The sequence below is a fragment of the Starkeya nomas genome (assembly GCF_902703545.1).
In the GTDB taxonomy this organism is placed as follows: Bacteria; Pseudomonadota; Alphaproteobacteria; order Rhizobiales; family Xanthobacteraceae; genus Ancylobacter; species Ancylobacter moscoviensis.
On record NZ_CACSAS010000001.1, the window covers coordinates 3,712,402 to 3,770,072 of the forward strand.

A 57,671-nucleotide genomic window follows, 5' to 3' on the forward strand; every position below is an offset into this window, starting at 1 on the left:
CACCGGTCTCCTGCTCCTTCAGTAGTCCGATAATCTGCTCTTCCGTGAACCGCGATGGTCGCATCGTCCGTCTCCGTAATCGACGGACTCTACCCAAATCTGGAGGAAGTTCAGGGTCTCAGGTCAGAGCCCGTGAACAACCCCGCCCCTGGCGCGAGAAAGGCGCTTGAAGCCGTCTGCCGGCCGGTGGATCATGACGGACGGATGACGCGACCGAGTCGGCGAGCCGGGCACAGCCGGGCCGTCCAAGCCGGAGGAACCGCGTGGCGGAAATCGACCCCATAGTCTTGCCGGTCGGCGGGCGTGCCGATCTCGTCACCTTCGACCGGCGCGAGCTTGATCGCATCCTCGACCTCTATGGACGCATGGTGGCGCTGGGCGAATGGCGCGACTACGCCATTGATTTCACCAGGGACAAGGCGATCTTCTCCATCTTCCGGCGGTCGGCCGAGGTGCCGATCTACCGCATCGAGAAGGATCCGCGCCTTGCCCGCCGCCAGGGCGCCTACACGGTCGTGTCGCAGACCGGCCTCATCCTCAAGCGCGGCCACGAGCTTCACCGGGTCATCGCGGTGCTGGAAAAGCCGCTCCGCGCCGTCAACTGACCGATTTCTGTACCGGAGACGAGAATGCGCAGCCTGACCGTTGCCGCCACCCAGATGCGGTGCGACTGGGACATTGCGGGCAACATCGCCCGCGCCGAGGCGCTGGTGCGCGAGGCCGCCGGGCGCGGCGCAAAGCTGATCCTGCTGCAGGAATTGTTCGAGACCCCCTATTTCTGCCAGGATCAGCTCTACGAGTTCCTCGAACTCGCCGCCCCCTTCGAAGGCAACCGGCTGATCGGCCATTTCGCGGCCCTCGCGCGCGAACTCGGCGTGGTGCTGCCCGTCAGTTTCTTCGAGCGCGCCGGGCAGGCCGCCTTCAACTCCATCGCCGTGATCGACGCCGACGGCTCCATCCTCGGCCTCTACCGCAAAAGCCACATCCCGGACGGACCCGGCTACACCGAGAAATTCTACTTCTCGCCAGGCGACACCGGATTCCGCGTCTGGGACACGGCGGTCGGGCGCATCGGCGTCGGAATCTGCTGGGACCAGTGGTTTCCCGAATGCGCGCGCTCGATGGCCCTGCTCGGCGCCGAGGTGCTGCTCTACCCGACCGCCATCGGCTCCGAGCCGCATGATACGAGCCTCGATTCCTCCGGCCACTGGCAGCGGGTGATGCAGGGTCATGCGGGGGCGAACCTCATGCCGCTCATCGCCTCTAACCGCATCGGCACCGAAGAGGGCCGCAGCGGCACCTCCATCACCTTCTACGGTTCCTCCTTCATCGCCGGCCCCGCCGGCGAGAAGGTCGCGGAAGCCGGCCGCACCGAGGAGACGGTGCTCACCGCTACCTTCGATCTCGACGGCATCGCCCGCCAGCGCCAGAGCTGGGGTGTGTTCCGCGACCGCCGCCCGGAACTCTACGCGCCGCTTCTGTCGCTGGACGGACGCACGCCCACGCGCCCGATCGGCTGAGCAGGAGGCAGCTGCCATCATGAGCGAGACGCTGATCACCCTGCCCGCCGCCGACGGCTTCCGCATGCCCGCCGAATGGGAGCCGCATGCCGGCACCTGGATGATCTGGCCGGAACGGCCCGACAACTGGCGGGAAGGCGCCGAGCCGGCGCAGAAGGCCTTTGTCGCCGTCGCCAGCGCCATTGCCCGCTTCGAGCCCGTCACCATGCTGGTCTCCGCCCGCCAGTGGCGGAACGCGCGCGAGATGCTGCCCGCCGCGGTGCGCGTGATCGAGGCTTCCTCCGACGATTCCTGGTGCCGCGATTCGGGCGTGACCTTCGTCACCGATGCCGGCGGCCGGCTGCGCGGCGTCGACTGGCAGTTCAACGCCTGGGGCGGTCTCTACAGCCCCTATGACCAGGACCAGCTCATTGCCGGCAAGATGCTGGAGATCGAGCGCGCGCCTGGCTACGCGGCGCCGCTGGTGCTCGAGGGCGGTTCCATCCATGTCGATGGCGAAGGCACGGTGCTGACCACCGAGGAATGCCTGCTCAACCCAAACCGCAATCCCGACCTGTCGCGCGAGGAGATCGAGCAGCATCTCAGGGATTATCTCGGCGTCTCCAAGGTGCTGTGGCTCGGCGCCGGCCTCGTCGATGACGAGACCTCCGGCCATATCGACAACCTCGCCTGCTTCGTGCGCCCCGGCGTGGTGGCGCTGACCTGGTGCGAGGACCCGTCCGATCCGCAATACGCCATCTCGCGCGACGCCCATGAACGGCTGTCGCGGATGACCGACGCGCGCGGGCGCAGCATCGAGATCGTCAAGCTGCCGCTTCCCGGACCGCTGTTCCGCACGGTCGAGGAAGCCATCGACATCGGCTCACCTACCGGCACCATGTCGCGCGGCCTCGGCGAGCGGCTCGGCGCCTCCTATGCCAATTTCTACATCGGCAACGGCTTCGTGCTGATGCCGCTGCTCGACCCCGCACATGACGGGGAGGCGCGCGCCATCCTCGCCCGGCTGTTCCCGGATCGGGAGGTGGTCGGCGTGGCGACGCACGAGATCATCCTCGGCGGCGGCAATATCCACTGCATCACCCAGCAGCAGCCGGCCGGGACGCCCGGCTAGGCGGCGACAACCACACGTCGCTCATTATTCGCCGGCTACGGAATGACCGGCCGGCGGCGACGCCATCGCCCGGCGGATCTGCTTCACCAGTTCCGGGACGATCAGCCGGGCACCGACGCTCGAGAGATGGTCGTCGTCGAAATAGAACGACACGTCGCCCTCGGTATTGCGGCAACGGCCCTGCGTCGCGTCGCACAGAAGGTCGTACGGCCGGACGCGGAAGACATTGGGCCGCTCCACCGCATCGAAGACCGCCAGCACGTCGCCGTTACGCCTGATGAAGGCGTCATATGACGTGGAGAGCGCGCCGCCCGGCTCTCCCTGCATCGCCAGCCGGGCGGCGCGCTGCGGCACGTTCCAGCCGGCTTCGGGAATGGGATAGACCAGCACGACGCTCATCCGGTCGGCGACGGATTCCACCGCGCCCTTCAGCGCGCCCATGACACGGTCGCGACGGCCGGCCTCGGGCAGCCCGCCGTCACGAGCCTCCAGCACATCGAGGCGCGCCGCCATGTTGGTCTCCACCCCGCCCTCGCCATTGTCGAAGCCGGCCGCATCGACATAGGCGGCAAAGCGCGAGGTGAGCACGACAGCCTTCGCGCCGATCGCCTGCGCGAAATCCAGCATGGCGCGGTTGTACTCGTCGCAGGCATGCCACTTCGTCCGGTCGGCGCGGTAGAAACCGGGAAGGCCGATGCAGCCGGTGTAGGAGACGGCGTAGGAAGAGATGCCCGCGCGCCGCAGCGCCTCCTGCGCCTCGCGCGAGATCGCCCCGGAATGGCTGTCGCCGATGAACACGACATCGGCCTTGCCGCCGACCATGTAGTCCGCGCAGCCCGGCGCGGGCTGGACCTCCAGCCGGTGCAGCTCGTTAAAGGAGCAGGTGCCGGAAACGTCATAGCCGTTCCAGTCGGTCTCGTAGCGCAGCAGCGCCACCGCCCGTTCCGGCAGGCGGAAGGGCGCGCCGTCCGCGAAATAGCCGAACGCCCCGAAGGCGACGAGTAGGGCGGAAGCCCCGGCTGCCGCGCCGAAGAGGCTCCTGCGCGGGATGCTCCGCGCGACATTGCCGGAGCGGAACGGTCTCTCGACGAACCGCCAGCTCAGATAGGCGAGGCCAAGCGTTGCGATCGACAACATCAGCATGAGCCCCGGCCCCGGCGCGTCGAGGCTGCGGATGCGCGCGAAGGCGAAGAGCGGCTGATGCCAGAGATAGGCGCTGTAGCTGATCAGCCCGAGCCCCACGAGCGGCCGACAGGCCAGCAGGCGCCCGGCGGGGGTCGTGGGCGCGGCGAACAGGATGATGAGCGCGGCACCGCCGACCGGGACGAGAGCGTAGAGCGAGGGAAAGGGCGTCGCCGAGTCATAGGCGAGGACCGCGAAGACGATCATCCCCAACCCGAGAAGCGACAACGCCGCATTGGGCCGGGGCGCCCGCCCATGCATCGCCAGCGCGCAGAGCGCTCCCGCCCCCAGCTCCCAGGCGCGCGACTGGATGAGATAGAAATTCGCCTCCGGATGATTGCGCCAGCCATGCTCGGCAAGGCCGAGGCTCACCAGCGAAATCACCGCGACGCCCGCCACCGCCTGTCGGCGGCCGAGGCGCCAGAGCAGAAGCAGCAACAGCGGGAACAGGATGTAGAACTGTTCCTCGACCGCCAGGCTCCAGGTGTGCAGCAGCGGCTTGTCCTCCGCCACCGCCGAGAAATAGCCGGTCTCGCGCCAGAACAGGATGTTCGAGACGAACAGCGCCACCGCCCCTACCGACAAGGCGAAGCCCTCGAACTGCGAGGGCAGCATCCACATCCAGGCGAAGGGGATGCAGGCCGCGACCACGAAGAACAGCGCCGGAAGGATGCGCCGGGCGCGGCGCTCGTAGAAGCGCGCGAGGGAGAAGGAGCCCCGCTCCAGCTCGCCGGCAAGGATGCTGGTGATGAGATAGCCGCTGATGACGAAGAACACGTCGACGCCGACGAAACCGCCGGAGAAGCGCGAGAACCCCGCATGGAACAGGATAACGGGGAGAACCGCGACGGCCCTCAGGCCGTCGATCTCGGGTCGGTATCGCATGAACGAGGTCATCCGGCGGCGCGCTTCGGGCGGACCTTATTGCGCCGCGCGCGCCCCGCCAACCCGCCCTAGGCGACCGTGATCGACGGCTCGCCGGCGCGCGCGCGCCCGATGATGGCGGCCTTATCGTAGCCGGCGGCGCGGATCTGCTGGAGCACGCGCGTTGCGGCTTCGGGAGCGCAGGCGACGAGCAGGCCGCCGGAGGTCTGCGGGTCGGTGAGCAGATGACGGCGCCAGTCCGGCAGGTCGGTCGGCAGGCGCACCGCCTCGCCATAGCTCGCCCAGTTGCGGTGCGAGGCCCCGGTCACGTAGCCGGCCCGCGCCAGCGCGCCGGCCTCGTCGAGCAGCGGCAGCGCCTCCGCCTCGATCTCAAGCGCGAGGCCGGAGCCACGCGCCATCTCCAGCCCGTGGCCGAGAATGCCGAAGCCGGTCACGTCGGTCACGGCGTGCACCTGTGCGTCCTTGCCGAGCTCGGTGCCGATGCGGTTGAGCTTCGTCATGGAGCCGATCATCTCCGCATAGGCGGGCGGAGGCAGCGCCTCCTTCTTGAAGGCGGCGGAATAGATCCCGACACCCAGCGCCTTGGTGAGGATCAGCACGTCGCCGGCCTCGGCCGTGCTGTTCTTGCGGATGGTTTCCGGCTTCGCCGTGCCGATGACCGCGAGGCCATAGATCGGCTCGGGCGCGTCGATCGAATGGCCGCCCGCCACCGGAATGCCGGCCTCGGCGGCGATCGACGCGCCGCCCTTCAGGATCTCGCGCACCATCGCCGGCTCCAGCTTGCCGAGCGGCATGCCGAGAATCGCCAGCGCCAGCAGCGGCTTGCCGCCCATCGCATAGACGTCGGAGATCGCATTGGTGGCGGCGATGCGGCCGAACTCGAAGGGGTCGTCCACCATCGGCATGAAGAAGTCGGTCGTGGCGATCAGGCAGGTCTCGTCGTCGAGCTGCCAGACCGCCGCGTCGTCGCCGGTCTCCGTTCCGACCAGCAGGCGCTCGAACGGCGAGCCCGGGGGCTGCTCCGACAGCAGATCCCGCAGCACCGAGGGCGCCAGCTTGCAGCCGCAGCCGCCACCATGCGCAAGGCTGGTCAGGCGGAAGGGGGTGGGTTCAGCGGGCTTGTCGAGCATGGAAGTCTCCTGCTGGGCGGCCTCTCTTCGGAACGCCGTCATGCCCGGTCTGATGCCGGGCATCCACGACTTGGCCGTTGCCGAGAGAAGGCGTGGATGGCCGGGACAAGCCCGGCCATGACGACCGTAGAGATGGCTTACGCCGAAATCTCGCTGGCCTTGATCGTGTACTTGAACGTGTCCGGGTCGAGACAGTCATGGCGCAGGCTCGCCACCTCGGCCTGCGGATACATGAGAAAGCCGAGCTTCGGCCCGTTCGAGCCCGGCAGGGCGATGTCATGGCCGTCATTATAGGCCAGCCAGTTGCCCTCCCAGGAGCCGAACAGCGCCTTGCGCGCGGCCAGCACCTTGGCGTCGTCCATCGGGTTCTTCCCCGGCGGCTCCTCCAGCACGACCTTGCGCACATCCGCCGGATCGGTGGCGACCCAGCCGAAGCCGTCGAGCCACACCTCGGCGCGGCAGTGCTGCGCCTTGGAGATGGTCGGCGAATTCGCGCCGAGGCTCTTGTAGCCGAAGGCGGAGGGGGCGACGCGGATACCGTAGAGGTCGCGCGCGGGAATGCCGGCGGCGCGCACGAGGCCGACGAACAGCGCGTTCAGATCGGCGCACTTGCCGCCGAGGTTGCCGCTCGCCAGCAGCGAGGCCACATCGCCAGTACCGCAGCCGCGCGTGGCGGCGTTGCGATAGGTGTTCTCCACCACCCATTCGTAAATGGCGCGCGTCTTCTCGACATCGCTCGTCTTGCCGGCGGTGATCTTGTCGGAGGTCGCCTTCACGATGCCGTCAACCGGGATGAGGTCGGTCGCCTTGAGGAAGGCGGCGCGCTCCTCGGCGGAAAGCGGAGCCGGCGTGCTGGGCTTGGAGAAGTCGGTCGCGCGGTCGCGGGTGGAGAATTTGGAGACGATCTCCACCGTCGGGCTCGCCTCGCCCTCGGCCCAGACGAGATGCAGCATCTCGGCCCCGTAATGCGGGTCCTTCTCCACCTTGGCGGTGGCGGCGTTGGTCTTCCAGGTGCTCTCGCCCGGCTTGAACCAGTCGGCCGCCGTATAGGACGGCAGCGGCACCCAGGCCTGCGCCGGGCCAGCCTTGCCGTCGACCGGCGCCACATCGAGCGTGGTCACGACCTCGAAATTCCGCCACTTGCCGGGCGAGGGAGCGAAGACGGCAACCGGCGCCGCCGCCTGCGCAAACGCCTGATGCGGAACCGCGGCGGCGACGGCGGCGAGCGCCGCGCCGGCTTTGAGGAATTCTCGGCGAGAGGTCATGTTGTTGTTCCCGATCATTCGTTGAGAGGCGGCAGCGTGCCCGCAACGGGCGCATCCGCCGGGTTGGCGAGGCTTTCGATCAGCGACAGGGCGGCCGGATCGTTCCAGTCGACCGGACCGCCGGCATAGAGGCGCACCGCATGCGAGGCGTCGAGCACGAAGCTGGCCGGCAGGACCGGCACCTTCCATGCCTTCATGGCGCTCCGGTCCTCGTCCAGCAGGACGGGGAAGGGAACCGGGCTCGCGTCGAAGAAGCGCCGGACGCGCAGTTCCGGCTCGCCGACATCCACCGCGAGCAGGGTCGCCGGCGGGCTACCCGATGTCCCGTCCTTCCAGGATTCGACGAGGCGGGACAGGCCGGCCATCTCCTCGCGGCAGGGCTCGCACCATGTCGCGAAGAAGTGAACGACGACAACCCTACCTTGCAGCGCACCAAGCTCCACCGGACCGCCGCGGAGCGTCGGCAGGGCGAGCGCCGGCGCCGCGCTGCCGATCGGCAGCGGCGGGTCGGAGGCGGCCGAAGCCATGCCTCCCGGCGCCAGTGACGCAAGGGAAGAGAGCGCGAGCGCGGAAAGGTGGCGGAACATGCCCCGGCACGCGGGAGCCTGATGCACAAACATCGTGCGCGATGCTGCGACGAGCCCGCGAAATCGTCAATCGGCCGATCGGCGAAGCGAATGGCTATTGCGGCGCAGCATTTCCAAACCGCACGGCATCATGGCGAATGGCTTGGAAAGACACGGTTTTTTGTCCGCCCTCCACCTTTCGTCGGTTTGACATTGGACAAGCTAAAAAATAGCCTAGCGATTGGAGAAGCCTATCGGCCGATGGGCTTCGCGGAGGTAGTTTCGGAGGGCCTCGATGAATATGGAGCTCTCGCGCCGTACGTTCCTGAAAACGTCGGGTGCGGGGATCGCGGGTACGACGCTGGGAGCCTTCGGGTTCGGCGAGGCTGAGGCGGCGGTGGCCTCCTTCATCAAGCCGTTCCATCTGGTGAACACGACGGAAGCGCGAAACACCTGCACCTACTGCTCGGTGGCCTGCGGCATCATCATCTATTCCAAGGGCGACCTGAAGAAGGGCGAGAAGGCCGACATCATCCACATCGAGGGTGACGCGGACCATCCGACCAACCGCGGCACGCTGTGCCCGAAGGGCGCGGCCCTGCGCGACATCGTGAAGTCCGAGCAGCGCCTCACCCAGCCGATGGTGCGCAAGGCCGGCTCCGACAAATTCGAGCCGATCTCGTGGGAAGCGGCGCTCGACAAGATCGCCCGCGCGATGAAGGACGACCGCGACGCCAATTTCGTCGCCACCAACAAGGACGGCGTGACGGTCAACCGGTGGACCACCACCGGCATGCTGGCGGCCTCCGCCACGACGAACGAGACGGCCTTCGCCACCTACAAGGTGGTCCGAAGCACAGGAATGCTGGTTTTCGACAACCAAGCGCGTGTCTGACACGGCCCGACGGTGGCGAGTCTCGCCCCAACTTTTGGCCGTGGAGCAATGACCAACTCGTGGACCGACATTCGGAACACGGACCTCGTCGTCATCATGGGCGGCAATGCCGCCGAAGCACATCCGTGCGGATTCAAATGGGTCACGGAGGCGAAAGCCAACCGGGGCGCGAAGCTGATCGTCGTCGATCCGCGCTACACGCGCTCGGCGTCGGTGGCGGACTATTACGCGCCGATCCGCCAGGGCACCGACATCGCCTTCCTGCTGGGCGTGATCAACTACTGCATCCAGAACGACAAGGTGCAGTGGGAGTACACCAAGGCCTTCACCAACGCGGCCTATCTCGTGAAGGAGGGCTTCGCCTATCAGGACGGCCTGTTCACCGGCTATGACGAGGGCAAGCGCGACTACAACAAGGACAGCTGGGACTACGAGATCGGGCCGGACGGTTATGCCGTGGTCGACGAGACGCTGCAGAATCCGCGCTGCGTGTGGAACCTGCTGAAGCAGCACGTCGCCACCTACACGCCCGAGCTGGTCGAGCGCATCTGCGGCACGCCGAAGGACAAGTTCCTGAAGGTGGCGGAGATGATCGCCGAGTGCTCCTCGCCCACCAAGGCGATGACCTCGATGTACGCGCTCGGCTGGACCCAGCATTCCAAGGGCTCGCAGAACATCCGCACCATGGCGATGCTGCAGCTCATCCTGGGCAATATCGGCATTCGCGGCGGCGGCATGAACGCCCTGCGCGGCCACTCCAACATCCAGGGGCTGACCGATGTCGGGCTCATGTCCAACATGCTGCCCGGCTACCTCAACCTGCCCACGGAGAAGGAGGCGGACCTCGCCACCTACATGTCGACCCGCGGCTTCAAGCCGTTGCGGCCGAACCAGATGAGCTACTGGCAGAACTATCGGAAATTCTTCGTCAGCTTCCAGAAGTCCATGTTCGGACCGGCGGCCACGGCGGAGAACGACTGGGCCTACGACTACCTGCCGAAGCTCGATGTCGCCTTCTACGACATCCTGCGCGCCTTCGAATTGATGAACCAGGGCAAGATGAACCTCTACATCTGCCAGGGCTTCAATCCGTTCCAGGCATTCCCGAACCGGGGCAAGCTCGCCAAGGGCCTCGCCAAGCTCAAGCTGCTCGTGATCATGGACCCGCTCCAGACCGAGACGGCCCGCTTCTGGGAGGACCACGGCGTCTACAACAAGGTGGATCCGTCCGACATCCAGACGGAAGTGCTCCAGCTGCCCACGACCTGCTTCGCGGAGGACGAGGGCTCGCTGGTCAATTCCGGCCGCTGGCTTCAGTGGCACTGGCCGGGTGGCTCGCCTCCGGGCGAGGCCCGCACCGACGTGTGGATCATGTCGCAGATCTTCCTACGGCTGAGGGAGATGTACCGCAAGGAAGGCGGCCCGTTCCCCGACCCGATCCTCAACCTGCACTGGCCCTACAAGGACGAGAACGAGCCGACCGCCGAGGAGCTCGCCAAGGAGCTCAACGGCTACGTCGTCTCCGACGTCGCCGACCCGAACGATCCGACCAAGAAGCTGCTCGAGGCCGGCAAGCAGGTGTCCGGTTTCGGCGTGCTGCGCGACGACGGCTCGACCGCGTGTGGCTGCTGGATCTATTCCGGCTGCTTCACCGAGGCCGGCAACATGATGGCGCGCCGGGACAATTCCGACCCGGACGACACCGGCGCCTACCTCAAATGGTCGTTCGCCTGGCCGGCGAACCGGCGCATCATCTACAATCGCGCCTCCTGCGACCTCGACGGCAAGCCGTGGGATCCCTCACGCAAGCTGATCGAGTGGGACGGGTCGAAATGGACCGGCTACGACGTGCCGGACATCGCCCCGACCGCCAAGCCGCGCGACGTCGGCCCGTTCATCATGAACCCGGAGGGTGTGTCGCGCCTCTTCGCGCGCAAGATGATGCGCGACGGGCCGTTCCCGGTGCACTACGAGCCGTTCGAAAGCCCGGTCGCCAACCTGATCGCCCCGAAGATCGTGGGCAATCCGGTGGCGCGCGTGTTCCCGGACGACTGGAAGCAGTTCGCCGAGACCGCCTCGCCGGACTTCCCCTACGCGGCGACCTCCTACCGTCTCACCGAGCATTTCCACTACTGGACCAAGAACAACCATGTGAACGCGGTCCTGCAGCCGGAACAGTTCGTCGAGATCTCCGAGGAACTCGCGAAGGAGAAGGGCATCGCGCTGGGCGGCTGGGTGCGGGTGTGGTCGAAGCGCGGCGAGATCCTCGCCAAGGCGGTCGTCACCAAGCGCATCAAGCCAATGACGGTCGACGGCAAGACGGTCCACGTGGTCGGCATCCCCATCCACTGGGGCTTCGTCGGCGCCGCCCGCAAGGGCTTCCCGGCGAACGTGCTCACCCCCTTCGTGGGCGACGCGAACATCGAGACGCCCGAGTTCAAGGCGTTCCTCGTCAACATCGAAGCGTCCACCGGTCCGGTGGCTTAAGAGGGAGGCGGCACGATGTTTCCACCGATTCCGAACCCGTCCGTCTCCCCCGACGCCGCCGTCCAACGTTTCGGCGAGAAGGACATCATGCGGCGTTCCGCCTCCGAGGTGACGCCGCCAGCCGAGCGGCTCACCGAGGTCGCGAAGCTGATCGACGTCACCAAGTGCATCGGCTGCAAGGCCTGCCAGGCGGCGTGCCTCGAATGGAACAACCTCCACGAGGAGATCGGCTTCAACCACGGGGTCTACACCAACCCCATGGACCTGACGCCGGACACCTTCACGCTGATGCGCTTCACCGAGTGGGTGAACCCCGAGACCGACAATCTCGAATGGCTCATCCGCAAGGACGGCTGCATGCACTGCGAGGATCCGGGCTGCCTCAAGGCCTGCCCGGCGCCCGGCGCCATCGTGCAGTACTCGAACGGCATCGTCGATTTCCAGCACGAGAACTGCATCGGCTGCGGCTACTGCATCAAGGGCTGCCCCTTCAACATCCCGCGCATCTCGAAGGTCGATCACACGGCCTACAAGTGCACGCTGTGCTCGGACCGCGTGGCGGTGGGCCAGGGCCCGGCCTGCCAGAAGGCGTGCCCGACCCAGGCCATCGTCTTCGGCACCAAGGACGAGATGAAGGAGTGGGCCGACTTCCGCATCAAGGACCTGAAGTCGCGCGGCTTCGAGAACGCCGGCCTCTATGATCCGCAGGGAGTGGGCGGCACCCACGTCATGTACGTGCTGCACCACGCCGACACGCCGTCCATCTATGCCGGCCTGCCCGACAATCCGCGCATCTCGCCGATCGTCGATGCATGGAAGGGCGTGACGAAATATGTCGGCCTGGCGGTGATGGGCTTCGCCGCGGCGGCGGGCTTCCTGCATTATGTCGTCGCCGGACCGAACAAGGTCTCGGAGGAGGACGAGGAGAACGCCGAGAGGCTCACCGAGGGCAAGGCGCCCCCGCCGCCTGAGCCGACGCAGGGCCATACGCAACACGGGAGTACGCCATGACGGCCTACGACCAGAAGCCCGAGACGCCGGATGATGTCGAGGCCGGCGATGCGGTGCATCCCGGCCATCCGGTGACGGTGGACCGCTATACGCTCGGCGCGCGTATCAACCACTGGATCACCGCCACCAGCCTCGTGCTGCTGGCGCTGTCCGGCATGGCGCTGTTCACGCCACGGCTGTTCTTCCTCACCGGCCTGTTCGGCGGCGGACAGTGGACGCGCGCCATCCATCCGTGGATCGGCGTCGTCCTGTTCTTCTCCTTCCTGATCCTGTTCGTGCGCTTCTTCAGGGCCAACCTGCCGGCGCGGGAGGATGTCGACTGGGTAGCGCACTCGGCCGACCTGCTGGCGGGGCGCGAGGAGAAGATGCCGGAGGTGGGCAAGTACAATGCCGGCCAGAAATTCGTCTTCTGGTCGATGTCGGGCCTCATCATCGTGCTGATCGCCAGCGGCGTGGTGATGTGGGACCAGTACTTCTACAACCTCACCACCATCGAGCAGAAGCGTATCGCCATCCTCGTCCATGCGGTGGCGGCGGTGTGCATCATCTGCGTGTGGATCATCCACGTCTACGCGGCGATCTGGGTGAAGGGCACCATCGGCGCGATGACGCGCGGCCAGGTGACGGGCGGCTGGGCCTGGCGGCACCACCGCAAATGGCTGCGCGAGCTGGTCGGCAAGGGCAACCCGCGCGGGCCGCACGCTCCGGCCGAATGACACCTCGCTCCCGGCTCGCGGAGCGAGACTCTGTTCTTCCATCGCAGCCATCCCGGACGGCCCGGCCGTTCCGGGGTGGCGCTTTCGTTTATGCACCCGCCTTGTCGGCAACCCGCCGGTCGCGTCAGCGTGAGTTGACTTGACGTCCGTCCTGCTTCGACGTCCACCTTATCAAGACGTCCAATCTGCTCGACGTTCACGTGGCCCGTGCGGTTCGTGAGGAAACTGATGTCCGCTGATCTGCAGCCCGATCCGACGGCGATCGGAAACGTCTCGACCCCGCCTTTCGCGGTCACCCCCGATCCCTCGACGCTGTTCGGCGTGCGGGCGCGGCGCCTGCGGACCTACGCGGCAGTGAGCCCGCTCAAGCCCTATCTCGATTTCGTCGCCGGCATCGTCGACGCCCAACAGGCCATCGTGCCCACGCTGCCGCCGGTGGAGATGCCGGACGAGGAGGCGCTGGAGCGTGCCCGCGCCTTCCAGATGCCACCGCTCGACCGCGCCAGGACGACGCTCGACGACACGCTGGAGACGACGCTCGACTCGCTGTTCGACGCCGCCCGGCACGTCGGCATGACCCGTGAAGCGGGCGAAGCCCTCGCCCGCGTGCGGCAGGTCGATGGCGCCGAGCGCGCCCGGATGGTGCAGGATGTGCTCTCCCACGACATGCCGGTCGAGACGCTGGCCGAACATGTCTTTGTCGCGGCCGCGCTACAGGTGCATTTCGCCCGCCTCGCCTCCCGGCTCGACGCCAAGAAGCTGGTTCCCGTCGGCGACGGCGCCTGCCCCGCCTGCGGCGGTCCGCCGGTCGCCTCGCTGATCGTCGAATGGCCGAACGCCCATGGCAACCGCTTCTGCGCCTGCTCGCTCTGCTCCACCCTGTGGAACTATGTCCGCATCCGCTGCTGCTCCTGCGGCACCACCAAGGGCATCGGCTATCAGGAGATCGACGGCAGCCCCGGCACCATCAAGGCCGAGACCTGCGACGAGTGCCGCACCTATGTGAAGGTGATGTACCAGAACAAGGACGTCACCATCGAGCCGGTGGCGGACGACATCGGCACGCTGGCGCTCGACATGATGATGCGCGAGGGCCCCTATCGCCGCGCCGCCTTCAATCCCTTCCTGCTCGGCTATTGAGGCGGCCATGGACGCGGAATCCCGCCTTTCCGAAAACCGCCCTTCCCTCCGCGACCTGCCCTCGGTCGATCTGGTGCTGAAGACGCCGGCGGGGCTGCTCGCGGCGGAGCGCTTCGGCCGTTCGCGCGCCACGCTGGCCGTTCGCGCGGCGCTGGAGGAAGTGCGCGCCTGCGTGCTGGCGGGCCAACTCGCCGCCCTGCCCTCGCCCGATCACGTGGCGCTGGCGGCCGGGGATACGCTCGCCCGCGAGGCCCTCCCCAGCCTCCGGCCCGTCTTCAACCTCACCGGCACCGTGCTGCACACCAATCTCGGCCGCGCCCTGCTCGCCGAGGAGGCGGTGGAGGCGGCGGTCGCGGCAATGCGCTCCGCCGTGGCTCTGGAATTCGACCTCGCCACCGGCACACGCGGCGAGCGCGACGACCATGTGCGCGACTTGCTGGTCGAGCTGACCGGAGCGGAGGACGCGACCGTCGTCAACAACAACGCCGCCGCCGTGCTGCTCACCCTCAACACGCTGGGAGCCGGACGGGAGGCGGTGGTCTCGCGCGGCGAGCTGATCGAGATCGGCGGCGCCTTCCGCATGCCGGACATCATGGCCCGCGCCGGCGTGACGTTGGTCGAGGTCGGCACCACCAACCGCACCCACCCGAAGGACTATGCCGGCGTCCTCAGTGAGGACACCGGGCTGGTGCTGAAGGTGCACACCTCGAATTACCGCATCGAGGGCTTCACCCGCGAGGTGCCCGCGCGCGAGCTGGCAACCATCGCCCATGCGCGCGGCGTGCCGCTGGTGAACGACCTCGGCTCGGGGACGCTGTTCGACCTCGCCCGCATCGGCGGCGCCCAATCAGCTTTGGCCCACGAGCCGACCGTGCGCGAGACGGTGGCGGAGGGGGCCGACATCGTCACCTTCTCCGGCGACAAGCTGCTCGGCGGGCCGCAGACCGGCTTCATCGTCGGCCGCGCCGCGCTGATCGAGAAGATCAACAGGAACCCGATGAAGCGCGCCCTGCGGGTCGACAAGATCCGCCTCGCGGCTTTGGAAGCGACGCTGAAGCTCTATCGGGACCCGGAGCGGCTCGCCGCCCGCCTGCCGACGCTGCGGCTGCTCGCACGCACCCGCGCCGATCTCGCCTCGCGCGCGCGGGCACTGGCCGATCCGGTGGCGACGCGGCTCGGCGACGGCTTCGACATCGAGGTGGTGGACTGCGCCAGCCAGATCGGCTCCGGCGCCCTGCCGCTGGAGACCCTGCCGAGTGCGGCGCTCGCCATTCGCCCGGCCGGGGATGCTTCCGGCGGACGGCTCAGCGCCCTCGCCGGCGCGCTGCGCGAGCTGCCCGTCGCGATCGTCGGCCGCATCGCCGAGGGCGCGCTGCTGCTCGACCTGCGCTGTCTGGAAGACGAGGCGGGCTTCCTTGACAGCCTCGGCCACATCCGGGTGCCGGCATGATCATCGGCACGGCCGGCCATATCGACCACGGCAAGACCGCCCTCGTCGGCGCGCTGACCGGGGTCGATACCGACCGGCTGAAGGAGGAGAAGGCCCGCGGCATCTCCATCGATCTCGGCTTCGCCTACCTTCCCACCGAGGCCGGCACGCTCGGCTTCATCGACGTGCCCGGCCACGAGAAGTTCATCCACACCATGCTGGCCGGCGCCAGCGGCATCGACTTCGCGCTGCTGATCGTCGCCGCCGATGACGGGGTGATGCCCCAGACCCGCGAGCACCTCGCCTTGCTCGACCTGCTCGGCATCTCCCGCGGCGTCGTCGCCCTCACCAAGGCGGATCTCGCGGACGCGGCGCGGCGGGCCGAGGTCGAGGCCGAGATCGCCGCGCTGCTGGACGGCACCGGGCTCGACGGCGCCCCGGTCGTCCCCGTTTCCGCGCTGACCGGCGAGGGCATCGACGACCTGCGCGTGCAACTGATCAAGGCCGCCCGCGCCTTCGCTGCCCGCGCAACCGATGGGCGCTTCCGCCTCGCCGTCGACCGCTCCTTCAGCCTCGCCGGCGCCGGCACGGTGGTCACCGGCACGGTGCTCTCCGGCCGCGTGGCGGTCGGCGACGCGGTGACGGTCAGCCCTGCCGGCCTTTCCGCGCGCGTCCGCTCCATCCACGCGCAGAACCGCAAGGCCGAGGAAGGCCGTGCCGGCGACCGCTGCGCGCTCAATCTCGCCGGCGACGACGTGACGGCGGACGCCATCGCCCGCGGCGACATGGTGCTCGCCCCCTCGCTGCACGCGCCAACCGAGCGCATCGACGCCACGCTGACGGTTCTGGCGGGCGAACCGAAGCCGCTCGGCCAGTGGTTCCCGGTGCGCTTCCATCACGGTTCGGCGGAAGTCGGCGCGCGCCTCGTGCCGCTGTCGGCCGACACGCTCCCGCCCGGCGGCGGCGGGCTGGTGCAGATCGTGCTGGACCGGCCGATCGCGGCGGCGGCCGGAGATCGCTACGTGATCCGCGACACCTCCGCCCAGCGCACCGTCGGCGGCGGACGGCTCGTCGATCTGCGCGCGCCCGCCCGCAAGCGCCGAACGCCCGAACGCCTCGCCCAGCTCGCCGCCCTCGGCGAAACGGAGCCCGAGGCGGCGCTGGCGAGGCTGCTCGCCGTCGAGCCCTGGCATGTCGACCTCGCCGCCTTCGCCCGCGACCGGGCGCTCGGCAGCGAGGCCGGTGCCGGCCTCGCGGAAAGACTCGGGCTCGTCACCTTCGCAGCGGCCGGCACGCTCATCGCCCTGTCCGCCGAACGCTGGGCGCTCTATTGCGATGCGCTGATTGCCGAACTCGCCCGTTTCCACGACGCCAATCCCGACCTGCCGGGCATGGGGACGGAAAAGCTGCGCCTCGCCCTCGTCCCCCGCCTACCCAAGCCCGTCTTCACGGAGGCCCTGCGGCGCATCGCCGGCGGCGGCACGCTGATGCTCGACGGCGCCTGGGTCCGGCTTGCCGGTCACGAGGTGCGCCTCACCCGCCGCGACGAGCTGCTCTGGGAGCTGATCGAGCCGAAGCTAGACGGCACTGAGCGCTTCCGCCCGCCGCGCGTTCGCGATCTCGCCGGCATGACCGGGGAAGCGGAGCCCGACATCCGCCGGCTGATGAAACTGCTCGCCCGCATGGGGAAGGTCGACGAGGTGGCGCACGATCACTTCTTCCTGCGCAGCACCGTGGGCAGCATGGTCGCCATGATCCGCGAACTCTCGCAGGCCGCGCCGGACCGGCAATTCGTCGCCAGCGCCTTTCGCGACCGCGTGGAGCGCGACGGATCGGGAAGCGGCGAGCACACGGTGGGCCGCAAGGTGGCGATCCAGATCCTCGAATTCTTCGACCGCCACGGCGTCACGCTGCGCCGGGGAGATCTGCGCCGGGTGAACTCGCACCGGCTGGACCTGTTCGGCGCGATCGACGACAATGTGTCGGTGCCCGGAGACCTTTCCGGCCGCACGGAACAGGCCCGCTGACAGGGCCGATCCGCGCGGCAGCGCATTTTGGAAGAGCGTCCCATCCGGTGATGGGGCCGGACTTCAAATCCGGTAGGGGCCGCGAGCCGGTCCTTGGTGGGTTCGACTCCCACTCTCTTCCGCCACGCCCTTCCGGAAGCGAAGGCGCCCGTTTCGCCGGCGCGCCATTATTCCAGGCAGACAGCCGGATCATACCAAGGTCTGGGGCCCGCCACCCATTATCGAGATGCTTTCCGAACCGCCCGCGAAACCGGCCTTCGCCGCCATGCGGGTACGGAAGACTTTGCCCTCCCCTCCTCCGAATTTAGGCGCACACGGCCGCCGCCGAGCGACGGCCTCGACGCCAATCGAGGAGAGCGAAAATGGAAGATCTGTCCCGACGGACCGTGCTTGCGCTGAGCGCCATCGGCGGTGCGGCCGTCGCCAGCGGCGCGGCCAGCGCCGCGACCTTCGGCAACCCGGACGAGCCGGCGGAAGGCGCGATCAATTCCACCCCCGGCGCCCTCTCCAATCCGGGCCCGCAGAACCCCGCGCTGGAGGCGCAGATCCCGGCCTTCCAGAACCCGCCTCCCACCGATGTCGGCAACATGCCGATGATGTGGTCATCCTTCAACATCATGCCCAAGCGCGTGCAGGCCGGCGGCTGGGCACGGCAGATCACCGCCACCGAATTCCCGGCCGCCAAGGAAGTCTCGGGCGTCAACATGCGCCTCGGCCCGGGTGGCGTCCGCGAGATGCACTGGCATCTCGCCGGCGAATGGGCGCTGATGACCAACGGCCGCTGCCGGATCACCGTCCTCGACAAGGACGGGCATCCCTATGTGCGCGACGTCGGGCCGGGCGACCTGTGGTTCTTCCCCGCCGGCTACCCCCATTCGCTACAGGGCCTCGGACCGGATGGCTGTGAATTCCTCATCGTCTTCGATGACGCCTTCCAGTCCGAGTACAACACGCTGCTGCTGACCGACTGGATCGCCCACACCCCGCCGAACGTGCTGGCGCAGAACTTCGGCGTGCCGGCCGAGACGTTCAGGAACATCCCGCTGCACGACCTCTGGATCTTCCAGGGTCAGGAGCCGCCCCCGCTTTCCGTCGATCAGGCGGCCGTCGCCTCGGGCGGCGCTCCGGCCGAGCCCTTCACCTTCTCGCTCACCGCGACCACGCCGGTGAAGCAGAACGAGGCGGGCGAGGTTCATCTCGCCGACAGCCGCACCTTCAAGGCCTCCAAGACCATTGCCGCCGCCATCGAGACCATCCGGCCGGGCGCGCTGCGCCGCATGCACTGGCACCCCAACGCCGACGAGTGGCAGTACTGGATCAAGGGCAAGGGCCGCATGACGGTGTTCAACACCGGGCCGCGCGCGCAGACCATCGACTTCCAGGCGGGCGACCTCGGCGTGGTGCCGAAGAGCCAGGGCCACTTCATCGAGAACACCGGCGACGAGGACGTCCAGGTCCTCGCGGTCTTCCGGGCGCCCGAATATCAGGAGGTCGACCTCTCCGACTGGCTGACCCACGCCCCGCCGGAGCTTGTCGCCCAGCATCTCAACATCGACCCCGCGGTCATCGCGCGGTTCCCGAAGGGCCAGGTCGGCATCCAGCCGCGCTGAGCCCGGCGCCGACCTTTCGCCGATCCACGACAGCCGAAAGCCAACGGGAGACCGCCATGGGCATCGTCAAGACCATACGTCCCTATCACGAGCCGGCCGGGGGCTGGGGGGCCCTCAAGGCGATGGGCGCCGCCCTCGCCAGACAGGACATCCCCGTCTCCGGCATGGCGCTCCTCGCCCACATGAACCAGCCGGGCGGCTTCGACTGCCCCGGCTGCGCATGGCCCGACCCCAAGCAGACCTCGCCCTTCGAATATTGCGAGAACGGCGGCAAGGCGGTCGCGTGGGAGGCGACGGCCAAGCGCTGCACGCCGGAATTCCTCGCCGCCCACACGGTGACGGAGCTGGAGGGCTGGTCGGACTATGACCTCGAAATGGTCGGCCGCCTCACCCACCCCATGCGCTACGAGGCGGCCTCCGACACCTATGTGCCGGTGAGCTGGGACGACGCCTTCGCGCTCGTGGCAAGGCACCTCAACGCGCTGGCCGACCCGAACATGGCCGATTTCTACACCTCGGGCCGGGCGTCGAACGAGGCGGCGTTCCTCTACCAGCTCTTCGCCCGCGAATACGGCACCAACAATTTCCCCGACTGCTCCAACATGTGCCACGAGGCGACCAGCGTCGGCCTGCCGCCGTCCCTCGGCGTCGGCAAGGGCACCGTGCTGCTGGAGGACTTCGAGAAGGCCGACGCCATCTTCATCTTCGGCCAGAACCCCGGCACCAACTCGCCGCGCATGATGACCGAGCTGCGCAACGCCTCGCGGCGGGGCGCCGTCATCATGTCGTTCAATCCGCTGCGCGAGCGGGCGCTGGAGCGTTTCCAGGCGCCGCAGAACCCGGTGGAGATGGCGACGCTCACCTCTACGCCGATCTCCTCGCGCCTGTTCCAGGTCAAGGTCGGCGGTGACGTCGCGCTCATCAAGGGCATGATGAAGTGGCTCGTCGAGGCCGACCGGCACGCACGCCGCGAGGAAGGCGCGCCCGTCCTCGACTGGGACTTCATCAAGGGCCACACCGCCGGCATCGACGCGCTGGTCGCCGACCTCGACGCCACGCGCTGGGAGGACGTCGAGCGCAAGTCCGGCCTGTCGCGCGCCGACATCGCGGTAGCCGCCGAAGCCTATGCGAAGGCCGAGCGCGCCATCCTCGTCTTCGGCATGGGCATCACCCAGCACCGCCACGGTGCCCACAACGTCCAGCAGCTCGCCAATCTCGCCCTGCTGCGTGGCAATGTCGGCCGGGAAGGCGCCGGCATGTGCCCGGTGCGCGGCCATTCCAACGTGCAGGGCGACCGCACGGTCGGAATCACCGAGATTCCGAGCGACGCCCTGCTCGACGCGATCAAGGCGCGCTTCGATTTTGAACCGCCGCGCAAGCACGGCCACAACGTCGTCACCTCGCTCGAGGCGATGGTGCGCGGCGAGGCACGGGTCTTCATCAGCCTCGGCGGCAACATCGCCGCCGCGATCCCGGACTGGGAGACGACGCAGGCGGCGATGCGCCGGCTCGACCTCACCGTCCACATCGCCACCAAGCTCAACCGCAGCCACCTCGTGCATGGCCGCGAGGCGCTGATCCTGCCCTGCCTCGGCCGCACCGAGGTCGACATGCAGGCGACCGGCGTCCAGTCGATCACGGTCGAGGATTCCATGTCGATGGTGCATGCCTCGACCGGCGTCCGCGCGCCGGCTTCCGAGCATCTGCGGAGCGAGCCGGCCATTATCGCCGGCATGGCCCGCGCGACGCTCGGCGCCCGCTCGAAGATCGGTTGGGAACGTCTGGTCGGCGACTACGCGCTGATCCGCGAGGACATCGAGGCGGTGTTCCCCATCTTCGAAGGCTACAACGCCCGCATCCGGCATCCCGGCGGTTTCCACCTCACCTCGCTGGCCCGCGAGCGGATCTGGGCGACGCCCTCCGGCAAGGCCAACTTCCTCGTCTGCGAGGGCCTGTGCGAGGATCCCGCCATCCGCGATCCCGACGCGCTGTGGCTCACCTCGATCCGCAGTCACGACCAGTACAACACCACGCTCTACTCGCTCTCCGACCGCTACCGCGGCGTCTACGGCCAGCGCGACGTGCTCTTCCTCAACGATGAGGAGATGACGAAGCGCGGGCTGAAGGCCGACGACCGCGTTGACATCGTCACCATCTCCACCGACGGGGTGGAGCGTGCCGTGCGGGGCTTCAAGGTGGTGCCCTACGCCTTCCCGGAGGGCGGCTGCGCCGCCTACTACCCGGAGATGAACCCGCTCGTGCCGCTCTATGCGCACGACCCGATGAGCTTCACCCCCTCCTACAAGGGCGTGCCGGTTCGTCTCGTGAAGACCGCCGGGCAGGGAGCGCGCTGACCATGGACGCCGTCGACCTCGCCCGCGCGCAGTTCGCCTTCACTGTCGGCTTTCACATATTGTGGCCGACCTTCTCCATCGGCATTGCCTGGTTCTGTACCCTGCTCAGCGTCCTGTGGTGGCGCACCGGCAAGCCGGTCTACCACGACCTGCTGCGCTTCTGGACGCGCATCTTCGCCCTCGGCTTCGGCATGGGCGTCATCACCGGCATCGTGCTGAGCTACGAGATCGGCACCAACTGGGCCGGCTATTCGCGCGCCGTCGCCAACGTGCTCGGCCCGATGTTCATGTACGAGGCGCTCACCGCCTTCTTCCTGGAGGCGGGCTTCATCGGCATCATGCTGTTCGGCGAGGGGCGGGTCAGCAAGGGCGCGCATGCCTTCGCCTGCCTGATGGTGTCCTGCGGCGCGCTGTTCAGCGCCACCTGGATCATCGCCGCCAACAGCTGGATGCAGACGCCGGCGGGCGCCGTGGCGGATGCGAACGGCATCTATCACGTGATCGACTGGTGGCAGGCGGTCTTCACCGCCTCCTTCCCCTATCGCCTTGCCCACATGGTGTGCGCCAGCTTCCTGACCGGCAGCTTCATCGTGGCGGGCGTGTCGGCCTTCCACCTGTGGCGCCGCCAGCACGTGGCGGCCTCCCGCACGGCCTTCTCGATGGGGCTGTGGCTGGCGCTCGTCCTGGCGCCGACGCAGATCTTCCTCGGCGACCTGCACGGCCGCAACACGCTGAAGGAGCAGCCGACCAAGCTCGCCGCCATGGAGGGCCTGTGGGACACCACGAAGGGCCCGGCGATGACGGTGATCGCCTGGCCCGACATGCAGGCGCAGAAGAATCTCTACGCCGTCGACATTCCCCACCTCGCCAGCCTCTACCTCACCCATAGCTGGGACGGCGAGGTCGAGGGCCTGAAGGCGGTCCCGCCCATGGACCAGCCGAACGTGCCCGTGGTGTTCTTCGCCTTCCGCGTCATGGTCGGCGTCGGCCTCGCGCTGCTCGCTCTTGCGCTCACCGGGCTGGTGCTGCGGCTGCGCGGCCGGCTCTACGAGACGCGCTGGTTCCAGTTCCTCGCCATGGCGGCGACGCCGCTCGGCTTCGTCGCGGTGCTGGCGGGCTGGACGGTGACGGAGGCGGGACGCCAGCCCTGGGTGATCTACGGCCACCTGCGCACGGCGGACGCGGTCTCGCCGGTCAGCGCCGGCGCGGTGACGACCAGCCTTCTCATCTTCTTCGCCATCTACAACGTGCTGCTGCTGACCTTCCTGTGGTTCGCCGCCCGCGTGGCGCTGAAGGGTCCCGCCGACACCTCCCTGCCCATCCGCGAGCGTCGCGGGATGGACCGTGCCAACGCCCAATCGCTCGGCGGCCCCTCGCCGGCCATCGGCAACCCCGAACAGGCAGGAGCCTGACCATGATCGAGCTCATGCAAGGCCCCCATGTCCCGCTCGTCTTCGCGGCGCTCGCGGCCTTCTGCGTCACCGTCTACGTGCTCGCCGACGGCCTCGACCTCGGCGTCGGCATCGTCTTCCTCGTCGCCCCGCGCGAGACGGACCGCGACCTGATGATGGCGTCCATCGAGCCGGTCTGGGACGCGAACGAGACCTGGCTGGTGATGGGCGGCACGCTGCTCATCGCCGCCTTCCCGGCGGGCTACTACGTGCTGCTGCCAGCCTTCTACCTGCCGATCATGTTCATGCTGTTCGCGCTGATCTTCCGGGGCATCGCCTTCGAGTTCCGGCTGCAGGCCACGCGCTTCCGCTTCCTGTGGGACATCGCCTTCTCGGCCGGCTCCATCGTGGCGACGCTGTGCCAGGGGCTGATCCTCGGTGGGCTGATCAACGGCGTGCCGATGGAGAACGGCATGTTCGCCGGCGGGCCGTTCAGCTTCTTCAGCCTGCTCGGCCTGTTGTGCGGCATAGGCCTCGTCGGCGGCTACGCGCTGATCGGAGCGGGATGGCTGATCTGGAAGACCGACGGACCGACGCAGATATTCGCCCGTGAGATCGCCCGCGCCGCGCTCATCCTCACGGCGGTCATGATGGCGCTGGTCAGCGCGTGGAGCGCGCTCTCCGTGCCGGAGGTCGCCGCGCGCTGGTTCGCCCTGCCGAACCTCTTCCTGCTGGCGCCGGTGCCGCTGGTCACGCTGGGCCTGTTCGTCGCCATCGCGCGCGGCATCTGGGTGGGCGCGGAGCCGCGCACCTTCATCCTCGCCCTGCTGGTCTTCGCGCTCGGCCTCGTCGGACTGGTGGTCAGTCTCTGGCCCTATGTCGTGCCGCGCCAGGTGACAGTGTGGGACGGCGCCGCCGATCCGCAGACGCTGGCCTTCATCGCCGTCGGGCTGGCGGTCATCCTGCCCATCGTCCTTGCCTATCAGGCCCATGCCTACTGGGTATTCCGCGGCAAGACCGTCTTTCTCGAAGGAGCCTATGGCGACGGAGAGCCGACGGCGCACGGGGCGCGGATCATACCTGCGTATGATCCTTCCATGCGCAAGGCATAAGACCCGAAACGCTTGGCTGAATTGAGAAAATCCGTTCCGCCGGTAATTTCCTGAGTACCGGCGGACAGGGAGCGGAACGGCTTCCTCCCCTACCGATCACCGGCGCAACCGGAGCATGGCGATGAGTCTTACCCTTGCGGTGGTCAATCTGATCGCCGGCCTCCTGCTCCTGTCGATCGGCGGGGCGCTGATCGCCAGCCTGCCCTCGCCCCGGCGCTGGGCGATCGTCGCCTTCCTGCTTCTCGATGCCGGAATGCTCGGCGGCGGCCTCGTCATGCTGCCCTTCGCGCTGCGGCTCGGCACCTGAGATCCCGCGTCCAACAAGTGACGCACAACTCGCCTATCACACCGCAGGCGCGGGATGTCCCACGCCTGCGGGCCGGCCCACCAGACTTCCCTGAAACACGACCTTCCCCACACCCGAAAGGACAGGACCATGGGTTACGTCACCACCAAGGACGGCGTCGACATCTTCTTCAAGGACTGGGGTCCGAAGGACGCACAGCCGATCGTGTTCCATCATGGCTGGCCGCTGTCCTCCGACGACTGGGACGCGCAGATGCTGTACTTCCTCGGCAAGGGTTTCCGCGTCGTTGCCAGCGACCGCCGCGGCCATGGCCGTTCGGCGCAGGTCAGCGATGGCCATGACATGGACCATTACGCCGCCGACGTCTCGGCTGTGGTCGAGCATCTCGACCTGAAGAACGCCGTGCATATCGGCCACTCCACCGGCGGTGGCCAGGTCGCGCGCTATGTCGCCAAATTCGGCCTGCCGCAGGGCCGCGTCGCCAAGGCGGTACTGGTCGCCGCCGTGCCGCCGATCATGCTGAAGACCGAAGCCTATCCCGGCGGCCTGCCGCTTGAGGTGTTCGACGGCTTCCGCGCCGCGCTCGCCGCCAACCGCGCCCAGTTCTACATTGATGTCGCCGCCGGTCCGTTCTACGGCTTCAACCGCGATGGTGCCAAGGTCTCGCAGGGCGTGATCGACAATTGGTGGCGCCAGGGCATGATCGGCAGCGCCAAGGCGCATTACGAGGGCATCAAGGCCTTCTCCGAGACCGACCAGACCGAGGACCTCAAGGCGATGACCGTCCCGACCCTCGTTCTTCAGGGCGATGACGACCAGATCGTCCCCCACAAGAACGCCAGCGCGCTGCAGGCCGAGCTGCTGCCGGACTCCACGCTCAAGGTCTATCCCGGCTTCCCGCACGGCATGCTCACCACCCATGCCGACGTCATCAACCCGGACATTCTCGCCTTCATCAAGGGCTGAGCCTGCATCCGAGCCACCACATGCCGGCCGCTCCCCAGAGCGGCCGGTTTCGTTTGGGGCCTCAGGCCTCGATCGCGCCGGGCAGTTCGAGCTCGCTGAAATGATGCTTGGCGTGCTCGTAGAACACCGCCGGCGCGAAATGCAGGCTCGCTCCGGCGCGAACCATCAGCCCGAAGCGGTTGGTCGGCAGGCCCGCATCCTCCAGCGGCCGGAACAGCAGCGTACCGCTGCGGATCTCGTTCTGCACGCCGATGGGCGTCATCACCGACGCGTAGCCGCCGAGCAGGGCGAGCTCCACCAGCATGCGGATGGAATCGACCTCGATCAGCGGCGGCAGCACCAGCGCCGATTTCTGCAGGAACGGCTCGATCACGTTGCGGATCGAGATTTCCGGCTTCGCCACTGCCATCGGATGGGCGATGGCTGCCGCCAGCGTCAGCCGGGGCACGCTCGCCAGCGGATGGTCGGGGCGCATCACCACGCCGATGCGCACATCCCGCCGCACCGCCACCTCGACCTGCTCATTCGGGCGGGCGACGAAGCCGAAGCCGATATCGGCGCGCTCATCGGCCAGCCGCGCAATCACCTCCGTCGAGGGACCGACGGAGACGTCGAGGTGCAGGCGCGGATAGCGCCGGCCGAAATCGGCCAGCAGCCGGGGCAGGAAGGCAAGGCCGACGCTCTCCACCGTCGCGACGCGGACCGAGCCGGTCTTCAGGCCGCGCAGCATGTCGAGCTCGGAGACCGCCGCCTCGATCGGCAGGATCAGCCGGCGGGAATGGCGGTAGAGAATCTCGCCCGCCGGCGCGAGCTTGAGGCGCCGCCCGTCGCGCTGGAACAGCTCGAGGCCGAGCGCGTCCTCCAACTGGGCGACCTGTCGCGTCACCGCCGACGACGCGATGTTCAGCCGGCGCCCTGCCTCGCGTACCGAAAGGCATTCGGCCACGGCGTTGAAGTAGATCAGCGAGGGCTGATGGAAAACGCGCGCCAGGAGGGCGGGAGACAGCGCGTGGTCGCGGGGGCGGCTCTGGCCAGTGGTCTTGGTGAGAGACGTGGCATCAGGCTTCGGACCTGTCTTGGTCATTCGGTGATCCCGGTCGGCAGGGCCTGCTGCCGAATTAGCAACGTATCGCTCTGCATTCGGAAATTTCAAGAACCTCGGCGATCCGTACAATCATACTCGCCGTCACGAAACCATTACCGGCCGCAGACCGGAACGAGGCGGGGTCCAAGGATCAGGCATTATCGGTCTTCACTTCGCCGGGAACGTCCCGGGGGATAGTGTGGATACGTGCCCGCGGCCGATCAAACCAGCAGGTCTTTCATGCCCCTCATCCGCAGTACTTATGGAAAAGGCCGTGTCCGCATCATGCGCGTGAAGCGTGACACGGAGCGTCACGAGGCTCGCGAGCTCAACGTCACCGTTCTGCTGACCGGCGCGTTCGACGCCTCCTACACCTCGGACGACAATTCCTCGGTCATCGCGACGGACTCGATCAAGAATATCGTCAACATCGTCGCCCGCGACAATGTCGGTGCCGAGACCGAACCCTTCGCCGCCGCGCTGGCGACCTATTTCCTCGACCGTTATGCCCATGTCACGCAGGTCGACGTGACCGCGACCGAGACGAAGTGGGTGCGCATCGCGGTCGACGGCGTTCCCCACGAACACAGCTTCGTGCTGGATAGCAACGGCAATCCCTTCGTCAAGCTCGCCGCCACGCGCGAGGGCGTGAGCGTGACGTCCGGCATCAAGGGCTTCACCTTCATGAAGACCACCAATTCCGGCTGGGAGAACTACTGGTTCGACGAGGCGACCACGCTGAAGCCGACCGCCGACCGCATGTGCGCCACCGCCATGGACGCCTCCTGGCGCTGGGCGAAGGCCCCGGCCTCCTACCCCGAGGCGAACGCGGCGGTGCTCGCCACCGTGCTCAAGGTCTTCGCCACGACCTACAGCCCGAGCGTGCAGAACACGATGTACCTGATGGGCGAGGCGGTGCTCGCCGCCGTGCCGGAGATCGCCGAGATTTCCATGGCCTGTCCGAACAAGCACTATCTGCCGATCGACCTCTCGCCATTCGGCCGCTCCTCCGACGGTCAGGTTTTCACCCCGACCGACGAGCCCCACGGCCAGATCGAGTGCACGGTCGGACGGGGCTGAGCGCGGGCAGCGAAGCGGAAAAGGGGGGCGGCCATGGATCTCAACACCATCGATGCCGTCGTCCGCCCGCGGCATCGCGCTGAGTTGGGCGCTCTCGGGCCGGGCGACGCCTGGCTCGCCGGCGGCACCTGGCTGTTCTCCGAGCCTCAGCCGCATCTGACCCGGCTGTTCGACCTCTCGCTGACCGGCTGGGAGCCGCTGCGCGCCGACGAGGCCGGCCTTTCCATCGCCGCCACCTGCACCGTCGCGACGCTCGACGCCTTTGAGGCGCCGCCCAGCTGGCGCGCCGCGCCGCTGATCGGCCAGTGCTGCCGGTCCTTCCTCGCCTCCTTCAAGATCTGGAACATGGCCACGGTAGGCGGCAATCTGTGCATGTCGCTGCCCGCCGGGCCGATGATCTCCCTCTGCGTCGCGCTCGAGGGGATCTGCACCATCTGGACGCCGGACGGCGGCGAACGCCGCCTGCCGGTGGTCGATTTCGTCCAGGGGCCGCTGCAGCCGGCGCTGCGGCCGGGCGAACTCCTGCGCAGCATCGAGCTGCCGCGCGAGGCGCTGGGCCGGCGCACCGCCTTCCGCCGCGCCTCGCTCACCCGGCTGGGGCGCTCCGGCGTCCTGCTGATCGGCACGCTGCCGGCGGATGGCGGCCTCGTGCTGACCGTCACCGCCTCGACCCGCCGGCCGGTGCGGCTTGCCTTCGCCGACATGCCCGGCGCCACCGAGCTGTCGGCCCGCCTCGCCGAGGCGATTCCCGACGCGCTCTATTATGACGACGTCCACGGCCGTCCCGACTGGCGCCGCCACCTGACCTTCGATTTCGCCGAGGAGATTCGGCAGGAACTGGCGGAGGCGCGCGCGTGAGCCTCACCGTCAACGGCCAGACCCACGATGCGACGCCCCGTCCGGGCCAGTGCCTGCGCACCTTCCTGCGCGAACTCGGCTGGTTCGGCGTCAAGAAGGGCTGTGACGCCGGCGACTGCGGCGCCTGCACCGTGCATCTCGACGGGCGCCCGGTGCATAGCTGCCTCGTCCCCGCCTTCCGCGCCGAGGGACACGCGGTGACCACCATCGAGGGGCTGGGCGGCCCGGCAGCGCTGCACCCCGTGCAGCAGGCCTTCCTCGACGCACAGGGCTTCCAGTGCGGCTTCTGCACCGCCGGCATGCTGATGACGGCCGCCTGCCTCGACCAGGCCCAGCGCAGCGACCTGCCAAATGCCCTCAAGGGCAATCTGTGCCGGTGCACCGGCTACCGGGCCATCGGCGACGCCATTGCCGGCCTGAACCATGTCGAGGCCGACCCCTTCGGCGGCCCCTGCGGCCACAACTTGCCGGCCCCGGCCGGCCCCGGCGTCGTCACCGGCAAGGCTCGCTACACCATGGACGTCGCGCCCGAGGGCGCGCTCTCCGGCCTGCTGCACATGAAGATCCTGCGCTCCCCCCACGCCTCAGCCCGCATCCGCGCCATCGATGCGCGGGCCGCGCGGGCGCTGCCGGGCGTGGTCGCCGTGCTCACCCATGAAGACGCGCCGGACCGCCACTTCTCGAGCGCGCGGCACGAGCACACCACCGACGACCCCGACGACACGCGGGTGCTCGATCCGGTGATCCGCCATATCGGCCAGCGCGTCGCCGTCGTCGTCGCGGAGAGCGAGGCCCTGGCGGAAGCCGCGTGCCGGCTGATCGAGGTGTCCTACGACATCCTGCCGGCCGTGTTCGATCCCGAGGAGGCGATGCAGCCTGGCGCACCCGTCCTCCACGACAAGCCGGCTTCCTCGCGCATCGCGAACACCGGCCGCAACATCGCCGCCGAGCTTCATGGCGAGGTCGGCAATGTCGAGCGGGGCTTTGCCGAAGCCGATCTGGTGCATGAAGCGGTCTACCGCACGCAGCGCGTCCAGCATGCGCATCTGGAGACGCACGGCTGCATCGGCTGGTACGACACCGACGGCCGGCTCACCATCCGTACCTCGTCGCAGACGCCGTTCCTCACCCGCGACGCGCTCGCCACGCTCTACGATCTGCCGCGCGACAAGGTGCGCGTCTTCACCGAGCGCGTCGGCGGCGGCTTCGGCGGCAAGCAGGAAATGCTGACGGAGGACATCGTCGCGCTGGCCGTGATGAAGACCGGCCGCCCGGTGAAGCTCGAATATTCGCGCCCGGAGCAGTTCGCCTCGTCCACCTGCCGGCATCCGATGCGGATCACGGTCAAGGTCGGCGCCAAGCGCGACGGCACGCTGACCGCCATCGCCGTGCGTATCCTCTCGAACACCGGCGCCTACGGCAATCACGGGCCCGGCGTGCTCTTCCACAGCGCGGGCGAATCCATCGCCCTCTACCGCTGTCCCAACAAGAAGGCGGACGGCTATGCCGTCTACACCAATACACCGCCCAGCGGCGCCTTCCGCGGCTACGGGCTGAGCCAGTCGACCTTCGCCATCGAATCCGCCATGGACGAGGTGGCGCGCAAGCTCGGCATCGATCCCTTCGCCTTTCGCCGGCTCAACGTCGTGCAGCCCACCGACCCGATCCAGTCCGCCGGCCATGCGGAAGACGACCTTTTCTTCGGCAGCTACGGGCTCGACCAGTGCCTCGATCTGGCGGAGAAGAGCCTCGAGCGTGCCCCCGCGCCCGATCTCGGGCCCGACTGGCTGATCGGGCGCGGCATGGCGGCGTCGATGATCGGCACCGTTCCGCCACGCGGGCATCGGGCCGAATGCCGCATCCGCCTCGCCCCCGACGGCACATATGAGCTTTCCGTCGGCACCGCCGAATTCGGCAACGGCACCACCACGGTCCATGGCCAGATCGCCGCCGCCATGCTCGGCGCAATGCCGGCTCAAATCCGTATCCGGCAGTCCGACACGGATGTCGTGACCCACGACACCGGCGCCTTCGGCAGTGCCGGCACGGTGGTCGCCGGCGCCGCCACACGGCTGGCCGCCGAAGCGCTCGCCGGAGCGATCCGCAACTACGCCAGCGCCTATGCCGGCGTGGAACGTGCCGCCTGCCGGCTGTTCGGCGGCGAGGTGGTGGCCGGCAAACGCCGCATCCCGCTGTCCGAGCTCGCCGACGCCGCGCGGCGGGACGGCCGGGGACTGTCCGGCATCGGCAGCACCAACGGCACGCCCCGCTCCATCGCCTTCAACGTGCAGGGCTTCGCCGTCGCGGTCCACCGCCGCCATGGCGAGATCCGCATCCTGCACAGCGTGCAGGCGGCCGACGCCGGCTTCGTCATCAACCCGATGCAATGCCGCGGGCAGATCGAGGGCGGCGTCGCCCAGGCGCTCGGCGCCGCGCTCTACGAGGAACTGCTGGTCGACGAGGAGGGGCGGATCGCCAATCCGACCTTCCGCGGCTACCACATCCCGACCTTCGCCGACACGCCCCTGACCGAGGTGCTGTTCGCCGAGACCACGGACCGGATCGGCCCGCTCGGCGCCAAGTCGATGAGCGAAAGTCCCTACAATCCGGTGGCGGCCGCCCTCGCCAATGCGATATGCGACGCCACCGGCGTACGCCTGCGCGAGACGCCCTTCACCGCCGACAAGCTGTACCGGCTGGTGCTCGACGCGAATCAAACCCGCGCCGACGCACCGGCCATGACCGACATCGCCGGCAACAACGCGGCGTTTCCACCAGAGGGGTGAGCTAACATGCTCGAGAAACTGTTCGCGCTGAAGGATCACGGCACGAACGTCAGAACGGAAATTCTGGCGGGCATCACGACCTTCGTGACGATGGCCTACATCATCTTCATCAACCCGATCATCCTGGGCGATGCCGGCATGCCGCAGGGCGCGGTCTTCGTCGCCACCTGCATCGTCGCCGCCGTCGGCACGCTGATCATGGGCCTCTACGCCAACTACCCGATCGCGCTGGCACCCGGCATGGGCCTCAACGCCTATTTCGCCTACGTCGTGGTGCTCGGCATGGGCTACACGTGGCAGGCGGCGCTCGGCGCGGTGTTCATTTCCGGCACGCTGTTCCTGCTGGTGACGCTGTTCCGCCTGCGCGACATCATCGTCAACGGCATCCCGCATTCGTTGCGCATCGCCATCACGGTCGGCATCGGCCTGTTCCTGGCGATCATCTCGCTGAAGAACGCCGGCATCATCACCGGCAGCCCGGCGACGCTGGTCACGCTCGGCGACCTGCACAAGCCGGAAGTGGTGCTGGCGGTGATCGGCTTCATCGTCGTCGCCGTGCTGTCGGTGCTGGAGGTGAAGGGCGCGCTTCTGATCGGCATCCTGACGGTGACGGTGCTGAGCTTCATCTTCGCCGGCAACACTTTCAAGGGCATCGTCTCGGTGCCCCCTTCCATCGAGCCGACCTTCTTCGCGCTCGACGTGAAGAGCGCCCTCTCCGGCGGCATTCTCAACGTGGTGCTGGTCTTCTTCCTGGTCGAGCTGTTCGACGCCACCGGCACGCTGATGGGCGTCGCCCGCCGCGCCGGCCTGCTAACGCCCGAACGCGAAGGCCGGCTGAGCAAGGCGCTGATGGCGGACAGCAGCGCGATCTTCCTCGGCTCGCTGCTCGGCACCTCCAGCACCACCGCCTATCTGGAAAGCGCCGCCGGCGTGCAGGAAGGCGGGCGCACCGGCCTCACCGCGGTGACGGTCGCTGTGCTGTTCCTGGCCTGCCTGTTCATCTCGCCGCTCGCCGGGTCGGTTCCCGCCTACGCCACCGCGCCGGCGCTGTTCTACGTCGCCTGCCTGATGCTGCGCGAACTGGTTGACCTCGACTGGGAAGACACGACGGAGGTCATACCCGCCTGCGTCACCGCGCTGCTGATGCCCTTCACCTACTCGATCGCCAACGGCGTCTCCTTCGGCTTCATCAGCTATGCCGCGCTGAAGCTGCTGACCGGTCGCGCGCGGCAGGTGCATCCGGTGGTATGGGTCATCGCCGCCGTGTTCCTGTTCAAGTTCATCCACGAGACGGCGGGGCACTGAACGCCACTTCCGGGTGTCGGGGACCCTCCCCGGCGCCCGGCTCACGGGAAGCTAACATGGTGTCCTCCCTTGCGGCTCTTCGCGGACCCGCCGTCACCCTCGTCGACGATCCGTTCGCACAGGCCTCGCGGGCCTGCCTCCAGTATCACGAGGATGCACTGGTCCTGATCGAGGACGGAACGATCCGCGCCTTCGGTCCCTATGCCGAGCTCAGGGACACGGTGCCCGACGGCATCACCCCGGAGCACTTTCCCGGACACCTGCTCGCTCCCGGCTTTATCGACACCCATGTGCATTATCCGCAGCTGCAGATGATCGGCGCCTTCGGCGCGCAGCTGCTGGAATGGCTCGACACCTACACCTTCCCGGCCGAGATGAGCTTCGCCGACGCCGCCCATGCCGAACGGGTGGCGAAGCTGTTCCTGCGCGAACTGCTGCGCGCGGGCACCACCACGGCAATGGTGTACTGCACCGTGCACCCTCATTCCGTGGAAGCCTTTTTCGCCGAATCCGAGCGTTTCAACACGCGGATGATCGCCGGCAAAGTGCTGATGGACCGCAACGCGCCGTCCCCCCTGCTCGACACCGCCCAGCGCGGGCACGACGAGAGCCTCGCCCTGATCGAGCGCTGGCACGGGCGCGGGCGGCAGCTCTACTGCGTCACCCCGCGCTTCGCCCCCACCTCGACCGACGCGCAGCTCGAGGCGGCGGCCGCGTTGCTGAAGAGCCGCGACGGCCTCTTCCTGCAGACGCATCTGTGCGAGAACCCCGGCGAGGTGGAATGGGTGCGCGAGCTCTTCCCCGCGCGCTCCTCCTATCTCGACGTCTACGCCCATGCCGGGCTGGTGCGTCCACGCTCCATGTTCGGCCATGCCGTGCACATGCACGAGCACGATTTCTGCACCTGCCACCAGACCGGCGCCGGCCTCGCCCATTGTCCGACCTCGAATCTCTTCCTCGGCAGCGGGCTGTTCAAGCTGTTCGAGGCGACCGATCCGCGCCGGCCGGTGAAGGTCGGGCTCGGCACCGATGTCGGCGCCGGCACCAGCCTGTCGCAGCTCCAGACGCTGAACGAGGCGTACAAGGTCGCCGCGCTGGCCGGGCACAAGCTCGACGCGGTGCAGGGTTTCTACCTCGCCACGCTGGGCAGCGCCCGGGCGCTGGGCTTCGACGACCGGCTCGGCAGGCTGGCGCCGGGCCACGAGGCGGATATTTGCGTGCTCGACCCGCACGCCACTCCGCTCATGGCCTTCCGCGCCGGCTATTGCGCCTCTATCGAGGAGCTGCTGTTCATGCTGATGACGCTGGGCGACGACCGCGCCGTGCGCGCGACCTATGTCGCCGGGCAGCGCGTCTATGATCGCGACCGTGCCGGCGATCCCTTCCATCTTCCCGATGCCGCGTGAGCATTCCCGTGAGGCAGCCGTGACCGACCGCATCCACCTCGACGCCCTCAACGCCCTCGACGAAGCCGGCTTCGTTGCCGCCCTCGACGGCATCTTCGAGCACACGCCCTGGGTCGCGCGCGAGGCCTTCGCCAGCCGCCCCTTCGCCACGGTGACCGACCTTCATGCCGCCCTCACGAGGGCTGTGGAGGCTCGGCCGGAAGCGGAGAAAACCGCCTTCATTGCCGCCCACCCCGACCTCGCCGGCAAGGCCGCGCGCGCCGGCGATGTAGCACCCGCGTCGATCTCCGAGCAGGCGGGGCTCGGGCTCGACCGGCTTTCCGATGCGGAATACGAACGCTTCGAGCGGCTGAACGGCGCCTATCGCGCGCGTTTCGGCTTTCCCTTCGTCGTCTGTGTGCGGCGCCAGACCCGCGACGCCGTGCTGGCGGCCTTCGAGACGCGCCTCGCCCATGATCGCCCGCAGGAACTCGCCACGGCGCTGCGGGAGATCGGCTACATCACCCGCCTGCGGCTGGTCGAGCGCGTGGAGGGCCCCGGCGTACCGAACGTCGCTGGGCGGCTGTCGACCCATGTGCTCGACACCCATCGTGGCGGGCCGGCCGAAGGCGTGCGGGTCGAACTGCACGAGGTCGGCGCCTCCGGCCGGGCCCTGCTGAAGGACACCCTCACCAATGCCGACGGGCGCACCGACACGCCGCTGCTCGGCGGCGGCCCGCTGCGTGTCGGTACCTACGAACTGGTCTTCCACGTGGGACCGTACTATGCCGCGCGCGGTCTCGATCTGCCCGAGCGTCCGTTCCTCGACGCCGTGCCCCTCCGCTTCGGCATCGCCGAGCCGGAAGGCCACTATCACGTGCCGCTGGTCGTCACGCCCTGGAGCTACGCCACCTATCGCGGCAGCTAGCCCGTCGATCGGCTCGCAAGCGGAGCCCCGGCGAGATACGCCGGATCAGCTACCGGCTGCCTGCGCGACGGATATCGCGACGCAGGTCGCTTCCGACGGCAGCAGCATGACCTGCCCCCCGCCATTGGCGAGATCGTAGACCCGGACCGCGCCGAGATTGGTGGCGAGCGAGCTGTCCTGCGGCAGCGCCGCGACCACGGCGTCGCACGACTTCTGATAGGGCACGACGCGCACCAGCGCGCCCTCGCACCCCGTTCCCGTCGGCGCAGCATAGACGATGCCCGCCGCCGGCCCGGAATAGTCCGGTGAGGTAATGTTCAGGCCGAGCACGGAATGCACCGCGTGCTTGTCGGGCTCGGCCGTGTTCCAGTGCGACTGGATACTGTATTGCGCGGAGCCGGAGAGAAGCTGGCCGAGCACCGGAAAGACGGTGCCGCAGGCCTTCAGCCCGGCCTCGCGCGCATGGGCGAGGAAGGGCGTTTCCGGAAGCTGTGGATCGGCCGCCGTCGCGCCCGGCATCGCCGGCCGTCCGAGGAAGCCACGCACGGCCGGAATCTGCGTCGCTCCGAGGACCGCCGCCACAAGCACCGCCGCGCCGAGAAGCGACAGCAGGACCATCCGCTGCCCCGGCCTCGGCGCCACGCCGACGTCCCTCTTGGCGGCGTCAGGCGCCGCGGCGGCCCTCGACATGATCCGGTCGCGGATGGATTGCTGCGTCATCGCTTCATTCATTTCAGTTGATCGTCCCCAGCGCCTTGGCGAGGCCTTTCAACGAGGCCGTCACGGTGACGCGCTCGCCGGATGCCGTGGCATAGGAGACGGTTACCGGAGCTTCCTTCCCGATCTGCTCGCGCAGGACCGGTCCGACAGGGACCATGCCGACGCAGACCGTCTGGTTGCAGCCCTCGAGCCGCACGGCGACGGGCTGCTTGCGCCCGGAAAAGCCGAGCGAGATCTCGCCATTCGGGTCCGCCTGCGGCGCCGTGCGCAGGATCATGAAGGGTTTGCCCTCCTGCGTCGCCGCCAGCGACCAGCTGAAAACCAGCGCGCCGGAGCGATCCTCGATCACCTGGCTCACATTACAGACCATCTGCTTGGCCTTCAGGTTCTCGTCGCAGACGAGCGTCCAGTTCTCGAACGGCGTGGTGACGCGACGATACTGACCGAGAGGCACGCCCTCGGGGACCACCACCTCGGACACACGGATGCGGTAGGCGGCGGGGGCCGGTGCGGAAGCTGCCGCCGGGGCCGAAGGGTTCTCCTGTCCGACGGCGCGCGCGCCGCCGGACAGGAGCAGACAGGCCACCAGCATCAGGTGGGGGAGTGGGGCCTGCCTGATCACGACAACCTCAGTTGAGCGTGAAGCTGATGCCGCCGCCGACGCCCCAGTTACCGCCGGTAGTCGTGCCGGACAGGTTGCTGCGGATGCGGCCGTCCTCGCTGGTGTAGCCTGCGCCGATGGCGACGGCCCCCTCGCTGCGCCAGTAGCCGCCGCCGACCGCCACGCTCGCCTTGCCCGGGCGGTCATCGTAGCGCAGCGAGGCCGCCGCAAGACCGATCGCCGCCGCCTGCCGCGCCTCGGTGCGGACTTCGCTGATGCCCTGGTTCAGCTGGCCGAACATGTAGTCGGTATAGGCGTTCGCCTGGTTCAGAGTCTGCGCCGCCAACTGGTTGGTGTAGCTGTTGGCGGTCTGGACCGCCGCAGCGGTGCGGTTGTCGGTGTAGGTGTTGGCCTCGATCAGCGTGTTGCCGAGACCTTCGTTGAGCTGGCCGACATTGACCGCGTCGGTGTCCTTCACGCCGGCGGCGACATTGGAGATCAGCACCGGCGCGTTGGGATCGCCGCCGAGCAGGGTCACCGTGTTCGACTTCGTCCCGTCCGGGTTCTTGTCGTACTTAACCGTGAACTCATCGAGCTCGCCGATGCCGGTCTCCACCGCCTCGATCGCCTGGTTGGTCGCATAGAGCTGCGAACCGTTGATCGCGTCCGTGCTGGTGGACGAGATCCGGCCCGCCGCCACATTGGTGACCGTCCGCTCAGCACCCTCGTTGCCGACGCTGACCGTACCCACCGGCGCAGTGCCGGCGAAGGCATAGTCCACGCCGTTGATGGTGGTGCCGGAGGTACCGACCGCCGCCGCCGTGGTCGAACCCGCGCCCAGCGCCACAGAATTGGCGGTGCCGGCTGTGGCGCCTTCGCCGATGGCGACGCTGCTCGCGCCGCTCGCCGTGGCCCCGGAACCGACCGCCGTCGCGCCCGCGCCCGAAGCGGAAGCGTTCACGCCGGCCGCCAGCGCGTTCGTGCCGCTCGCCCCGTCATTGTTGTAGTTGCCACCGGTCACGCCGCCATCATTGACGCTGTAATAGTGCGTCTTGTTGGTGATCACCGTGGTGTTCAGCGTCTCGATCGCCTGGTTGGTGGCGTAGAGCTGCGAACCATTGATAGCGTCCGTGCTGGTGGCCGAAATCCGGCCCGCCGCCACGTTGGTGATCGTCCGCTCGGCGCCCACATCGCCCACGCTCACCGTGGAGAGCGGCGCGTTGCCCGCGAAGTTGTAGGTGATGCCGGCAATGGTCACGCTGGAAGTGGCGACGGTCGTCGCCGTCACCGACCCGTAGCCGAGGGCGACGTCGCCCTCGAACAGGGCCTGCGCCCCCTGGCCGAGCGCCGTCGCATAGTCGGCACTCGCCGTCGAGAACTGACCGAAGGCCGAGGAATAAGCCCCACTCGCCGTGCTCGCCTGGCCGACGGCGGTCGAATTCTCGCCGGTGGCCAGGGCGACCTGACCGAGCGCGGTCGCGTAGTTGCTGTTGGCGATCGCCCCTTCACCGACCGCCGTCGTGAAGTCGGCGGTCGCCTGGCTGTTCTGACCGATGGCGGAGGAGAAATCGCCCGTCGCCGTGGCGACCTGACCGATGGCCGTGGCCGCCAGCCCTTCGGCCCGCGAGTACATGCCGACCGCCGAGCTGAGATCGCCCGTCGCGTTGGCGCCCTGACCGAGCGCCGTGGCGTACTGGCCGGAGGCGAGGGATTCGTCGCCCACCGCGGTGGTCGATTCGCCGGAAGCCTCCGACTCGCCGCCGAGCGCAACCCCGCGCGGCCCGCTGGCAATGGCTCCGCGCCCCAGGGCGATCGACTGATAACCGCTCGCCGAGGCATCCATGCCGATGGCAACGGCATTCCAGCCGGTGGCGCCATCATTGTTGTAGTTGCCGCCGCCAACCGAGTTGACGCTGAAATAATGCGTCTGGTTATCGACGACGTAGTCGTTCAGCGCCTTGAGCTGCGCGACGTTCACCGCGTCGCTGTCCTGCGTGCCCGCCGCGACGCCGGTGATCTGGCGCGTCACGCCGTTGGCCGCGTCGCCGACGCTGACCGCGCCGCGGGTGCTGAGCCAGGCCGCGCCCGTGTCGGTCGAGGCAAGACCTGTTAGCGGATCGTAGCCGGCAATACCGGCAGCCGTATTGGCAACCGAGCCGGAACCAAGCGCCACGCCGTTCTCGACGGTCGCCTGGCTATTTTGCCCCAGCGCGGTGGCTCCTACCGCCGTCGCGCTCGCCAACTGACCGATAGCCGTCGCATTCTCGCTATCTGCGGTGGAGGAGTGACCGACGGCCAGGGTATTGGCGCTCAGCGCCTTGCTGAATTGCCCCAAAGCGCTCGAATTGTCGCCCGTCGCCTCGGCGGCCTGCCCGAGCGCGGTCGCATAGGAGCCACTGGCTATGCTGTATTGCCCCATGGCCGTGCTGTAGGTGCCTGTGGCCTCCGCGTGCTGGCCGACGGCGGTGGTGTTCTCACCCGATGCAATGGAGCCTTCACCCACTGCGGTCGTCCAGATATTCGTCGCCTTGCTGTGCTGGCCCAATGCTGTCGAATGATCGCCGGATGCTTCGGCGACCTGGCCCACGGCCGTGCTGGCCAGTCCGCTGGCTACCGTGCCCATGCCGACGGCCACCGACAATTCACCGGTGGACTGGGCTTCCTGACCCAGCGCCGTGGAGAAATTGCCGTCCGAGCGCGAGGCCATGCCGACCGCGGTCGAGCGCTCGCCGATGGACTGGCTGAACTGGCCCACCGCGGTGGAGTACACCCCCGTGGCCTGGGCGGCCTGGCCCACGGCGGTGGTGTTGTAGTTGTTGGCGAGGGCGCCCTGGCCTATGGCGGTCGCATACTCCTGCGTGGCCTGGCTGAACTGGCCCAGCGCGGTGGAGAAAGCGCCCGTGGCATGGCTGTCTTGGCCGAGCGCGGTCGTGTACTGCTGCGAGGCCTCGCTGAACTGGCCCACGGCGGTCGATTCCCCGCCGGTGGCGCTGGCTTGTTGCCCCACCGCCGTATCCCGGTAGTCCTGGGCCAACGAACCCTGCCCCAGCGCTGTCGACTCCCCACCCTCGGCGCGGCTGAACTGGCCCACCGCCGTGGCGTGCCAGCCGGCCGCGCTGAACGAACCCACGGCCGTAGCCAGCTCGCTATAGGCATTCGAGGCTTCGCCCAGCGCGGTCGATGCAAATCCTTGCGCCTGCGCACCTCGGCCGAGAGCGGTCGCGGCCACATCCCATGCGGCGGCATCCGTACCGACCGCAGTGGTGCCCCAGGCGGTGGCATTGGACCGCGTACCCAGTGCGGTCGAGGCGTCGCCGGTCGCCTGGGCGTTCTGCCCCGCCGCCAGCGTGTCGATGCCGGTGGCACCGTCATTGGCGTAGTTGGTGGCGTCCACCTGCCCGCGCACAGCGCCCGTGTCGTTGACGCTGAAGTAATGCGTCTGGCCGGCGACGACGGTAGCATCCAGCGCCTTGAGCTGGGCGACGTTCACCGCGTCGGTGTCGAGCGAGCCCGCCGCCACGCCGGTGATCTGGCGCGTCAGGCCGGTGGCGGCATCGCCCACCGAAACCGCCGCCAGCGTGCTCACCCAGGTCGGGTCCGTGTTGGTGGAGGGCAGGCCCGTCGAGGGATCGTAGCCCACCGCGCCTGCCGCCGTGTTCGCCACCGAGCCGGAGCCGAGAGCGACCCCGGCGCTCTGCGTCACCACCGCGCCATTGCCCAGCGCAACGCCGCTGTCGGCCAGTGCTTGCGCCAGGTAGCCGGACGCAACCGAATACTCGCCAGCCGCCTGCGCGCCAGCACCCAGCGCGGTTGCGCCCAGTGCCGAAGCATTGGCGTATATGCCCAGCGCGCTGGCATCGGTGCCGATGGCGCTTGCATTCGAACCGATGGCGGTGTTGCCGCTGGAGATCGGATGCAGCGGCGGATCGTCCACGCCACCCGCGATGGCGTTGGTACCGATCGCCACGTTGAAATGACCATCGGCGTTGGCGGCGTTGCCCAACGCCAGCGTGCCGTCCCCCTGGGCGCTAGCCGACCGGCCAATGGCAATGCCGCCATAGTTCAGGCCCGCTATGCCATCCGTCGCGATCGCGTCGCTGCCGATAGCAATGGTGTAGTCGCCCTGACCCTTGGCGTTCACGCCGATGGCCACCGCATTAACGCCCGTGGCACCGTCATTGTCGTAGTTCCCGCCCACCACGCCGTTGTCGTTGACGCTGAAGTAGTGGACCTCGTTGGCTTCCACCACGCCGGCCAGCGCGGTCAGCTGCGCCACGTTCACCGCGTCGCTGTCCAGCGAGCCGGCCGCGACGCCGGTGATCTGGCGGAACTGACCGTTGGCCGCGTCGCCGACCGACACCGCGCCCAGCGTGCTGGTGGTGGCGTTGACCGCCGCGGCCTGCGCCACGCTCGCGCCGGTCGGGACGAAGCCCACCGCGCCCGCTGCCGTGCTCGCCACCGAGCCGGAGCCCAGCGCGACGCCTGTGCTCTCGATCACCGTCGCGCCATTGCCCAGCGCCGTGCCGAGCGTGACGCCCGTCGCCGCGCTCAGGGGCGTGCCGCCGGCATCGGCGTTGTCGCCGAAGGCCGCGCCGCCGCCGCCCGCCTTGGAGCCGGCACCCATGGCCACCGATCCGGTGGCCAGAGCGCCGCGGCCGATGGCGATGGCGTCGACGCCGCTCGCCTCGCTGTCGGTGCCGAGCGCCAGCGCGTCCTCGGCCGTGGCCTGGGCGCGAGCGCCGATGGCCACCGTGCGATCGGCCGTCACATAGGCCTGGTTGCCGATGGCGACGACGTCGTTGAGCGCGACGGACGGGAGCGCCGTGACCTCATTGCCGTTGAAGTCGTAGAACCGGTCGGTCGTCTCGTCATAGATCATGCCGGTCGCCGCGCCGGAACCCAGTGCGACATTGTTGCTGCCCTGGATTCCAAAGCCGGCGACCTTGCCCGCCGCGTAGTTGTTGTCGCCCGTCACCGCCCATCCGGCGAACCGGCCCTGGGCGAGGTTGTCGTCGCCCACCACCTGCCAGCCGGCCTGCGGTCCGAGAGCGACATTGTAATCACCGGTCACGAACTCGCCGGTCGCGAAGCCGAGGGCAATGTTGCCGTCGCCGGTGACGCCGCTGCCCGCCACCGTGCCGAAGGCACTGTTGTTGTTGCCCTGCGCGGTGCCGCCGGCGCTCGCCCCGACATAGGTGTTGTCGTTGCCGCCGGAACCCACGCCGGCCCCGGAGCCGATGAAGGAATTGCGGTCGCCCGTCGCCCCTTGGCCGGCCTGGACGCCCAGCGCGAAAGTGCCAAAGCCGCTGGCGACGGCACGGTCGCCGATGGCGATGGAACTCGCGCCGCTGGCGACGTTCCGGGTGCCGATCGCCGTGGCGTTGAGCCCGCTCGCCGTGTTGCCCGTGCCTATGGCCGTGGAGAAGTCGGCGGAAGCCTCGTTGTCGTAGCTACCAACCGCCGTCGCGTACCAGCCCGACGCCGAGGCGCCCACACCCGCCGCCAGCGAATTCTGGCCCGTGGCGCCATCATTGTTGAAATTGCCGCCGATCGTGCCGTCGTCGTTGACGCTGTAATAATGCGTCTGCGCGGCCTTGAGCTGGGCAACGTTCACCGCATCGGTGTCCTGCGTGCCCGCCGCGACACTGGTGATCTGGCGCGTCCAGTTGGCAGCGACGTTACCGACGCTGACCGCCCCCGCCGTGCTGTTCCACGCCACCCCGGCCGGCGTGGCGCCGCCCGTCGGATTGTAGCCGGCGACGCCGAGCGCGGTGTCCGCCAGCGAGCCGGCGCCGAGGGCAACGCCGTACAGAGAGGAAGCGATCGAGCTCGCGCCCACGGCAAGCGTATAGTCGGCGCTGGCCTGCGCGCCGGAACCGAATGTCGCCGCGTAGGTGCCGGTTGCCAAACTGCGGTAACCGGCCGCGACGCCCCCTTCCTTGGTCGCTTCGCTGCTGTTGCCAAAGGCGGAGCTGTAGAGCGCCGTCGCCTTGTTGGCGTAGCCGACCGCGCTGCTCATCGTGCCGGTAGCCTGATTGCCCATGCCCACGGCGGAGGAGCCGGGACCCGACGCCGTGTTGCTGTTGCCGAGAGCCGCGGTGTTGTCGGCCGTCGCCTTGTTGTCGTAGCCGACAGCCGTCGAAAACCAGCCCGATGCCGTGTTGGCCTGGCCAAAGACACTGCTGTTGGTGCCGCTCGCCACATTGTAGTCACCGACGGCGATGCTCGAAGTGCCCGTGGCTTGATTGTTGTAACCGGCGGCAAGGGACTCCATGCCGCCGACGGTATTCGCGACACCCACGGCAGTGGCGCGGCTTCCCGAAACCTGATTCTGACTGCCGACCGCGACGCTGTCCTCGCCGCTGGCAACCGCGTTCACGCCGATCGCAATGGAATTCGCGCCGGCGGCGCTCGTCCCCATGGTGCCTTGCGCGATGGCACCGGTGCCGAGATTCGTGGCGATCCAGTTGTTCAACACGGCCAGATCGACACCACCGAAGACGGCGGGAACGCCGCTCACCGTGGCGAAGGCGCCATTCGCGGTCGGCACCTGACACGTCCAGGCAGTCGTATCGAAGGGACCACCGAACCCGGGCCGCGAGCAGGTGCCGCTGGGAGTCACGGTCATGTCCGCCAGCGCCGGCGCGGCAAAGCCGAGACTCGCCACCAGCGCCCCGCCGATGCCCAGCATGCCGAGCGCACGGCGCCGATCCATGCCGAGCTGCGCGGAAGCCAACCGAAGCACCGCCATCAGCCGCCGCCGGACGGAACGGTTGTCCGCCGCCCCCAGCACCCAGTCATTCGCGAAAGTCCGCCCGGAAGCCCGCTTGCCGGAATCGTTGGCGTCGATCTTGTTGTTATCGATCATGCTGATGCTCCATCCTGATGCGGCTCGATCGACCGAGGCGGCGTGGTTGGCGTCTTGATGGGGGAAGCCGCATCGGCGGCTCTTTGCTGTTCACGCAGGTTCTGGCCGTCTCGCAGCCCGATCTGCTCGATGGCCTCGAAGGCCTTGGCGACCCAGTCCGTCGAAGGCTGGGGCACCTGTTCCAGAGCCTGCGTCGCCTCGGCCGGCGGCAGCACCCGCAGCAGCAGGTTGCGGCAGGCCGAAAGATGCAGGGAGGGCGCCCCCTCGCCATAGAACGGCGTGGTGAGCCCGAGAATGAAGCGGGCGAAGAGGTAGCCCTTTTCCGGCGTGGAGAGTTCCTTGCCGTAGCGCACGTCCAGCGCGTTCCAGGCCGAGACGGCCTTCGGCGCCAGCATCTCGACGACCGGGTCGAGCCGGGGTTTCGTCAGCGCGTTCATGCGACGCCTCCGACGGTCTCGAAGGCATCCAGCGCGGCGATGTGATAGCCCTGAAGATGCGTCGCGCCCGCCGCGCTCGCGCAGGCCGCCTGCTCGGATGTCTCCACGCCCTCGACGACCACGATGGGCGCGAAGCTCAGCGCGAATCCCACCATGTGGTGGAGACTGTCCTGCCCGTCGGAGGACGGGCGCACGTCGCGGACGAACGACTTGTCGATCTTGATGATGTCGAAATCGATGAGCTGGACGAGGCGCGGCGAGGAGAAGGCGACACCGAAATCGTCCATCGCGACCCGGCAGCCCCGGCGGCGGATCTCGGCGATCAGGCGCGCGGCCAGCGAGAGGCAGCCCAGTGCCTGCGTTTCCGTGAGTTCGAGCACGAGGCGCGACAGCAGGTGGGGACGCTGCAGCAGCGGCTCCAGAATCCCGTCCCAGGTCGTTTCGTCGGCAAGGCTTTCGGCCGATAGATTACACCCGAGCACCGCGCTGGCATCGGCGTCCAGCCGGTCGAGGATCAGCGCCACCACATGGCGATCGAGAAGGGGAAGGCTGCGCGACCGCTCCAGCACCGGAAGGAACTGGTCCGCCCGCCAGACGATGCCGTCGCGGTCGCACAGTCGGGCAAGACACTCATTGTAGAGCGTCGCGCCCGCCCCGTCGGCCGCACGCACGGGTTCGGTGGCCAGTGACAGCCTCCCCTCCGCAAGAACCTCGTGCAGCACGACGACATCGAACACTTTCGGAAGAGCCCCCACCCCTCGCGCGGATATCCGACAATTCAAGTATTTCCGAGAGCCCCCGCTCCCTCCTCAAGTCATCCTGAGGATACCGAATTGCTTCACGCCCCCAGCGTACCCGCTATCAAAATCGGGCATTGGCCGATAGCCACGCACAAACTCTGATATCGAATATGTACGGAGAATCGAGCGGCTGTATATCTCGGAAATACCGGATTTTTTACTTGAATTAACTATTTTGTTTCAAACCTATCGCAATTTCCGCTGCGATCACAATTTTGCGCCAAAGCATCGCAAGCGACCGAAATTGATAGGGCGACAGATGGCGAGACTGCGGGAGAGGTAAGGGGTATCTAGGTACGATAGATCGGCGTCGTGCAGGTGTTCATCCAATGCCTACGCAAGGGATAGAATGTTGATCGCAGGACTATGGACGACTTTTGTCGTATTCCTGCTTCAGACTTTGCGATTCGTGCGGGTGCGAAGACCGGAATGGCATCGGTCCGGAAACCTGATGAATACGAAATACCAGAGAGATACCCGCTGGAACTTCAGGATAGCGCCGATCTCGCCGACAAAGCTGGATCGCCCCTGTGTTCCGAGGGTCCACCTTTCTGCCACAAGCAGGCGTATCAGCCTTCCTCGGAATGATGCTCGGAGTCGCTCAAGCCGCTGCCGTTCAGCGATCCCAGATCAGGAGCGATGTCATCCACCTGCCGCAGCCGGCGATATTCCTTCGGCATGGTGCCCCACACCCGCTTCATCATCGCCGTCATGTGGCTGTTGCTGGAAAAGCCGGCGATCTTCGCCACTTCGCTCAGCGGCGCCTCGGTCTTTATGATCAGGTGCCGTGCGTAGGTGAGCCGCGAGGAGATCACGTACTGGTGCGGCGACTGGCCGGTCGTGTGCTTGAAGGCCCGCGCGAAATGGCTGGGCGATAGCCCGGCGACCATCGCCAGACGTTCCAGCGGCAGACTTTCGGTCAAATGGGCCTGGATGAAGTCGTTCACCCGCCGCCAGGCGTTCGGCGAAAGACCTCCGTTGAACATCGACGTGGATCGTCCCTTCAGCGACGAATAATTGCGAAGCAAATAAGTTGCGAATACCGTGACCAGCGCGTCGAGACTCTCGGCACAGCCAAGCTCGGTCGTCTCCACCTCGCGACGCATCCAGCGCGCCAGCGTGTGCGCCTGCGCATCGACGAAGCCGAGCTTCGGCGGACGCAGTTCGAAAGTGTCGCGATCGTACTCCATGCCGGCTAACCGCTCCAGACGGGCGGGCTCGACGGCGACGAGCAGATTCTGCTTCTCCACCAGCCAGCGGGCAAAGACCTCGCTCTCGACGGGAATGATCTCCAGCGCGCCTGCCGGCGCGAGACCTTCCATCCGGCGGTCGCTGTTGAGCGCAACCTGCCGGTCTGGCTGCGCCGTGAACAGGACCAGCGCCATATGCGACGCGGCCGTGAACTGGATGGAGTTCGGCCCCGTATGGGTACGGGTCACCGCTCCGCCATTGAGTTGGAACTTCGGGCCCCACTCGTCCGGCACACCACTCAGCATTGAAAACGCCCCTGCTATCCAACCCTGGCTGGATGCCGGCCTTTCATCCCCCCGCAAAAGGTGACGCCTCTCCGACGTGTCCTTCCAGGGACACGAACAGGCTTCGCCGGCTCAACAAGCCCGAAGCACGTCGGATTCTGGTCGAGGAAAAACCGTTCCAGCAAACTAAAGCCCGGCTAATGCCGAGGCTAGTTCCGCAGTCACGGACTATTTCAGATTACGCTGTATCGGAATACTGCTAATTTAAGAGCACCGTGCTGCCGAATAGGCAGCAGGAATATGACAGCCGCCGCACGGGGCGCCACCATGGCTCTCGTTCATATTGAGTGTGTGTTCAAGATACCGGCTACTGCCTGATATTCAATATTTTTCTTTCGATAATTTGCATAGAAACGCCGCGAAAAATCGACCGGAGCGACACGCAAACAGACTCGTTCCAGGCAATCGGTAACGAAGGACGGATAATCGCTATGCCGGCAAGATAGTTTGCAGGCACGCGATCCAGCCCCCCTTTCGCCAAGCCCAGCACCAGCGACAGGACCCGTCTCGGAAAGGCGGGCCGGGCATCGCTCGACGCGAGGCCCGGCCGGTTCTCAGGAGCGATACCCCCGCCCACTCTGGATGCGCTTCAGCGCAAGCTCGAGCGCGTCCACGTCATCCTTCGTGTTGTAGAAGGCGAGCGAGGGGCGCACCGTGCTCTCCAGCCCGAAGCGGCGCAGGATCGGCTGCGCGCAATGATGCCCGGCGCGCACCGCGATGCCCTCGCGGTCGAGCGCGGCGCCCACATCCTGCGTGCGGCAGCCGTCGAGCACGAAAGAGAGCACGCTCGCCTTCTCCTTCGCTGTTCCGATCAGCTTCAGCCCGGGGACGACGAGCAGCTTCTCTGTCGCGTAGAGCAGAAGCTCGTGCTCATAGCGGGCGATCACCTCCATGCCGATGGACTCGACATAGTCGATCGCCGCCCCCAGCCCCACTGCGTCGGCGATGTTGCCGGTGCCGGCCTCGAAGCGCTCCGGCGGGCCATTGTAGATCGTCTTCTCGAAGGTGACGTCGGCGATCATGTTGCCGCCGCCCTGCCACGGCGGCAGATCCTTCAGCACCTCGGGCTTGCCGTAGACGACGCCGATGCCCGTCGGCCCGAACACCTTGTGGCCGGAGAAGACAAAGAAGTCGGCATCGATCGCCTGCACGTCGACCGCCATATGCGAGACCGACTGTGCGCCGTCGACCAGCGCCCGGACGCCGTGGCGATGGGCGATGGCAACCAGCTCCTTCACCGGCACCACCGTGCCGAGCGCGTTCGACACCTGCGTCACCGCCACGAGCCGGGTGCGCGGGTTGATCAGCTTCTCGTATTCCTCAACGATCACCTGGCCGGTGTCGTCCACCGGCGCCACACGCAGCTTCGCGCCCTTTTCGGCCGCGAGCTGCTGCCAGGGCACGATATTGGCATGGTGCTCCAGATGGGTGACGACGATCTCGTCGCCCTCCTTCACATGCCGGCGGCCATAGGTCTGGGCGACCAGGTTGATCGCCTCGGTCGCCCCGCGCACGAAGATGATGTCCTTCACCGAACCGGCGTTGAGGAAGCGCCGCACCTTCTCGCGCGCCGCCTCATAGGCATCGGTGGCCCGTGCCGCCAGCGTATGGGCGGCCCGATGGATATTGGAATTCTCGTGCTCGTAGAAGCGGCTCAGCCGGTCGATCACCGCCTGCGGCTTCTGCGTGGTCGCGGCATTGTCGAGCCAGATCAGCGGCTTGCCGTGCACGCTCTGCTGCAGGATGGGAAAGTCGCGCTTGACCGCGTGCGGATCGAAAGGCCCCGAGGCCGGACCGAAGTCGGGCACCAGCTCGGGACGCAGGCCCGAGGGGAGGCCACCGAAATCCGGCGTCCGCTCTGCCGGATGCGCCAGTTCGGACGGCAGCGCCGGAACGCCGCCGGGAAGCGATGCGCCCGCAGGTACGGGAGCACGCGTTTCTCCTTCCCTTAGGAAATAGAACCCGTCCGCACTCGGCTGGGCGATGCTTCCGGGAACGGACGGCGCATCGGCGCCCGTCGCATGACGACGGGAATCGAGCCCCACCACATTGCCGAGCCCCGCCGGCACGCCGCTGAAATCGAACGGAGCCGAGAAGGCCGGGAAGACCGAACCGGAAAGTCCCGATGCCGGAGTACCGCCCGGCTGCGGCAGGCCGGGCGAGCCCGGCATCGCGACGGCGGCGGGCGCGACCGATGCCGGGATGTTCGGCGTCGGCACTGCGGAGGGAATGGTGACGGGCGGCACGTCGGGCGGCCCGATCGGCGGCTGCACGGGAATGTGCGGGGCCACGGTCGTCACCGCCGAGGCGCCGGGGATGTTCCCTGGACTCGGCGGCGAGGACGGCAGAGTGACGACATGCGGCGCCGCATCGGGAGCCGACTGGAAGAAGGCATTCGCCAGCTGTCGGAGCACGCCCGGATCGGGCCAACCCGGTGCGGCCCGCGCGCCCTCGCCGGGAAGCTCCAGCGAAAGCGGCTCCACGCCACCTTCCGGCGCCGGGACCACCGCATCGGCCGCGAGTACTGGATCAGGCGTAGGTGTCAGGATAGGCATGATACTTGCCGACCTCGACGTTCTCTAGCACCGCCAGCGCATCGTGCGTCAACACGGCCGCCGAGCAGTAAAGGGAGATGAGATAGGAGGCGATCGCCTTGCGGTTGATGCCCATGAAGCGCACCGACAGGCTCGGCGCCACCTCGCCCGGCACGCCCGGCTGGAATAGGCCGACCACGCCTTGCTTCTTCTCGCCCGTGCGCAGGAGCAGGATGTTGGTCTTGCCGTCCTCGTCGACGAACAGCTTGTCGGACGGTACCAGCGGCAGCCCGCGCCAGGTGAGGAAGGGCGTGCCGAACAGCGTCACCGTCGGTGGCGGCACGCCGCGACGGGTGCATTCGCGTCCGAAGGCGGCGATGGCGCGCGGATGGGCGAGGAAGAAGGCGGGCTCCTTCCACACCTTGGTGATCAGCTCGTCGAGATCGTCCGGCGTCGGCGCGCCGGTGCGGGTGCTGATCTTCTGCGTCGGCGCCGCGTTGGCGAGCAGGCCATACTCGGCGTTGTTGATCAGTTCGCTCTCCTGCTTCTCCTTCACCTTCTCGATCAGCAGACGCAGCTGTTCCTGGATCTGGTCGTAGGGGTGCGAGTAGAGGTCGGAGACGCGGGTCTGCACATCGAGGATGGTGGTCACCGCGTTGAGCGAGTACTCGCGCGGCGCCTCCTCGTAATCGACGAAGGTTTCCGGCAGATCGGGATCCTGGTCGCGGCGCGGCGAGCATTCGACGGCGGCGTCGATGTCGCCCCCGGCTTCCTTGACGCGGTTGAGCCGGTAGATGCCGGCCTCGACCGGCGTCCAGGGCAGGAAGGACACGAGCCAGCGCGGCGTGATGCCGGACCATTGGGCACGAGTCTTGGTGGCATTGGCAAGCTGCCGGGCGGCAGCCTCGCTCAAGGTTCGGCGAAGGGCAGGCTCTTCAGTCATCAGGCACCCCGTTCAGATGAAAGTCCGGGCCGTTCGGGCACCGGGGAGATGGCACCGGCCCCGCTGCTGGAGCGGGTCTGTGCCTGTGTGATGTGGCTGCCGGGCGGCACCGAATGGGTGAGCCAGACATTGCCGCCAATGCTCGATCCGCGGCCGATGGTGACGCGCCCCAGCACCGTCGCACCGGCGTAGATCACCACGTCGTCCTCAATGATCGGATGGCGCGCCTTCCCCTTGATGAGCGCGCCGCGCTCGTCCGCGGGAAAGCTGCGCGCGCCCAGCGTGACAGCCTGATACAGGCGCACCCGCTCGCCGATCTCCGCCGTCTCGCCGACGACGACACCGGTGCCGTGATCGATGAAGAAGCTGCCGCCGATCGTGGCGCCCGGGTGGATGTCGATGCCGGTGCGCGAATGGGCGATGTCGGAGATCAGCCGTGCCAGAAAGCTCGCGCCGAGCTCATGCAGGGCATGCGCCAGCCGATAGTGGATCACGGCGGTGAGGCCGGGATAGACGAGCAGCACTTCCGAATAACTGGTAGCGGCCGGGTCGCCGTCATAGGCGGCGCGCAGGTCGCTGACCAGAAGGCCGCGTATGGCGGGCAGCCGGGCGGCGAAGTCGCGGGTAATCTCCACCGCCTGCCGCTCGAACTCCTCCTCGCTCAGGTCTTCCTGAATGGAGAAGGGCAGGCTGCGCTTCACCTGCTCGCTCAGGCCGGTGAGGGCGTCGTTCAGCGTCGCGCCGACGAAATAGTCGATGGTCTCCGCGGTCAGGCCGGGCTGGCCGTAATGAGCGGGAAAGAGCGCCGCGGCGAATCCCTGCAGTGCGGCGACGATCGCCTCCCGCGAGGGCGGCGGACGCAGCCGGCCGCGATGGCGGATATTGTGGCTGACGTCGCGCGAGAGCTTGAGGCCCGCGACCACGGCATCGAGGTTCCAGCGCGGCGGAGAAGGTTCCGCACGGGGAGGAGCGCGGTCCGGCTGCCGTGCAATCCGGTCGACCCCGCCCAGCTCGACATTCTTCGCGGCCATACGCATCCCTCGCCGCAGCGCGCACCGTGGCGCCACCGCCATCGACACTATGCGTGGCATGAGACCGAAAGGTTGTCTAGTTGATTTATAGAAAATAGAGGTAAGATAGGTCCCCGCCTCCCGAACCGTCCGTCGGGCGCGGAGCCCGGCGATTCGGCAAAGCGCATTGGCGACCTATCTAACGGACAGCCTATCTATGAACGGGCACGCACGGATGCGCGGCCCGCAGCACGGCGCGTGCCGCCGGGGAGTGACATGAGATGCGATTCACCGACGCCTTCCGCTCGAAGACCCTGATTGCCGCCGGCCTCGCCGCCCTGCTCCAGCTCGCCGGCCCCGCGGCAGCACGGGCGGACGATCTCGCCGCCATCAAGCAGGCGGGCGTGATCAAGATCGGCACCGAGGGCACCTATCCGCCCTTCACCTATCACGACAGCAGCAACAAGCTGGTCGGCTTCGACGTCGAGATCGGCCAGGAGATCGCCAAGCGCCTTGGCGTGAAGGCCGAATTCCTCGAAGGCAAGTGGGATGGCCTGATCGCGGGGCTCGACGCCGGCCGCTACGACGCCGTGATCAACCAGGTCGGCATTACCGAGGCGCGTCAGGCCAAGTATGATTTCTCCAAGCCCTATATCGCCTCAAAGGCGGTGCTGATCGTCCGCGACGGCGACGAGTCGATCAAGGGCTTCGCCGACCTGAAGGGCAAGAGGTCCGCCCAGTCGCTGACCTCGAATTTCGGCAAGCTGGCCGAGAAATACGGCGCGACCCTCGTGGGAACGGACGGCTTCGACCAGTCGATCCAGCTCGTGCTCAACGGCCGGGCCGACGCCACCCTCAACGACAGCCTGTCCTTCCTCGACTTCAAGAAGCACAAGCCGGATGCCAAGGTGCGGATCGTTGCCGAGGAGAAGGACGCCGACTATTCCGGCGTCATCGTGCGCAAGGGCAATCCCGAGCTCGTCGCGGCCATCAACAAGGCCCTCGACGAGATCCGGGCCGACGGCACCTATGCAAAGATCTCCGACACCTATTTCGGCGCCGACGTTTCCAGGTAAGGCTTCAAGGAAACGCCCCGCCAAGGGGATCGATGCGGGATCGGCTCGTCGGCCGGTCCCGCCGCATTGAGGGGTGACGAACGTGCCCTACTGGCTCGACCTGATGCTGCAGTCGCTCGGCCCGCTCCTGTGGGCCGGCCTCGTCTTCACCGTGCCGCTGACGCTGCTTTCCTTCGCCCTGGGCCTCACGCTCGGCTTCCTCACGGCGCTCGCCCGCCTCTACGGTCCGCGGCCGCTGGTGGCGCTGGCGCGCTTCTATGTCTGGATCATCCGCGGCACACCGTTGCTGGTGCAGCTCTTCGTCATCTTCTATGGACTGCCCAGCGTGGGCATCCTGCTCGACGCCTTCCCGGCGGCGCTGATCGGCTTCACCATCAATGTCGGCGCCTATACATCCGAGATCGTCCGCGCAGTGATCGCCTCCATTCCCCGCGGGCAGTGGGAAGCCAGCTACTCCATCGGCATGAGCTGGTCGCAGGCCCTGCGCCGCACCGTCCTGCCGCAGGCGGCGCGCGTGGCCGTGCCGCCCCTCTCCAATTCCTTCATCTCGCTGGTGAAGGACACCTCGCTCGCCGCCGCCGTCACTGTGCCCGAACTGTTCCAGGCAGCCCAGCGCATCGTCGCCACCACCTATGAGCCGCTCATCATCTATATCGAGGCGGCGCTCATCTATCTCGCCCTAAGCTCCGTGCTCTCCGCGCTGCAGGACAGACTGGAACGGCATCTTGCCCGCTCCAGCGGCACGCTGGAGGCCGCGGCATGATCCGTCTTACCGACATCGTGAAGCGCTTCGGGGACCTTGAGGTGCTCCGCCGCGTCAATGTCAGCGTGCGCGAAGGCTCCGTCACCGCGCTGATCGGCCCTTCCGGCTCGGGCAAGAGCACCCTGCTGCGCTGCGTGAACCTGCTGGAGTTCCCGGAAGCCGGCGAGCTCGTGCTCGGCGAGGAGACCGTGCGCTTCACCGGCCGCCCGCCAGAGCGCGAGACGATCCGCCGCGTGCGGCGCCAGACCGGCATGGTGTTCCAGAACTTCCAGCTCTTCCCCCACCGGACCGCGCTGGGCAATGTGATGGAAAGCCTCGTCGTGGTGCTGAAATGGCCGGAGGCGCAGGCCCGCGCGCGGGCGCTCGAGCTGCTGGAAAAGGTCGGCCTCGCCCACAAGGCCGATGCCTTCCCCGCACAGCTTTCCGGCGGCCAGCAGCAGCGCGTCGCCATCGCCCGCGCGCTGGCCTCCTCGCCCCGCGTCCTGCTCTGCGACGAGCCGACCTCGGCGCTCGACCCCGAACTGGCGCTGGAGGTGGTGGAGGTGCTGGCCCAGCTCGCCCGCGAGGGCTCCACCATGATGATCGCCACCCACGATCTGCGCCTCGCCGCCAGCGTCGCGCATGAGGCTGTGCTGCTGGAAGCCGGGGAAGTGGTGGAAAGCGCCCCGGCACGCGAGCTGTTCACCAACCCGAAGCACGAGCGCACCCGGCGCTTCATCTCGACGCTGGGAATCGACGCGCAGCTACCGGAAGCACGCCGCGCCGCGCCGTGAAGATCGATTGGCAATGGCTCACGGCGGGAGGGAGGAAGCCGTGGCCTCCCGGAAGGGAATCGAACCCCTGACCCCAGGTTTAGGAAACCTGTGCTCTATCCTGCTGAGCTACCGGGAGTGACCGCGCGTAGATGAACCCAATCGAGGCTTCGGATCAAGGGGCGCGCGCCACGCGCCTGTGGTCCACGCGAACGGGTGGGCGTGGCGGCGGCTTTGAGCTATGCTGCAACATCGCGATGATGATCGATCGCAACGATAGGAAGCGCTCCGGCCTGGATGGCAACATCCCGGGGAAGGGGCGTTTTCCGGCGTTTGTAGACCGGAAATGATCATGCCGGGACGTTTGGATGTGTCGTCTATGACTGCCCGCTCCGCTGCGCCGGCCCTGCGTGCCCGGAGCCGCTGGCGTGCGCACGCGTTGAGCGGCCTCGTCGGCGCAGCCGTGCTCTCGGCTGTCCTGTCGGCGCCCGCACTGGCGGCAAACTGCCCCGGCACCTATGACGGGCGGGGCCGCGTCGCCGGACTGGAACCGGGCGGCGACTTGCGGTTGGCGGACGGCATCGTCCTGCGCCTCGCAGGCCTCTCGCTTGCCGGTGCGTCCGGCGAACCGGCTCTGCGTGCCGCCCTGGAGGAGATCGCCCTCGAACGCGACATCGAGTTCGCGACGGCTGGCAAGGATCGCTACGGACGGCTCGTCGGCATTGTCCGGCTGTCAGGTCACGCGGCCACGCTTCAGGACGAACTTCTCGCGCGCGGCATCGCCGCCGCCCGACCGGAGAAGGACGTTCTCGGCTGCATGCCGGCATGGCTCGATCGTGAGCGCCCGGCGCGCGACGCGAAGCTTGGCATCTGGGCGGAGCTGCCTCTCGATGCCCGCGGCATCGCGGCCATCCGTGCCCGCGAAGGGCGTTTCACGATCGTGGCGGGGCGCGTGCGAAGTGTTGGAAACGGACGCCGGGTGGATTACCTCAATTTCGGCCCGGTTTGGCGGCAGGACATGACCGGCCGGCTGGAGAAACCGGCGCGAATCGCGCTTGAAGCCCGTGGCACGACGCTGGCAGAACTCGCCGGGCGACACGTGGCGATGCGCGGTACCGTGCTGGAGGCCGGCGGGCCGGCGTTCGACATCGTCTGGGCCGAGCAGATCGAATGGTCCGGGGCCGCGACGGGAACGAGGCAGGCAGGGGAACGGTGACAGAATCCGCGCGCAGCTTGGGGGCAGACCGCAGAGCGGGGGAGACGGCGTCCCGACGCCCGTCTCTGCGCGCATTCGTGCGCGCCCTTGCGCTCGGCGGCACTCTTCTCCTCGGCGCCTGCGCCGCGCTCGAGGAATCGCGCACCGCGAATGCGCCCACCCCGCCCCCGCGTCTCGACGAGGTGCTGACCCCGGCGCAGCGGCAGGAGCACGAGCGGCTCGTCTCCTCCTATGGCGGTGCCTACAACAATCCGAAGCTGCAGAAGCAGATCGAGGACGTGGTGACGCGGCTGGTCGCGGCTTCCGAGCGGCCGAACCTGCATTACCGCGTCACCATCCTCAATTCGCCGGCGGTGAACGCCTTCGCCCTGCCCAATGGCTCGCTCTACGTGACGCGTGGCCTTCTGGCGCTCGCCTCCGACAATTCCGAGCTGGCCTCGGTGCTGGCCCATGAAATGGCGCACGTCATCGCCAATCATGCCGCGACGCGCGAGGACCAGATGAAGCAGGCCGTGCTCGTCAGCCGCGTCATCTCTGACGTGGTGAACGATTCCGACCTCGGCGCGCTGGCCCTCGCCCGCAGCCGCATTTCGCTCGCCAGCTTCTCGCGTGGCCAGGAACTGGAGGCGGACGCCATCGGCGTGGGCATCAGCGCCCGCGCCGGCTTCGACCCCTATGGCGCGGAACGCTTCCTGACCACCATGGGCCGGCAGGCCTCGATACGCTCGACCTCGATGAGCCAGAGCGCCAGCACCGACACCTCCGATTTCCTGGCAAGCCATCCCGCCACGCCCGAGCGCATCTCCATCGTCATGGCCAACGCGCGCGAATACGCCTCTCCCTCCAAGCCGGGCGAGCGTGACCGCAAGCAGTACCTGTCGGCGATCGACGGGCTCGTCTATGGCGACGACCCGAAGGAAGGCTTCGTGCGCGGACGCCGCTTCTTCCACCCCAAGCTCGGCTTCACCTTCACCGCTCCGGAAGGTTTCACGCTGGAGAACACTTCCCAAGCCGTGCTGGGCGCCAGCTCTTCCGGGCGAGAGGCGCTCCGGCTCGACGCGGTGCGCGTCGCCGGCGACCAGAGCCTGGCGCAGTACCTCTCCTCCGGCTGGATCGAGGGTGTCGAGATCTCCACCGTCGAGAGCCTTGTGCTCAACGGCTTCCCCGCCGCCACCGCCGTGGCGCGGGGCGAGCAATGGTCGTTCCGCATGTTCGCGATCCGCTTCGGCAGCGACGTGTACCGGCTGATCTTCGCCGCGCGGCAGCTCACGCCGGAGCTCGACCAGGCGTTTCGTCAGGCGGCCGAGACCTTCCGCCGCGTCTCCATCGAGGAGGCCGACAACGTCAAGCCGCTGCGTCTGCGCATCGTCACCGCCGGCCTTACCGACACGCCGGAGAGGCTGGCGGCCAAGATGGACGTGCAGGACAAGGCGATGGAGCGCTTCCTGATCCTCAACGGGCTCAACCGCGGCGACAAGCTCGCCTATGGCGAGCAGTACAAGATCATCGCGGAATAGCCGCCGTCAGGCCGGGCCGAAGGCGCCGCGCGGCACGTCGGGATTGTGCGTCAGGGCGATGCGCAGCTTCTCGATGGCGCGGCTCTCGATCTGCCGCACCCGTTCCTTGGAGATGCCCAGCCGGGCGCCGAGCACTTCCAGCGTCTCGCTTTCCTCGTCGAGTCGGCGCGCCTTGATGATGCGGAACTCGCGCTCGTTGAGCCCACGCAGGGCCCCTTGCAGCCAGCGACGGCGGCGCTCGCCGTCGATCTCCATCGAGACCTGTTCGTCCGGCAGCGGATCATCCGCGACGAGCTGGTCGAGGCGTTCGGCCCCGTCATCCTCGCCGGGCGCCAGCGGCGCGTTCAGCGACAGGTCGGGAACGTTGAGGCGGGCATCCATGCGCGCCACCTCGATGGGACTGACGCCGAGCCTGGTGGCAATGGAGCGGTGCATCTCCTCGCGCGTGGTCAGTCCGGTGCGATCGCTGTCGCGCTCCAGCCGGGCGCGTATGCGCCGCAGGTTGAAGAACAGCGCCTTCTGGCCGGAGGAGGTGCCGCCGCGCACGATCGACCAGTTGCGCAGCACGTAGTCCTGAATGGCGGCACGGATCCACCATGTCGCGTAGGTCGCGAAGCGCACCTCATGCGACGTCTCGAAGCGCGACGCGGCCTCCATGAGTCCGATATGTCCCTCCTGGATGAGGTCGGACATGGGCAGGCCGTAATAGCGGAAGCGGCGGGCGATGGCGATGGCGAGGCGCATATGCGCATGGATCAGCGCGTGCAGGGCCTGCTCGTCATGTTCCTCGGCCCAGCGGCGGGCGAGCTCGTATTCTTCATCGCGGTCGAGCAGCGGCGCCATCATCGCGGCGCGCGCGAGCTGGGTGCAGCGGCCGGCCTGTTCGCTCATGCGGCGTCTCCCCGAACCCGTCGGGGGCCCGCGAACGGCGCGTCTCCGGTGGTCAACGGCCCCCGGACAAGCGCCGGGCGCCGGGCCCGGACGCGCTGTCAACGCCGGGACCGAAGGAAGGTTCCCCGATGAGGTCCCCACACGGGTCCAGACAGCAAAAGGCCCGGCGCGAGGCCGGGCCTTTTCCGTCCAGATCGGAAAGCACCGCTCAGGCGGCGGCTTCCTCCGTATCGGTCTCTTCTTCGGCCGTCTCGGCCTCGGCTTCCGCCTCGCCCTTGCCGGTGCGGCGCGGGCCCTTGAGCAGGTTCTGCTCAATCAGCTTGATCGCCTCGGTCTCGGTCAGGTTGTCGACAGCAGCGAGCTCGCGCGCCATGCGGTCGAGAGCAGCCTCGTAAAGCTGGCGCTCGGAATAGGACTGCTCAGGCTGCGCCTCGGAACGGTAGAGGTCGCGCACCACCTCGGAGATCGCGACGAGATCGCCGGAGTTGATCTTGGCCTCGTACTCCTGCGCGCGGCGGCTCCACATGGTGCGCTTCACGCGGGCGCGGCCCTTCAGGGTCTCGAGCGCCTTCTTGAGGATGGTCGGTTCCGAGAGCTTGCGCATGCCGACAGAGGCGATCTTCGGGACCGGAACGCGCAGCGTCATCTTGTCCTTTTCGAAGTGGATGACGAACAGTTCGAGCTTGAAGCCCGCCACTTCCTGTTCCTCAATCGCCATAATGCGTCCGACGCCATGGGACGGATACACGATGTGCTCGCCCGTCTTGAAACCCTGGCGGATGTTGTTGGACGGCTTCTTGGTCGACGTCATGCTGTGCCTGCTCCTGGGTCTCGGTTCTCACGGCGCCGCGTCGCCCTCGGCGCGCTGCCGCCTGCGGCTAGCCCGCAGGGAAAAGAAACACCCCGGCTTCCACGGATGCGGAAACCGTACTTCAGCCGTCGACGGAAAACTCAGGGAAGCCCGTCATGCGGTTGTCGCCGCATGCTGGACGAAGGCCCGACATCAATTCCGGGAGGGGCGCTCCGGTACGGGAGCGTTGCGCCATGGCAAACCCAATCGACTGCACGAGAGGGTATATAGCACGAATCCCGGAAGAATCAAAATGCTGCCGCAATGCAGCGCAAGCCGCACCGGCGCCGCTGAATCGGTCAGCGGGCGTCGGCGTCGGCGAATCGAGGCGTGCCACAGGGGCCCGCGTTCAGTCCTGCTTACCCGGTTCGGGTGAGAGATACTGTAGCTTATCGGCTACACCATCCCACTCCTTGGCGTCGGGCAGCGGATCCTTGCGATCGGTGATGTTCGGCCAGACCTTGGCGTAGTCGGCGTTGATGGAGAGCCACTTCTCCAGCCCCGGCTCGGTGTCCGGCTTGATCGCCTCGGCGGGGCATTCCGGCTCGCACACGCCGCAGTCGATGCACTCGTCCGGGTGGATGACGAGGAAGTTCTCACCCTCATAGAAGCAGTCCACCGGACATAC

General features: G+C 67.8%; 42 protein-coding genes, 2 tRNA genes and 2 pseudogenes (1 of these 46 running past the window's edge). 27 read left to right on the plus strand and 19 right to left on the minus strand.

Annotated features, from left to right (window positions below; all coding sequences use genetic code 11):
• Positions 1 to 263 precede the first annotated feature (263 nt).
• The 3 genes from STARVERO_RS17650 to aguA are packed head-to-tail and all read left to right on the plus strand — an operon-like array spanning position 264 to position 2,631.
• Positions 264 to 605 (plus strand): DUF2794 domain-containing protein, encoded by a 342-nt coding sequence (locus STARVERO_RS17650; protein ID WP_159600410.1) that lies wholly within the window; start codon positions 264 to 266, stop codon positions 603 to 605.
• Positions 606 to 629: 24 nt separating this feature from the next.
• Entirely contained in the window at positions 630 to 1,520 is an 891-nt protein-coding gene (gene aguB, locus STARVERO_RS17655) for an N-carbamoylputrescine amidase (RefSeq protein ID WP_159600412.1), read from the plus strand.
• A 19-nt stretch (positions 1,521 to 1,539) separates the two neighbouring features.
• Positions 1,540 to 2,631 carry an agmatine deiminase gene (gene aguA, locus STARVERO_RS17660; protein ID WP_159600414.1) on the plus strand — a complete coding sequence of 364 codons (1,092 nt, stop codon included), beginning with the start codon at positions 1,540 to 1,542 and terminating at the stop codon, positions 2,629 to 2,631.
• Positions 2,632 to 2,655: 24 nt separating this feature from the next.
• Here aguA and STARVERO_RS17665 read toward each other — a convergent pair whose 3' ends face one another.
• The 4 genes from STARVERO_RS17665 to STARVERO_RS17680 all read right to left on the minus strand — a co-directional run bounded on the left by STARVERO_RS17665 (position 2,656) and on the right by STARVERO_RS17680 (position 7,620).
• Positions 2,656 to 4,698 carry an acyltransferase family protein gene (locus STARVERO_RS17665; RefSeq protein WP_159600416.1) on the minus strand — a complete coding sequence of 681 codons (2,043 nt, stop codon included), beginning with the start codon at positions 4,696 to 4,698 and terminating at the stop codon, positions 2,656 to 2,658.
• A 68-nt stretch (positions 4,699 to 4,766) separates the two neighbouring features.
• A complete protein-coding gene (gene selD, locus STARVERO_RS17670) occupies positions 4,767 to 5,828 on the minus strand; it encodes a selenide, water dikinase SelD (protein ID WP_159600418.1) in 1,062 nt (353 codons plus the stop codon).
• 137 nt (positions 5,829 to 5,965) lie between these two features.
• On the minus strand, positions 5,966 to 7,093 hold the full coding sequence (locus tag STARVERO_RS17675; protein WP_159600420.1) for a transglutaminase-like domain-containing protein: 1,128 nt from the start codon (positions 7,091 to 7,093) through the stop codon (positions 5,966 to 5,968).
• 14 nt (positions 7,094 to 7,107) lie between these two features.
• Complete coding sequence (locus STARVERO_RS17680) at positions 7,108 to 7,620, minus strand: TlpA family protein disulfide reductase (protein ID WP_244616807.1); 513 nt, start codon at positions 7,618 to 7,620, stop codon at positions 7,108 to 7,110.
• A 334-nt stretch (positions 7,621 to 7,954) separates the two neighbouring features.
• Between STARVERO_RS17680 and fdnG the strand changes: the two genes are divergently transcribed.
• From fdnG to STARVERO_RS17745, 13 genes are all read left to right on the plus strand, one after another.
• Positions 7,955 to 11,041, plus strand: a complete 3,087-nt coding sequence (gene fdnG, locus STARVERO_RS17685) for a formate dehydrogenase-N subunit alpha (RefSeq protein WP_159600424.1) — start codon at positions 7,955 to 7,957, stop codon at positions 11,039 to 11,041.
• Positions 11,042 to 11,056: 15 nt separating this feature from the next.
• Entirely contained in the window at positions 11,057 to 12,052 is a 996-nt protein-coding gene (gene fdxH, locus STARVERO_RS17690) for a formate dehydrogenase subunit beta (RefSeq protein WP_144341070.1), read from the plus strand.
• On the plus strand, positions 12,049 to 12,768 hold the full coding sequence (locus STARVERO_RS17695) for a formate dehydrogenase subunit gamma (RefSeq protein WP_186291791.1): 720 nt from the start codon (positions 12,049 to 12,051) through the stop codon (positions 12,766 to 12,768). Before fdxH ends, STARVERO_RS17695 begins: the two co-directional genes overlap by 4 nt.
• A 228-nt stretch (positions 12,769 to 12,996) precedes the next feature.
• The gene (fdhE, locus tag STARVERO_RS17700) at positions 12,997 to 13,908 is read left to right on the plus strand and encodes a formate dehydrogenase accessory protein FdhE (RefSeq protein ID WP_200837855.1); all 912 of its coding nucleotides are present in this window, start codon (positions 12,997 to 12,999) and stop codon (positions 13,906 to 13,908) included.
• A 7-nt stretch (positions 13,909 to 13,915) separates the two neighbouring features.
• Positions 13,916 to 15,358, plus strand: a complete 1,443-nt coding sequence (gene selA, locus STARVERO_RS17705) for an L-seryl-tRNA(Sec) selenium transferase (RefSeq protein ID WP_159600426.1) — start codon at positions 13,916 to 13,918, stop codon at positions 15,356 to 15,358.
• On the plus strand, positions 15,355 to 17,364 hold the full coding sequence (selB, locus tag STARVERO_RS17710) for a selenocysteine-specific translation elongation factor (protein WP_159600428.1): 2,010 nt from the start codon (positions 15,355 to 15,357) through the stop codon (positions 17,362 to 17,364). The genes selA and selB overlap by 4 nt, the downstream gene beginning before the upstream one ends.
• Before the next feature lie 29 nt (positions 17,365 to 17,393).
• A tRNA-Sec gene (locus STARVERO_RS17715) sits at positions 17,394 to 17,489 on the plus strand.
• 237 nt (positions 17,490 to 17,726) lie between these two features.
• Positions 17,727 to 18,974: a cupin domain-containing protein gene (locus tag STARVERO_RS17720; RefSeq protein WP_159600430.1), complete on the plus strand. Its 1,248-nt coding sequence runs from the start codon at positions 17,727 to 17,729 to the stop codon at positions 18,972 to 18,974.
• Positions 18,975 to 19,030: 56 nt separating this feature from the next.
• Positions 19,031 to 21,328 (plus strand): FdhF/YdeP family oxidoreductase, encoded by a 2,298-nt coding sequence (locus tag STARVERO_RS17725; RefSeq protein ID WP_159600432.1) that lies wholly within the window; start codon positions 19,031 to 19,033, stop codon positions 21,326 to 21,328.
• A 2-nt stretch (positions 21,329 to 21,330) separates the two neighbouring features.
• Entirely contained in the window at positions 21,331 to 22,740 is a 1,410-nt protein-coding gene (locus STARVERO_RS17730; protein WP_159600434.1) for a cytochrome ubiquinol oxidase subunit I, read from the plus strand.
• Positions 22,741 to 22,742: 2 nt separating this feature from the next.
• Positions 22,743 to 23,831 carry a cytochrome d ubiquinol oxidase subunit II gene (cydB, locus tag STARVERO_RS17735; RefSeq protein ID WP_159600436.1) on the plus strand — a complete coding sequence of 363 codons (1,089 nt, stop codon included), beginning with the start codon at positions 22,743 to 22,745 and terminating at the stop codon, positions 23,829 to 23,831.
• A 121-nt stretch (positions 23,832 to 23,952) separates the two neighbouring features.
• Positions 23,953 to 24,138 carry a hypothetical protein gene (locus STARVERO_RS17740; RefSeq protein ID WP_144341077.1) on the plus strand — a complete coding sequence of 62 codons (186 nt, stop codon included), beginning with the start codon at positions 23,953 to 23,955 and terminating at the stop codon, positions 24,136 to 24,138.
• A 129-nt stretch (positions 24,139 to 24,267) separates the two neighbouring features.
• Positions 24,268 to 25,104: an alpha/beta fold hydrolase gene (locus STARVERO_RS17745; RefSeq protein WP_159600438.1), complete on the plus strand. Its 837-nt coding sequence runs from the start codon at positions 24,268 to 24,270 to the stop codon at positions 25,102 to 25,104.
• Between the two features lie 61 nt (positions 25,105 to 25,165).
• On the opposite strand, the gene STARVERO_RS17750 is transcribed toward STARVERO_RS17745, so the two are convergent.
• Positions 25,166 to 26,188, minus strand: a complete 1,023-nt coding sequence (locus tag STARVERO_RS17750) for a LysR family transcriptional regulator (protein ID WP_159600440.1) — start codon at positions 26,186 to 26,188, stop codon at positions 25,166 to 25,168.
• 240 nt (positions 26,189 to 26,428) lie between these two features.
• Here STARVERO_RS17750 and pucL point away from each other — a divergent pair, with 240 nt between their 5' ends.
• From pucL to uraD, 6 genes are read left to right on the plus strand one after another with little or no spacing between them, the layout of a single operon-like run.
• Positions 26,429 to 27,268, plus strand: coding sequence for a factor-independent urate hydroxylase (gene pucL / locus STARVERO_RS17755; protein WP_159600442.1), 840 nt, complete (start codon positions 26,429 to 26,431; stop codon positions 27,266 to 27,268).
• A gap of 33 nt (positions 27,269 to 27,301) precedes the next feature.
• On the plus strand, positions 27,302 to 28,126 hold the full coding sequence (locus STARVERO_RS17760; RefSeq protein ID WP_159600444.1) for an FAD binding domain-containing protein: 825 nt from the start codon (positions 27,302 to 27,304) through the stop codon (positions 28,124 to 28,126).
• On the plus strand, positions 28,123 to 30,912 hold the full coding sequence (locus STARVERO_RS17765; protein ID WP_159600446.1) for a molybdopterin-dependent oxidoreductase: 2,790 nt from the start codon (positions 28,123 to 28,125) through the stop codon (positions 30,910 to 30,912). The genes STARVERO_RS17760 and STARVERO_RS17765 overlap by 4 nt, the downstream gene beginning before the upstream one ends.
• 6 nt (positions 30,913 to 30,918) lie before the next feature.
• Positions 30,919 to 32,217, plus strand: coding sequence for an NCS2 family permease (locus STARVERO_RS17770; protein ID WP_144341083.1), 1,299 nt, complete (start codon positions 30,919 to 30,921; stop codon positions 32,215 to 32,217).
• A gap of 56 nt (positions 32,218 to 32,273) precedes the next feature.
• Positions 32,274 to 33,623: a guanine deaminase gene (gene guaD, locus STARVERO_RS17775; protein WP_159600448.1), complete on the plus strand. Its 1,350-nt coding sequence runs from the start codon at positions 32,274 to 32,276 to the stop codon at positions 33,621 to 33,623.
• The gene (gene uraD / locus STARVERO_RS17780) at positions 33,613 to 34,530 is read left to right on the plus strand and encodes a 2-oxo-4-hydroxy-4-carboxy-5-ureidoimidazoline decarboxylase (protein ID WP_159601874.1); all 918 of its coding nucleotides are present in this window, start codon (positions 33,613 to 33,615) and stop codon (positions 34,528 to 34,530) included. The genes guaD and uraD overlap by 11 nt, the downstream gene beginning before the upstream one ends.
• A gap of 45 nt (positions 34,531 to 34,575) precedes the next feature.
• Here the strand turns inward: uraD and STARVERO_RS17785 are convergent, their stop codons facing one another.
• The 10 genes and pseudogenes from STARVERO_RS17785 to epsC form a co-directional block, all read right to left on the minus strand.
• Positions 34,576 to 35,250, minus strand: a complete 675-nt coding sequence (locus STARVERO_RS17785; RefSeq protein ID WP_159600450.1) for a hypothetical protein — start codon at positions 35,248 to 35,250, stop codon at positions 34,576 to 34,578.
• A gap of 13 nt (positions 35,251 to 35,263) precedes the next feature.
• On the minus strand, positions 35,264 to 35,842 hold the full coding sequence (locus STARVERO_RS17790; protein WP_159601876.1) for an invasion associated locus B family protein: 579 nt from the start codon (positions 35,840 to 35,842) through the stop codon (positions 35,264 to 35,266).
• 37 nt (positions 35,843 to 35,879) lie between these two features.
• Positions 35,880 to 39,395: pseudogene (locus STARVERO_RS23895) on the minus strand (YadA-like family protein); the annotation flags it as partial.
• A gap of 174 nt (positions 39,396 to 39,569) precedes the next feature.
• A pseudogene (locus STARVERO_RS23900) lies at positions 39,570 to 42,719 on the minus strand (hypothetical protein); the annotation flags it as partial.
• On the minus strand, positions 42,716 to 43,156 hold the full coding sequence (locus tag STARVERO_RS17800; RefSeq protein WP_144341087.1) for a hypothetical protein: 441 nt from the start codon (positions 43,154 to 43,156) through the stop codon (positions 42,716 to 42,718). The pseudogene STARVERO_RS23900 and the gene STARVERO_RS17800, both read right to left, overlap by 4 nt.
• Entirely contained in the window at positions 43,153 to 43,893 is a 741-nt protein-coding gene (locus tag STARVERO_RS17805) for an EAL domain-containing protein (protein WP_159600454.1), read from the minus strand. Before STARVERO_RS17805 ends, STARVERO_RS17800 begins: the two co-directional genes overlap by 4 nt.
• Positions 43,894 to 44,525: 632 nt before the next feature.
• Positions 44,526 to 45,509 carry a helix-turn-helix domain-containing protein gene (locus tag STARVERO_RS17810; protein ID WP_159600456.1) on the minus strand — a complete coding sequence of 328 codons (984 nt, stop codon included), beginning with the start codon at positions 45,507 to 45,509 and terminating at the stop codon, positions 44,526 to 44,528.
• 536 nt (positions 45,510 to 46,045) lie between these two features.
• Positions 46,046 to 48,046 (minus strand): family 2A encapsulin nanocompartment cargo protein cysteine desulfurase, encoded by a 2,001-nt coding sequence (locus STARVERO_RS17815; RefSeq protein WP_159600458.1) that lies wholly within the window; start codon positions 48,044 to 48,046, stop codon positions 46,046 to 46,048.
• Positions 48,021 to 48,968 (minus strand): family 2A encapsulin nanocompartment shell protein, encoded by a 948-nt coding sequence (locus tag STARVERO_RS17820; protein ID WP_144341091.1) that lies wholly within the window; start codon positions 48,966 to 48,968, stop codon positions 48,021 to 48,023. The genes STARVERO_RS17815 and STARVERO_RS17820 overlap by 26 nt, the downstream gene beginning before the upstream one ends.
• The gene (gene epsC / locus STARVERO_RS17825; RefSeq protein WP_144341092.1) at positions 48,968 to 49,999 is read right to left on the minus strand and encodes a serine O-acetyltransferase EpsC; all 1,032 of its coding nucleotides are present in this window, start codon (positions 49,997 to 49,999) and stop codon (positions 48,968 to 48,970) included. Before epsC ends, STARVERO_RS17820 begins: the two co-directional genes overlap by 1 nt.
• A gap of 260 nt (positions 50,000 to 50,259) precedes the next feature.
• On the opposite strand from epsC, the gene STARVERO_RS17830 reads away from it, so the two are divergent.
• The 3 genes from STARVERO_RS17830 (at position 50,260) to STARVERO_RS17840 (ending at position 52,590) form a co-directional block, all read left to right on the plus strand.
• Positions 50,260 to 51,054: an amino acid ABC transporter substrate-binding protein gene (locus tag STARVERO_RS17830; protein WP_159600460.1), complete on the plus strand. Its 795-nt coding sequence runs from the start codon at positions 50,260 to 50,262 to the stop codon at positions 51,052 to 51,054.
• An 82-nt stretch (positions 51,055 to 51,136) separates the two neighbouring features.
• Positions 51,137 to 51,817, plus strand: a complete 681-nt coding sequence (locus tag STARVERO_RS17835; protein WP_144341094.1) for an amino acid ABC transporter permease — start codon at positions 51,137 to 51,139, stop codon at positions 51,815 to 51,817.
• Positions 51,814 to 52,590: an amino acid ABC transporter ATP-binding protein gene (locus STARVERO_RS17840; RefSeq protein WP_159600462.1), complete on the plus strand. Its 777-nt coding sequence runs from the start codon at positions 51,814 to 51,816 to the stop codon at positions 52,588 to 52,590. The genes STARVERO_RS17835 and STARVERO_RS17840 overlap by 4 nt, the downstream gene beginning before the upstream one ends.
• Positions 52,591 to 52,631: 41 nt before the next feature.
• On the opposite strand, the gene STARVERO_RS17845 is transcribed toward STARVERO_RS17840, so the two are convergent.
• Positions 52,632 to 52,708, minus strand: a tRNA-Arg gene (locus STARVERO_RS17845).
• 240 nt (positions 52,709 to 52,948) lie between these two features.
• On the opposite strand from STARVERO_RS17845, the gene STARVERO_RS17850 reads away from it, so the two are divergent.
• Positions 52,949 to 53,785, plus strand: a complete 837-nt coding sequence (locus STARVERO_RS17850) for a thermonuclease family protein (RefSeq protein ID WP_244616809.1) — start codon at positions 52,949 to 52,951, stop codon at positions 53,783 to 53,785.
• Entirely contained in the window at positions 53,740 to 55,302 is a 1,563-nt protein-coding gene (locus STARVERO_RS17855) for a M48 family metalloprotease (protein ID WP_454683953.1), read from the plus strand. The genes STARVERO_RS17850 and STARVERO_RS17855 overlap by 46 nt, the downstream gene beginning before the upstream one ends.
• A 6-nt stretch (positions 55,303 to 55,308) precedes the next feature.
• Here STARVERO_RS17855 and STARVERO_RS17860 read toward each other — a convergent pair whose 3' ends face one another.
• From STARVERO_RS17860 to fdxA, 3 genes are all read right to left on the minus strand, one after another.
• Positions 55,309 to 56,193 carry an RNA polymerase factor sigma-32 gene (locus tag STARVERO_RS17860; protein ID WP_159600482.1) on the minus strand — a complete coding sequence of 295 codons (885 nt, stop codon included), beginning with the start codon at positions 56,191 to 56,193 and terminating at the stop codon, positions 55,309 to 55,311.
• Between the two features lie 208 nt (positions 56,194 to 56,401).
• Positions 56,402 to 57,004 (minus strand): CarD family transcriptional regulator, encoded by a 603-nt coding sequence (locus STARVERO_RS17865; protein ID WP_144341098.1) that lies wholly within the window; start codon positions 57,002 to 57,004, stop codon positions 56,402 to 56,404.
• A 388-nt stretch (positions 57,005 to 57,392) separates the two neighbouring features.
• Positions 57,393 to 57,671, minus strand: the 3' portion of a protein-coding gene (fdxA, locus tag STARVERO_RS17870) for a ferredoxin FdxA (protein ID WP_159600484.1). Its footprint extends 57 nt past the window's final position; only the last 279 of its 336 coding nucleotides appear in the window; the start codon falls outside the window, past its right edge; the stop codon is at positions 57,393 to 57,395.

Excerpts from the sequence above, each read along its gene's own strand:
- aguB (WP_159600412.1), top strand. The coding sequence starts at position 630 with ATGCGCAGCCTGACCGTTGCCGCCACCCAGATGCGGTGCGACTGGGAC.
- aguA (WP_159600414.1), top strand. The coding sequence starts at position 1,540 with ATGAGCGAGACGCTGATCACCCTGCCCGCCGCCGACGGCTTCCGCATG.
- STARVERO_RS17665 (WP_159600416.1), bottom strand. The coding sequence starts at position 4,698 with ATGCGATACCGACCCGAGATCGACGGCCTGAGGGCCGTCGCGGTTCTC.
- selD (WP_159600418.1), bottom strand. The coding sequence starts at position 5,828 with ATGCTCGACAAGCCCGCTGAACCCACCCCCTTCCGCCTGACCAGCCTT.
- STARVERO_RS17675 (WP_159600420.1), bottom strand. The coding sequence starts at position 7,093 with ATGACCTCTCGCCGAGAATTCCTCAAAGCCGGCGCGGCGCTCGCCGCC.
- STARVERO_RS17680 (WP_244616807.1), bottom strand. The coding sequence starts at position 7,620 with ATGGCTTCGGCCGCCTCCGACCCGCCGCTGCCGATCGGCAGCGCGGCG.
- fdxH (WP_144341070.1), top strand. The coding sequence starts at position 11,057 with ATGTTTCCACCGATTCCGAACCCGTCCGTCTCCCCCGACGCCGCCGTC.
- STARVERO_RS17695 (WP_186291791.1), top strand. The coding sequence starts at position 12,049 with ATGACGGCCTACGACCAGAAGCCCGAGACGCCGGATGATGTCGAGGCC.
- fdhE (WP_200837855.1), top strand. The coding sequence starts at position 12,997 with ATGTCCGCTGATCTGCAGCCCGATCCGACGGCGATCGGAAACGTCTCG.
- selA (WP_159600426.1), top strand. The coding sequence starts at position 13,916 with ATGGACGCGGAATCCCGCCTTTCCGAAAACCGCCCTTCCCTCCGCGAC.
- selB (WP_159600428.1), top strand. The coding sequence starts at position 15,355 with ATGATCATCGGCACGGCCGGCCATATCGACCACGGCAAGACCGCCCTC.
- STARVERO_RS17720 (WP_159600430.1), top strand. The coding sequence starts at position 17,727 with ATGGAAGATCTGTCCCGACGGACCGTGCTTGCGCTGAGCGCCATCGGC.
- STARVERO_RS17725 (WP_159600432.1), top strand. The coding sequence starts at position 19,031 with ATGGGCATCGTCAAGACCATACGTCCCTATCACGAGCCGGCCGGGGGC.
- STARVERO_RS17730 (WP_159600434.1), top strand. The coding sequence starts at position 21,331 with ATGGACGCCGTCGACCTCGCCCGCGCGCAGTTCGCCTTCACTGTCGGC.
- cydB (WP_159600436.1), top strand. The coding sequence starts at position 22,743 with ATGATCGAGCTCATGCAAGGCCCCCATGTCCCGCTCGTCTTCGCGGCG.
- STARVERO_RS17740 (WP_144341077.1), top strand. The coding sequence starts at position 23,953 with ATGAGTCTTACCCTTGCGGTGGTCAATCTGATCGCCGGCCTCCTGCTC.
- STARVERO_RS17745 (WP_159600438.1), top strand. The coding sequence starts at position 24,268 with ATGGGTTACGTCACCACCAAGGACGGCGTCGACATCTTCTTCAAGGAC.
- STARVERO_RS17750 (WP_159600440.1), bottom strand. The coding sequence starts at position 26,188 with ATGACCAAGACAGGTCCGAAGCCTGATGCCACGTCTCTCACCAAGACC.
- pucL (WP_159600442.1), top strand. The coding sequence starts at position 26,429 with ATGCCCCTCATCCGCAGTACTTATGGAAAAGGCCGTGTCCGCATCATG.
- STARVERO_RS17760 (WP_159600444.1), top strand. The coding sequence starts at position 27,302 with ATGGATCTCAACACCATCGATGCCGTCGTCCGCCCGCGGCATCGCGCT.
- STARVERO_RS17770 (WP_144341083.1), top strand. The coding sequence starts at position 30,919 with ATGCTCGAGAAACTGTTCGCGCTGAAGGATCACGGCACGAACGTCAGA.
- guaD (WP_159600448.1), top strand. The coding sequence starts at position 32,274 with ATGGTGTCCTCCCTTGCGGCTCTTCGCGGACCCGCCGTCACCCTCGTC.
- uraD (WP_159601874.1), top strand. The coding sequence starts at position 33,613 with ATGCCGCGTGAGCATTCCCGTGAGGCAGCCGTGACCGACCGCATCCAC.
- STARVERO_RS17785 (WP_159600450.1), bottom strand. The coding sequence starts at position 35,250 with ATGACGCAGCAATCCATCCGCGACCGGATCATGTCGAGGGCCGCCGCG.
- STARVERO_RS17790 (WP_159601876.1), bottom strand. The coding sequence starts at position 35,842 with ATGCTGGTGGCCTGTCTGCTCCTGTCCGGCGGCGCGCGCGCCGTCGGA.
- STARVERO_RS17800 (WP_144341087.1), bottom strand. The coding sequence starts at position 43,156 with ATGAACGCGCTGACGAAACCCCGGCTCGACCCGGTCGTCGAGATGCTG.
- STARVERO_RS17815 (WP_159600458.1), bottom strand. The coding sequence starts at position 48,046 with ATGCCTATCCTGACACCTACGCCTGATCCAGTACTCGCGGCCGATGCG.
- STARVERO_RS17820 (WP_144341091.1), bottom strand. The coding sequence starts at position 48,968 with ATGACTGAAGAGCCTGCCCTTCGCCGAACCTTGAGCGAGGCTGCCGCC.
- epsC (WP_144341092.1), bottom strand. The coding sequence starts at position 49,999 with ATGGCCGCGAAGAATGTCGAGCTGGGCGGGGTCGACCGGATTGCACGG.
- STARVERO_RS17830 (WP_159600460.1), top strand. The coding sequence starts at position 50,260 with ATGCGATTCACCGACGCCTTCCGCTCGAAGACCCTGATTGCCGCCGGC.
- STARVERO_RS17840 (WP_159600462.1), top strand. The coding sequence starts at position 51,814 with ATGATCCGTCTTACCGACATCGTGAAGCGCTTCGGGGACCTTGAGGTG.
- STARVERO_RS17850 (WP_244616809.1), top strand. The coding sequence starts at position 52,949 with ATGACTGCCCGCTCCGCTGCGCCGGCCCTGCGTGCCCGGAGCCGCTGG.
- STARVERO_RS17855 (WP_454683953.1), top strand. The coding sequence starts at position 53,740 with ATGGTCCGGGGCCGCGACGGGAACGAGGCAGGCAGGGGAACGGTGACA.
- STARVERO_RS17860 (WP_159600482.1), bottom strand. The coding sequence starts at position 56,193 with ATGAGCGAACAGGCCGGCCGCTGCACCCAGCTCGCGCGCGCCGCGATG.
- STARVERO_RS17865 (WP_144341098.1), bottom strand. The coding sequence starts at position 57,004 with ATGACGTCGACCAAGAAGCCGTCCAACAACATCCGCCAGGGTTTCAAG.